General features: G+C 39.7%; 48 protein-coding genes, 1 tRNA gene, 1 pseudogene and 1 riboswitch (1 of these 51 running past the window's edge). Of the genes and pseudogenes, 30 read left to right on the top strand and 20 right to left on the bottom strand.

Annotated elements, in window-relative coordinates; genetic code table 11:
* Positions 1–613 carry the start of a zinc dependent phospholipase C family protein gene (locus Q0779_RS11430; RefSeq protein ID WP_298772685.1) on the bottom strand. 2,195 nt of this gene lie to the left of the window's left edge, so 613 of the gene's 2,808 nt are visible here — the first part of the coding sequence; its start codon is at positions 611–613; its stop codon lies off the left edge, out of view.
* A gap of 182 nt (positions 614–795) precedes the next feature.
* Entirely contained in the window at positions 796–1,653 is an 858-nt protein-coding gene (locus tag Q0779_RS11425; RefSeq protein WP_298772684.1) for a PA4780 family RIO1-like protein kinase, read from the bottom strand.
* A gap of 273 nt (positions 1,654–1,926) precedes the next feature.
* Between Q0779_RS11425 and cobA the strand changes: the two genes are divergently transcribed.
* The 7 genes from cobA (at position 1,927) to kwaB (ending at position 7,210) form a co-directional block, all read left to right on the top strand.
* Positions 1,927–2,691 carry a uroporphyrinogen-III C-methyltransferase gene (cobA, locus tag Q0779_RS11420; protein ID WP_298772683.1) on the top strand — a complete coding sequence of 255 codons (765 nt, stop codon included), beginning with the start codon at positions 1,927–1,929 and terminating at the stop codon, positions 2,689–2,691.
* Between the two features lie 244 nt (positions 2,692–2,935).
* Complete coding sequence (locus Q0779_RS11415; RefSeq protein WP_298772682.1) at positions 2,936–3,349, top strand: hypothetical protein; 414 nt, start codon at positions 2,936–2,938, stop codon at positions 3,347–3,349.
* Positions 3,350–3,472: 123 nt separating this feature from the next.
* Entirely contained in the window at positions 3,473–3,634 is a 162-nt protein-coding gene (locus tag Q0779_RS11410; protein WP_298772681.1) for a hypothetical protein, read from the top strand.
* A gap of 206 nt (positions 3,635–3,840) precedes the next feature.
* Positions 3,841–4,401, top strand: a complete 561-nt coding sequence (locus Q0779_RS11405; RefSeq protein ID WP_298772680.1) for a hypothetical protein — start codon at positions 3,841–3,843, stop codon at positions 4,399–4,401.
* Positions 4,402–4,960: 559 nt separating this feature from the next.
* Positions 4,961–5,083: a hypothetical protein gene (locus Q0779_RS11400; RefSeq protein WP_298772679.1), complete on the top strand. Its 123-nt coding sequence runs from the start codon at positions 4,961–4,963 to the stop codon at positions 5,081–5,083.
* A gap of 520 nt (positions 5,084–5,603) precedes the next feature.
* Positions 5,604–6,197 carry an anti-phage protein KwaA gene (kwaA, locus tag Q0779_RS11395; protein ID WP_298772678.1) on the top strand — a complete coding sequence of 198 codons (594 nt, stop codon included), beginning with the start codon at positions 5,604–5,606 and terminating at the stop codon, positions 6,195–6,197.
* The gene (kwaB, locus tag Q0779_RS11390; RefSeq protein WP_298772677.1) at positions 6,194–7,210 is read left to right on the top strand and encodes an anti-phage protein KwaB; all 1,017 of its coding nucleotides are present in this window, start codon (positions 6,194–6,196) and stop codon (positions 7,208–7,210) included. Before kwaA ends, kwaB begins: the two co-directional genes overlap by 4 nt.
* Before the next feature lie 193 nt (positions 7,211–7,403).
* On the opposite strand, the gene Q0779_RS11385 is transcribed toward kwaB, so the two are convergent.
* Together Q0779_RS11385 and Q0779_RS11380 are read right to left on the bottom strand one after the other, a co-directional pair.
* Positions 7,404–8,147 (bottom strand): 5'-nucleotidase, lipoprotein e(P4) family, encoded by a 744-nt coding sequence (locus Q0779_RS11385; RefSeq protein ID WP_298772675.1) that lies wholly within the window; start codon positions 8,145–8,147, stop codon positions 7,404–7,406.
* A gap of 491 nt (positions 8,148–8,638) precedes the next feature.
* Positions 8,639–8,821, bottom strand: coding sequence for a hypothetical protein (locus tag Q0779_RS11380; protein ID WP_298772674.1), 183 nt, complete (start codon positions 8,819–8,821; stop codon positions 8,639–8,641).
* 361 nt (positions 8,822–9,182) lie between these two features.
* Here Q0779_RS11380 and Q0779_RS11375 point away from each other — a divergent pair, with 361 nt between their 5' ends.
* The 4 genes from Q0779_RS11375 (at position 9,183) to Q0779_RS11360 (ending at position 13,952) form a co-directional block, all read left to right on the top strand.
* Entirely contained in the window at positions 9,183–10,400 is a 1,218-nt protein-coding gene (locus tag Q0779_RS11375; RefSeq protein ID WP_298772673.1) for an aspartate aminotransferase family protein, read from the top strand.
* Positions 10,401–10,544: 144 nt separating this feature from the next.
* Entirely contained in the window at positions 10,545–11,567 is a 1,023-nt protein-coding gene (gene astA / locus Q0779_RS11370; RefSeq protein WP_298772672.1) for an arginine N-succinyltransferase, read from the top strand.
* A 9-nt stretch (positions 11,568–11,576) separates the two neighbouring features.
* Positions 11,577–13,037, top strand: coding sequence for a succinylglutamate-semialdehyde dehydrogenase (gene astD, locus Q0779_RS11365; protein ID WP_298772670.1), 1,461 nt, complete (start codon positions 11,577–11,579; stop codon positions 13,035–13,037).
* 117 nt (positions 13,038–13,154) lie between these two features.
* On the top strand, positions 13,155–13,952 hold the full coding sequence (locus tag Q0779_RS11360; protein WP_298772669.1) for a DUF1338 domain-containing protein: 798 nt from the start codon (positions 13,155–13,157) through the stop codon (positions 13,950–13,952).
* 88 nt (positions 13,953–14,040) lie between these two features.
* On the opposite strand, the gene Q0779_RS11355 is transcribed toward Q0779_RS11360, so the two are convergent.
* A complete protein-coding gene (locus Q0779_RS11355; protein WP_298772668.1) occupies positions 14,041–14,856 on the bottom strand; it encodes a delta-class carbonic anhydrase in 816 nt (271 codons plus the stop codon).
* 241 nt (positions 14,857–15,097) lie between these two features.
* Here Q0779_RS11355 and ahpC point away from each other — a divergent pair, with 241 nt between their 5' ends.
* The 5 genes from ahpC (at position 15,098) to Q0779_RS11330 (ending at position 19,412) form a co-directional block, all read left to right on the top strand.
* The gene (ahpC, locus tag Q0779_RS11350; protein ID WP_298772667.1) at positions 15,098–15,667 is read left to right on the top strand and encodes an alkyl hydroperoxide reductase subunit C; all 570 of its coding nucleotides are present in this window, start codon (positions 15,098–15,100) and stop codon (positions 15,665–15,667) included.
* Positions 15,668–15,924: 257 nt separating this feature from the next.
* Complete coding sequence (ahpF, locus tag Q0779_RS11345; protein WP_298772666.1) at positions 15,925–17,532, top strand: alkyl hydroperoxide reductase subunit F; 1,608 nt, start codon at positions 15,925–15,927, stop codon at positions 17,530–17,532.
* 336 nt (positions 17,533–17,868) lie between these two features.
* Positions 17,869–18,297 carry a hypothetical protein gene (locus Q0779_RS11340; protein ID WP_298772665.1) on the top strand — a complete coding sequence of 143 codons (429 nt, stop codon included), beginning with the start codon at positions 17,869–17,871 and terminating at the stop codon, positions 18,295–18,297.
* 9 nt (positions 18,298–18,306) lie between these two features.
* On the top strand, positions 18,307–18,990 hold the full coding sequence (locus Q0779_RS11335) for a hypothetical protein (RefSeq protein WP_298772664.1): 684 nt from the start codon (positions 18,307–18,309) through the stop codon (positions 18,988–18,990).
* The gene (locus tag Q0779_RS11330) at positions 18,987–19,412 is read left to right on the top strand and encodes a helix-turn-helix transcriptional regulator (RefSeq protein WP_298772662.1); all 426 of its coding nucleotides are present in this window, start codon (positions 18,987–18,989) and stop codon (positions 19,410–19,412) included. The genes Q0779_RS11335 and Q0779_RS11330 overlap by 4 nt, the downstream gene beginning before the upstream one ends.
* A gap of 90 nt (positions 19,413–19,502) precedes the next feature.
* Here the strand turns inward: Q0779_RS11330 and Q0779_RS11325 are convergent, their stop codons facing one another.
* Positions 19,503–21,233, bottom strand: a complete 1,731-nt coding sequence (locus Q0779_RS11325; protein ID WP_298772661.1) for a transporter — start codon at positions 21,231–21,233, stop codon at positions 19,503–19,505.
* Between the two features lie 234 nt (positions 21,234–21,467).
* On the bottom strand, positions 21,468–22,382 hold the full coding sequence (gene rbsK, locus Q0779_RS11320) for a ribokinase (RefSeq protein WP_298772660.1): 915 nt from the start codon (positions 22,380–22,382) through the stop codon (positions 21,468–21,470).
* A 270-nt stretch (positions 22,383–22,652) separates the two neighbouring features.
* Positions 22,653–22,831, top strand: a riboswitch (cobalamin riboswitch).
* Between the two features lie 268 nt (positions 22,832–23,099).
* On the opposite strand from rbsK, the gene Q0779_RS11315 reads away from it, so the two are divergent.
* The gene (locus Q0779_RS11315; RefSeq protein ID WP_298772751.1) at positions 23,100–25,022 is read left to right on the top strand and encodes a TonB-dependent receptor; all 1,923 of its coding nucleotides are present in this window, start codon (positions 23,100–23,102) and stop codon (positions 25,020–25,022) included.
* A gap of 67 nt (positions 25,023–25,089) precedes the next feature.
* On the opposite strand, the gene Q0779_RS11310 is transcribed toward Q0779_RS11315, so the two are convergent.
* Together Q0779_RS11310 and Q0779_RS11305 are read right to left on the bottom strand one after the other, a co-directional pair.
* A complete protein-coding gene (locus Q0779_RS11310; RefSeq protein ID WP_298772659.1) occupies positions 25,090–25,308 on the bottom strand; it encodes a hypothetical protein in 219 nt (72 codons plus the stop codon).
* Positions 25,309–25,492: 184 nt separating this feature from the next.
* Positions 25,493–25,993 (bottom strand): porin family protein, encoded by a 501-nt coding sequence (locus Q0779_RS11305; protein ID WP_298772658.1) that lies wholly within the window; start codon positions 25,991–25,993, stop codon positions 25,493–25,495.
* Between the two features lie 477 nt (positions 25,994–26,470).
* Between Q0779_RS11305 and Q0779_RS11300 the strand changes: the two genes are divergently transcribed.
* Positions 26,471–27,202, top strand: coding sequence for an HDOD domain-containing protein (locus Q0779_RS11300; RefSeq protein ID WP_298772657.1), 732 nt, complete (start codon positions 26,471–26,473; stop codon positions 27,200–27,202).
* Positions 27,203–27,267: 65 nt separating this feature from the next.
* Here Q0779_RS11300 and Q0779_RS11295 read toward each other — a convergent pair whose 3' ends face one another.
* The gene (locus Q0779_RS11295; RefSeq protein WP_298772656.1) at positions 27,268–28,170 is read right to left on the bottom strand and encodes a LysR substrate-binding domain-containing protein; all 903 of its coding nucleotides are present in this window, start codon (positions 28,168–28,170) and stop codon (positions 27,268–27,270) included.
* 475 nt (positions 28,171–28,645) lie between these two features.
* On the opposite strand from Q0779_RS11295, the gene Q0779_RS11290 reads away from it, so the two are divergent.
* Together Q0779_RS11290 and Q0779_RS11285 are read left to right on the top strand one after the other, a co-directional pair.
* Entirely contained in the window at positions 28,646–29,551 is a 906-nt protein-coding gene (locus tag Q0779_RS11290) for a bile acid:sodium symporter family protein (protein ID WP_298772655.1), read from the top strand.
* 179 nt (positions 29,552–29,730) lie between these two features.
* Positions 29,731–31,125 (top strand): hypothetical protein, encoded by a 1,395-nt coding sequence (locus Q0779_RS11285; protein ID WP_298772654.1) that lies wholly within the window; start codon positions 29,731–29,733, stop codon positions 31,123–31,125.
* Here the strand turns inward: Q0779_RS11285 and Q0779_RS11280 are convergent.
* The 5 genes from Q0779_RS11280 to Q0779_RS11260 all read right to left on the bottom strand — a co-directional run bounded on the left by Q0779_RS11280 (position 31,109) and on the right by Q0779_RS11260 (position 40,362).
* Positions 31,109–33,358 carry a PAS domain-containing protein gene (locus tag Q0779_RS11280; RefSeq protein ID WP_298772652.1) on the bottom strand — a complete coding sequence of 750 codons (2,250 nt, stop codon included), beginning with the start codon at positions 33,356–33,358 and terminating at the stop codon, positions 31,109–31,111. The two genes, Q0779_RS11285 and Q0779_RS11280, sit on opposite strands and share 17 nt — an antisense overlap.
* A 280-nt stretch (positions 33,359–33,638) precedes the next feature.
* A complete protein-coding gene (locus tag Q0779_RS11275; protein WP_298772650.1) occupies positions 33,639–36,767 on the bottom strand; it encodes an efflux RND transporter permease subunit in 3,129 nt (1,042 codons plus the stop codon).
* Entirely contained in the window at positions 36,764–37,978 is a 1,215-nt protein-coding gene (locus Q0779_RS11270; protein ID WP_298772649.1) for an efflux RND transporter periplasmic adaptor subunit, read from the bottom strand. The genes Q0779_RS11275 and Q0779_RS11270 overlap by 4 nt, the downstream gene beginning before the upstream one ends.
* Before the next feature lie 340 nt (positions 37,979–38,318).
* A complete protein-coding gene (srmB, locus tag Q0779_RS11265) occupies positions 38,319–39,545 on the bottom strand; it encodes an ATP-dependent RNA helicase SrmB (RefSeq protein ID WP_298772749.1) in 1,227 nt (408 codons plus the stop codon).
* A gap of 103 nt (positions 39,546–39,648) precedes the next feature.
* Positions 39,649–40,362, bottom strand: coding sequence for a methyltransferase (locus Q0779_RS11260; RefSeq protein WP_298772647.1), 714 nt, complete (start codon positions 40,360–40,362; stop codon positions 39,649–39,651).
* Between the two features lie 327 nt (positions 40,363–40,689).
* Here Q0779_RS11260 and Q0779_RS11255 point away from each other — a divergent pair, with 327 nt between their 5' ends.
* The 5 genes from Q0779_RS11255 to lysS all read left to right on the top strand — a co-directional run bounded on the left by Q0779_RS11255 (position 40,690) and on the right by lysS (position 47,634).
* Positions 40,690–43,050: a winged helix-turn-helix domain-containing protein gene (locus Q0779_RS11255; RefSeq protein ID WP_298772646.1), complete on the top strand. Its 2,361-nt coding sequence runs from the start codon at positions 40,690–40,692 to the stop codon at positions 43,048–43,050.
* Positions 43,051–43,786: 736 nt separating this feature from the next.
* Positions 43,787–43,948 carry a hypothetical protein gene (locus Q0779_RS11250; protein ID WP_298772645.1) on the top strand — a complete coding sequence of 54 codons (162 nt, stop codon included), beginning with the start codon at positions 43,787–43,789 and terminating at the stop codon, positions 43,946–43,948.
* Between the two features lie 334 nt (positions 43,949–44,282).
* Positions 44,283–44,732, top strand: coding sequence for a MarR family winged helix-turn-helix transcriptional regulator (locus tag Q0779_RS11245; RefSeq protein WP_298772644.1), 450 nt, complete (start codon positions 44,283–44,285; stop codon positions 44,730–44,732).
* A 180-nt stretch (positions 44,733–44,912) separates the two neighbouring features.
* Positions 44,913–46,011, top strand: a protein-coding gene (prfB, locus tag Q0779_RS11240) for a peptide chain release factor 2 (RefSeq protein WP_298772643.1) whose coding sequence is annotated in 2 segments (ribosomal slippage) — positions 44,913–44,987 and positions 44,989–46,011 — 1,098 coding nt in all. Because the reading frame shifts where the segments join, the coding sequence is not laid out codon by codon here.
* 120 nt (positions 46,012–46,131) lie between these two features.
* Entirely contained in the window at positions 46,132–47,634 is a 1,503-nt protein-coding gene (gene lysS / locus Q0779_RS11235) for a lysine--tRNA ligase (RefSeq protein ID WP_298772641.1), read from the top strand.
* A 119-nt stretch (positions 47,635–47,753) separates the two neighbouring features.
* Here lysS and Q0779_RS11230 read toward each other — a convergent pair whose 3' ends face one another.
* Together Q0779_RS11230 and Q0779_RS11225 are read right to left on the bottom strand one after the other, a co-directional pair.
* Positions 47,754–48,794, bottom strand: a complete 1,041-nt coding sequence (locus tag Q0779_RS11230) for a hypothetical protein (protein ID WP_298772639.1) — start codon at positions 48,792–48,794, stop codon at positions 47,754–47,756.
* Between the two features lie 428 nt (positions 48,795–49,222).
* Positions 49,223–50,272, bottom strand: a complete 1,050-nt coding sequence (locus Q0779_RS11225; RefSeq protein ID WP_298772637.1) for a hypothetical protein — start codon at positions 50,270–50,272, stop codon at positions 49,223–49,225.
* A gap of 184 nt (positions 50,273–50,456) precedes the next feature.
* On the opposite strand from Q0779_RS11225, the gene Q0779_RS11220 reads away from it, so the two are divergent.
* Positions 50,457–50,897 (top strand): GNAT family N-acetyltransferase, encoded by a 441-nt coding sequence (locus Q0779_RS11220; RefSeq protein ID WP_298772635.1) that lies wholly within the window; start codon positions 50,457–50,459, stop codon positions 50,895–50,897.
* A 130-nt stretch (positions 50,898–51,027) separates the two neighbouring features.
* On the opposite strand, the gene Q0779_RS11215 is transcribed toward Q0779_RS11220, so the two are convergent.
* A tRNA-Phe gene (locus Q0779_RS11215) sits at positions 51,028–51,103 on the bottom strand.
* Positions 51,104–51,274: 171 nt separating this feature from the next.
* Positions 51,275–52,036 (bottom strand): outer membrane protein assembly factor BamD, encoded by a 762-nt coding sequence (locus Q0779_RS11210; protein ID WP_298772633.1) that lies wholly within the window; start codon positions 52,034–52,036, stop codon positions 51,275–51,277.
* A 122-nt stretch (positions 52,037–52,158) separates the two neighbouring features.
* Here Q0779_RS11210 and rluD point away from each other — a divergent pair, with 122 nt between their 5' ends.
* Entirely contained in the window at positions 52,159–53,130 is a 972-nt protein-coding gene (gene rluD / locus Q0779_RS11205; RefSeq protein ID WP_298772631.1) for a 23S rRNA pseudouridine(1911/1915/1917) synthase RluD, read from the top strand.
* Between the two features lie 12 nt (positions 53,131–53,142).
* The gene (gene pgeF / locus Q0779_RS11200) at positions 53,143–53,859 is read left to right on the top strand and encodes a peptidoglycan editing factor PgeF (protein ID WP_298772629.1); all 717 of its coding nucleotides are present in this window, start codon (positions 53,143–53,145) and stop codon (positions 53,857–53,859) included.
* A gap of 37 nt (positions 53,860–53,896) precedes the next feature.
* On the opposite strand, the pseudogene Q0779_RS11195 reads toward pgeF, so the two are convergent.
* A pseudogene (locus Q0779_RS11195) lies at positions 53,897–53,974 on the bottom strand (glyoxalase); the annotation flags it as partial.
* 358 nt (positions 53,975–54,332) lie between these two features.
* Here Q0779_RS11195 and clpB point away from each other — a divergent pair.
* Positions 54,333–56,906, top strand: a complete 2,574-nt coding sequence (gene clpB, locus Q0779_RS11190) for an ATP-dependent chaperone ClpB (RefSeq protein WP_298772627.1) — start codon at positions 54,333–54,335, stop codon at positions 56,904–56,906.
* A gap of 156 nt (positions 56,907–57,062) precedes the next feature.
* On the top strand, positions 57,063–57,389 hold the full coding sequence (locus Q0779_RS11185) for a hypothetical protein (RefSeq protein ID WP_298772626.1): 327 nt from the start codon (positions 57,063–57,065) through the stop codon (positions 57,387–57,389).
* Positions 57,390–57,671 lie beyond the last annotated feature (282 nt).

The raw sequence follows: 57,671 nt of genomic DNA, 5'->3' as shown, positions 1-57,671 counted from the left end.
GCACGTTATTGGCATAATCATTTTCGATATTGACTCTGTGGTAAGCCGATGGCCAAGTTTGGCCAGCGTTGTTACGAATCGCTGGTGTTTTATCGGCAATATAGCCTTCGAGTGCAATGTGTCTGGTTTCGACTAATGTCTCGTCAGTGAGTGAAAAAATATCACCAGCGTATTTATTAACGTATGTGTGAGCGAATACATCTGATGAAGCGTGACCTAAAAATCCATAACTATAGGCGGTCATTAAGGTTTTATTATTAGTGTTGGGACTGTTAACTTCATTGAGTAAGTAATTTAACCATTCTGCTGTATTCCAACCATTTTCTCCTGGATGGATCAGGGATTGACCGACTAAAATATCCGGCGCTGCATCGGGGCCAATATGACCCATTAAAAAGGCATCTTGATAACTTAATATTGCTTGTTTTACATCTGAAGGAACGGATAATTGGATAATTTTGCCATCAAGTTCGATAGAAAGCTTACCATCACTTTCAAGATCATTAATGATTTGTTGTCCTATCCATACATGAGATTGAATTTTATAAGCTTGAGCTGAAAGAGAGAGGCTAAGCAAGAGAAGACCTAATACTACTTTTACACGATATAACACTGCATATTCCTTTATTAACACTTTGAATTTACTTTGAGTCTTTCGTGTATGTTAATGTAAAGTATATTGTGTGTATATCTAATAATATATATGAGTTAATTGATTTTTTTGGGGGAATAAAAAACCCGATAATTAGAGATTATCGGGTAAGTTAAGTCACTTAATTTAAAATAAATGAACCACTAATCACTCATATTCGCTTGTAAAATACGATCTTTTCTATCTTGTTCTTCATCGAAAGCGGCTTGGATCTCAGCGAGTACAGAATCGACATTCGCCACTTTGTTGCTTTCTTTGAAATGACCCGTTAATTCGGTATCGGGCGACAATTTACCAGACTCAAATAAGGCCCACATTTCTTTTCCGTAGCGAGTGGATAAGATGTCAGGGTCGTATTGGCCATAATATTGAGTCATGTTATTCACATCACGTTCCAGCATACGCTTGGCATTGTTATTGGCAGCAGCATCAACGGCTTGAGGAAGATCAATAATGACGGGACCAGTATGGTCGAGTAAGACATTAAACTCGGATAAATCACCATGAATAAGGCCTGCACAGAGCATAAGTTGAACATCTTTCATGAGTTTCTTATGGTGCGCTTTAGCTTGCTCTGGGGTTAATGATACGTCATTGAGTCTGGGGGCGACAAAGCCTTGCTCATCGGTAATAAGCTCCATTAACAGTACGCCATCAAAGCAGCCATATGGCTGGGGGACTCTTACGCCAGCATAAGAAAGTCGATACAGGGCATCCACTTCAGCATTTTGCCAAGCTTGCTCTTGTTCTTGCTTACCAAATTTGGAGCCTTTTTCCATTGCGCGGGCGCGTCGACTATTACGTCCCTTACGCCCTTCACGGTACTCAACGGCTTTTTTAAAACTACGTTTATCCGCTTCTTTGTAAATTTTGGCGCAACGAACATCATGGCCGCAGCGAACCACATAGACATCAGCTTCTTTGCCGCTCATTAGGGGTCTTAGTACTTCATCCACTAGGCCTTCGTCGACGAGTGGTTGTATTCTTTTTGGAATTTTCATTGGGGTCTTATACCCTACTTAGGCAAGAGATGGAACATATAACGGGATTTTATTTTTTATGTATTAATAATATCGTCAGGTTAGCATAAAAAATGAGGTGATTAGCGTAAAATCATGCAAAATCTGTTTTTACTAATTTAAAGGCAAACACGTATCTTTGTGGGATGCTTATACCATAAAGGTATAAATTTTAATTTTTATATATTTATTAAGTTATAAGAGACAAGGTATATTGGGTGTCTATATGTCATCTTAATAAAGTGAGTGGTAGCAGTGACGAAAACAAGGGACAACAACCTTAAAGGCAAAATATGGTTAGTGGGTGCAGGTCCTGGCGATGTCGAACTGCTCACACTGAAAGCGTACCGCATTTTACAATCCGCTGAAGTGGTTTTATATGATGCACTAATAAGTGATGACATTATGTCTGTGTTACCTGAAACAGCTGAAAAAATTCCTGTGGGTAAACGGGCGGGTAAGCACAGTGTGCCGCAAGATGAAATTAATCACATTTTGATAGAAAAAGGACAAACGGGCAAAAATGTTGTGCGGTTAAAGGGAGGCGATCCATTCATTTTTGGTCGAGGTGGCGAAGAGTTACAAGCTATTGTTAAGGCTAGATTAGATTTTGAAGTGATCCCCGGTATTACTGCGGCCAGTGGTACAGCCGCTTATGCCGGGATCCCACTCACCCATAGGGATCATGCGCAAGGCGTCACGTTTATGACAGGTCACTGCCAATTAAAAAGTCAGCCTATTGATTGGAATACCTATGCCAATCCCAATAATACATTAGTGATCTATATGGGGATTTTAAACGCTAACTTGATCAAACAAGGGTTAATGCAGGCGGGCAGGAATGCACAGACGCCTGTGGCGATAGTGTCAAAAGCGACCACACCAGGGCAACGTACATTTATCGGTACGTTAAATGAACTAGACCGCTTAGCCACCCATCCAGAGCTAGTTATGCCAGCATTAATGATTATCGGTGAAGTGGTCCAGCTTTGTGAAACGCTCAATTGGTACCAAACATAGAACTTACTTTTTCAGGTTGTATTTTAACCATAAAAGAACAACTCGCTCTAAGGTATATCAGGGACGGTATACTATAAAGTATTGTAATTAATATTTTTACTTTGGCGTTAGGCTTTAGTGTTGCCAAGTTAAATTTTGTGTAAATTGATTTCTAGCGAAGTACTAAAATCAGTTAATATAAATAAGATTTATTTCGTTTTGTGATTTTATCGCTGGGTAGTTTGTGCTTTTAAAGGGAATTTTTATGTACTTAAGTTGTATTATAGTGTCGATGTTATTGACCTATTTTTATGCTCAATATCAATGTAAACAACAGGACAGACATCTTGCTGTTCATCATGGTTTAGCCCAAAAGCAACCCATACGCTGTCAAATTCCTAATGTTCATGTTGGATGCTATTGGTTCATTTATGCATTACGTGCACAATCATTGATCATACTCACATTTAGTTTTATTGAGATTAAATTGGCGCAACAAGCAGTATGGATGATTACGCTTCAAACAATAATAGGTTGTTTATTATTTGGTTTATCTTTCATGATACTCCGTGGAAATATACTGGTTTGGTTTTTAGCGACCTTTTTAACTTGTAACCCTTTTTATTGGTGGAGTAATACTCGTTACTACTTTAAAAATAAAAATTTTTTTCATAATTAATCATAGGGTTATAATTTTATCCTTTGAAAGGATATTTTTACCTCCTTTTAAAAGTGAGTCTTGCTATATTAACTCTAGTAACGTATTATTTTTAAACATGTCTGTAAAGGATTGACGAGCATTATGACGTTAGAAGCCATTAAGCGTGCGGCAACCGCTTTAAAAAATAAGAAAAGTACTGATTCCTATGCGCTTTCGCATCAAATTAAAGCACAAATATTAGCCCGTAAAATGTCTTGTGATGAAATCAACCACGTCTATGCAAAAACCAAAATTCAACTCTAACGACTGTATCTCTTTTTGACTCTGTTCTTTTGCGTTAAATGAAAGTTTCATAGAAAGTTAAATGCGCAATCCCACATCATTATTCTTGCCTTTATCCTGTCTAAAAATGACTTTGTCTGTGAAGTGGTAATGGACATGACCCTTTATATTACAGATTAAGCAATAAGAATAATTAATCATAATCAACACATAAGGAGTTGTGTGCTGTGTGGTATCATCGAATTTTTGACGAAATTATTGAAGGTGATGACGACTTTGTCGGCATGATTGCCTATGCCATTTACAAGCAAGAGAAAATTAAATGGATTAACGTTCAATATGAGAAAACGGGAAGTTACCCTGTTAAAGACGAAATCGATCGTTACTTTCATGATGTGGCTTCAACCCCAGACTCCCTTGCTCGATATCGCCAGCAGGCTGAGGATATTGTTAATAAGTTCACTCAGTTGTCGTTATTTGAAGAGTTGGATGAATATAAAAAGCAGCTACGTGACGATCACATCATTAAATCTATCGAAGAGAAGCTCTATAAAGGCAAAGCAAAAACAATTTTTGAAAATGTGATTTCAGGTCTCGTGGCCTCGGGGATTATTGTGATCTTGAGTGTATTTTTATTTTTGTATGACAAAATGCAAGATGAGAAGTTTAATCAAGCATCCGGTATTCCAGAGATTGTAGAAAGGTATTTACCTAAAAATTTGAATGAGAACTCCGAAAATCATTTGAATGGTAATAAGTTAGAGAAGTTAAACGAGCGGAGTTATTGAACAGCCTTGAGCCGATAAACAGCCGTGAGCCGATAAATATCCGTGAATGATAAGCGTCTAAAATCATTGATTGAACGAATTGTGCTGAGTCGCATTAAAGCTAAAGTCTCTAAAGCCTTAGTTTATACGTATTGATATGAGTGATTTAGCAATAGCAGGTAACCTATTTTTGATATGAACCTCCACTTGGACACTGACAACATTCAACAGAATTTAAAAAATGGAGAGTCTGAATTAGGGGGAAAACTTGAACGCTTGAAGCTTTTAAAGACTTTGACTTAGGGGGATCAACCCGATCTTAAAATTAGAATGAAGACAGTATGGTGGCCACACATAAACTGCCTCCCAATCAATTCTTGTCATTAGCATGAGAATAACAATTGTTTTTCTAGTGAGACTTCTTTCTTCTCGCTCAGATAGACTACTTTTGTGGTCTTGACTCTAATGACCTCCATGACCTCTATCACGCCCAGACGAAATTATTTTATGTTTATCACCTGCGGCGAGGCTAACGTCGTGAGTTCCCACTCACACAGGGAGGAGTATTAAGCTTTGTTTGATGGAAGATCGTGAGATTCCACTCACACTGGACCAAGAGGGGATCCACAGCAATCCCCTCTTGGATCACCTTGCCGCCCCTGACGAAGTTAATATCCTCACACTCCAATTAAAAATACGCTAACGTTTCCGATGGGGCATCCTGCCCCGCGAAAACTAGTTGAACATATATGGACATCTCACCTAATTCAAGTGATATTTTTAAATACGTGTTTCGGTAACTTCGATGGGGATCTTAAAGAAAAAGCAGTGAGCTGCTTCGATTTAGGCTTGGTTGAAATTAAAGGTTAATAAGATTTGTGAGTTAGATCTTTGTTTTTCTGTGTTTTAGTTCAAATGGGTTATTTTGGAATAAGAGCTAGGTTGGTAGTCTAGCTGAATAGAATTAATTGTTTATTGTGTTTAGTTAATCGGTGTCAGCAGAGGTTTGTTTTATTAATCGTTTTTAGTAGTTCATATCAGTAAGCGTATAGCTATTTCTAATACAGCTCTTGACTGAATAGCTTAATTTTACAGCTGATACAAGGCAAGGAAAAACACAATGTAACATGTTAAGTGGTTGCCCTTTACTTATTTAATGAGATGAATGCTTAGTGAAGTGACATAGTTAATTTGACGGTCTAGATTTGATGTAGTAAATAAAGATGATTGAAACAATGACACATAAAAAAATAGGTCTATATATAATATCCATAGCTCTACTTTTTGTTTTTATATTTGTTTTGAAGGTAGATGTACCAATCTGTTATGTGGATGGTTGTAAATTTATAGGTGTAAGTGAATTATTTAAAAAAAACATTATACCGATAATTTGCTTGATATGTTTGTTTTGGGCATTGATCGAGTACAAAAAGTTTAGGTTTGATTTGCAGGGATCTACTAATATTCCTTTTAAAATAAAAAGGATAGAATGTGTTAATTATGAGCATTTAACATTTTTAGCGACTTATGTAATTCCCTTGGTAAGTTTTAACTTTGATAGTGAAAGATATTTGATTGTTCTAGGTGTTTTGCTTGTAGTCATGGGAGTTATATATGTAAAAACGGATTTGTTTTATGCAAATCCATCACTTGCCCTTTTTGGATTTCATATCTACAAAGTTGATGGAAGCTTTAAAAACAATGAAATGCGGGGAGATATTATACTTATTTCCCTTAGTAAGCTTTCAAATAACGATAATGTGTCTTATATAAAAATTGATGATCGTATTTATTATGGAGAAAAGGTAAGAGAATGAATAAGGAAGAACTAAATATAAGCTTAAACTACTTTACTAAAAATATTTGTGATATTGGAATTACCGTATATGTTGTGATTAAAGGCGAAGAAAAGCCAAAGAAACTTGATATTGAAGCAACTGCGTTACCGGACTTAAAAAAGTTGTTTTTGGAAGCCATAGATAAAGATATTGTTAGGAACGATGAATTAGAAGTTGTTATGCTTTCATCGTCAGATGATCGCATAAATGTACTATACGAATATGATATTGATATTCCGAGTGAACTTTCTTCAATAAGTGATGTAAATCAGAGTGATGGCCATAAAAAATTCAATATTGCTGATGATATTGAAAAAGTAACTGCATTGTTAGTTGAGATTGGAAACAGTGAAAAACAAATTATTCTTTATAAAACCATGGCTAGAGTAAATATTTATGGAAGAAAAAGTTTTTTCCTTAAGAAGTCAGATGTTCGTTTTCAACAAATTGATGATGAGTTTTTTAGGATAACTCCTAATTTTCAATTAATACAAGTTGATAAAAATTTAGTTGTTATTGACTTGAAAACAATTGAGAAATTTTTTGGTTTTCAAGATGCAATAAAGAGAGAGGCAAAAGTTGGTATAGAAGCTATTGAGAATATAGCATTACTAGAAAATCCAGAAACTCTTCATGAGCTTGTTGAAGATATGGCTTTCGCTCGAAAACTCACTAGAGTTGCGAACGCTTCTCCAGTGCTAAAAGCTGGCATACCTAACAGAAAAATTATCGAATTCTGCAAAGCATACCCGAATTTAAAAGGAAAATTGCGTTTTAATAGTGATGAAAGTAAAATTCAGTTAGATACTAGAAAATCTAAAAATTTATTTATTCAGATATTGATGGATGACTTCTTAACTTCGGAGCTGACTAACTTTCATTATACTAGTTTTACAAAGGACGAAGCAGCAGAAGTAGAAACTCAAGCAGAGGAACTATCTGAAGAAAGTACTCCTGAAAATACAGAAAGTAATATGCTTCAAGTCGCGTAATTTATACACTATTAATAATACACTTTTAGTTTAGCTGTTAGGTATGGCTTAGCGATTATAGCTAATTATTGTTTTTAGCTTGTTTAGTAAGGTGTGGGAAAGCAAACGGCAGTGCCGATTTAAAATAAAGCCCGACGATTTTTATCGTTGGGCTTTGTTGGGTGAATGATGCTAGCTCACTTTGAAAGTAGGCTTACTTTTCATCCCAAGCGGTAAGAGGAGCCTTCATCCAAGAGCCGTAAGAGGCGTTCGGTAGTACAAACCAATCTTTCCCTAGATGCTCAGCTTGTTGCTGCACTAAATGACGTTGATACTCTGTTGATTTTTTGTTTTTAAAGACAGCATCAAAATCGGCTAAAGTATCACCAAATAACATAATGATGTCATAGTGCTCACGAATAGAAGCGCGGCGCTGTTCCTTTGAGTCAGTATCAAGCAAGACATTGCCATTGCTGACTTGAGGTAAGTCGAGTGCTTTTAGGCTGCTAAGGGTTGCTGCTTTATTTTTTTGCAGGCGATCGGATACATAGAAAATCTTCACATTTTGTGTATCGACATAATCTAAAAAGTCTTTCGCGCCAGGAATAAGAGTGGGTTGGCCTTTTTGCTCCCAATCGCTCCAAGTATCCCAGGTAGTAAAATCGTGACAATTATTCATGTCACGCACTAGAAGTGGGCTATTGTCTATTACTGTTTCATCAAGATCGAGCACGATGGCCATTTTTTGAGTTGATGGCTGCGCTTGTATGATCTGCTTAAAACGCGCAGTTGCAAAAGCATAAGTTTGTAGTTGTAGCGCGGTTATCTCACCCGATTGTTGCTGGTAACTTAATCCCATGGCATTTTCTTTGGCCTTGCAGACATCATTTGCGGTGGCTAGCGCTGTCGTGCTAATAAAAGGAAGACTAAGTAATAATGCTGCGATTGTTTTTTTCATGGATAAAAAACCTTAATATGTTACTTATGGTATTAATATTTAATAATATTAATTTCTTATGTGGTAATTGAATGTAAGCTAAAACATCCAGACGAGTTGTTCAGAGTAGAGTTTTTGGGTTGTCGGACTCTTAACTGACTTCTGATTGTTGAATTGGTTATAACATTAGATGTTTATGATGACGTTAGAGAGTCCAATGATCGGTTGTGAACTCTTGTGTAAATGGATGCTGTTTTGATCACTATATGTCTCTGTGTGAAGAATTTAGATTCTTAGTATTCATATTATTACATGATATTTTACATCCTTACCCTCTTTGACAAAATAAGCATGTATATTCACATAATTTGAGTGATTTACGTTGCGTGAGTTACTGATTAGTTTGGTAAGTGGTTTTTTGTATAAATGTTTAAGTTAATTCTTTGTTTGTTCGGTTGTGTCTCACTTTGTTATGAATATGCCTTAAGTACCTCATATGCTTTAGGCAATGGTTAGTTGAGTTGTTTTGCTTCTTTTTCGAGCTGAATGATTGCTTTAGTATGGGCTTTGGCGTAGTTCATACTTTGTCCTGTTTGCGCCATTTGTAAACGCTCTACGCCAAAACCACCTGTTTCTGATTGTGGCTCTTTATGTAGTAGAGAAATATGGAGTGTCAATGACTCTATCGGATCCAATATGCCTTCATCAATATATGATATATGGACTGCAGAATGACAATTTAAGGTAGACTTGGTTTGTTTATTTATGCGTTTATGGTGAATATTTAGAGTAAACGAGGTGTAAATAACTTTTTTATGACTATTTATGCGCTAAACGCCCATAGAATACGCTTGTCTAATTCCATTTTTCTAATCTTTATGCATTAAAAGCCAATCATGGGTGAATAGAGTTTGTGAAAAACTGGCATTTTGATCACATTTTAGCTAATAATGTCCTTATCGTAATACAAGTCGCCGTGTAAGCCCCAAGTTTTGTGGGGGATATTAGGTGACTACGGACGGTTTTTACCGTTATAACTAGAAAGGATCAGAAGCAATGAGCATTGACATTAATTTAACAAGAGCCCAATTTGATGAAGTCATGGTGCCTAATTATGCGCCTTCGGCTGTTATTCCTGTGCGCGGTGAGGGTAGCCGAGTATGGGATCAGACGGGTAAAGAATTTATCGATTTTGCTGGTGGTATTGCGGTGAACTGTCTAGGGCATTGTCACCCTGCATTGGTGGGCGCATTAAAAGATCAGGGTGAGAAGTTATGGCATTTATCCAATGTGATGACCAATGAGCCAGCATTAGCCTTGGCGACTAAATTGGTGAATGCGACCTTTGCTGATCGCGTTTATTTTGCCAACTCTGGTGCAGAAGCGAATGAAGCGGCCTTAAAACTTGCTCGTCGTTTTGCGTTAGATAAGTTTGGTCCTGAGAAAGATCAAATCATTGCGTTTGACAAAGCCTTCCATGGTCGTACGTTTTTCACTGTGAGTGTGGGTGGTCAAGCCGCTTATTCTGATGGTTTTGGCCCTAAACCTGAGAGTATTTCTCATGTGCCTTTTAATGATATTGCGGCACTTGAAGCACTGATTTCAGATAAAACCTGTGCTGTGATGATGGAGCCACTTCAAGGTGAAGGAGGTATTATTGATGCTGATCCTGAATTTTTAGCGGCTGTTCGCGCCCTATGTGACAAGCACAATGCATTGCTCATTTTTGATGAAGTGCAAACAGGTGTGGGTCGTACCGGTGAGCTTTATGCGTATATGTCATCGAATGTGGTTCCAGATATTTTAACCACAGCAAAAGCCTTAGGTGGTGGATTCCCAATTGCCGCAATGCTCACCAAAGCGGATATTGCCACTCACTTGAAGATTGGTACTCATGGTTCAACCTATGGTGGTAACCCATTGGCGTGTGCTGTGGGTAATGCTGTGCTTGATGTGGTTAATACTCCAGAGGTCTTAGCGGGCGTGAAAGAGCGTGAGCAATTGTTCCGAGATGGATTGAATAAGATTAATGAAAAATATGACGTTTTTTCCGAAGTACGTGGTAAAGGATTATTAATTGGCGGTGTAATGAATGAGACGTTTGCAGGCCGAGCAAAAGACTTCCTTGTTGCCTCTGCCGAAGAAGGGCTAATGTGTCTCATTGCGGGCGCTAACGTTGTGCGTTTCACGCCTTCTTTAGTGATTTCACATGCAGATATCGAAGAAGGTTTAGCACGTTTTGAACGTGCTGTCGCTAAAATATTTACGGCATAAAACGGGTAAAAAGAGCCTTATAAATTAAGGCTCTTTTGTGTTGGCTGAAGGAATGCTGAGACATGAATGCTATCAGCAGTTTGTCGTGCTTTTGTCAGGCATGGAAGGAGTTGACAGCCAAGTTACAATGAGGAGACATCATAGATGTTAATTATACGTCCTATTCGATCGAGTGATTATGAAGCACTCCATCGCATTGCAGAAGAGTCCGGTCATGGATTTACCTCTTTACCCGTCAATGAAAAACTACTGAAAAGTAAAATTGCCCGAGTAGAAGCTTCTTTTCAAAAAGACATCATAGAGAGCCCTTTTGATGAAGGCTATTTGATGGTGCTTGAAGATACCGACACGCAAGAAGTCGTCGGTACTTGTGGGCTCGAAGCCGCTGTAGGAATGGAAGATGCCTTCTATCATTACCGTTTAGGCACAGAAGTGTATCACTCTAAACAGATTGATGTACGTAATGAGGCTGAAACGTTAACCCTGTGTCATGATTATACGGGGGCGGCAGAGCTGTGTACTTTGTTTTTACGTGATACTTATCGGAAAAATAATAATGGACGCATGCTGTCTCGTAGCCGTTTTTTATTTTTAGCCCAGCATGCCCATCGTTTTGGTGATACTGTGATAGCTGAAATGCGCGGCGATTGTGATGCACAAGGCAATTCCCCTTTTTATGGTTGGTTGCAAAAAAACTTTATTGGCATCGACTTTGTCGAAGCCGATTATCTTTCTGGTTTAGGTAAAAAAGCTTTTATGGCTGAAATGATGCCAAAACATGCCGTGTACGTTTGCCTGTTACCAGAAGAAGCCCAAAAAGTGATTGGTGAAGTTCATACCAATACCCGTCCAGCATTAAACCTGCTTGAAGCGGAAGGCTTTAGGTGGCGCGGTTATGTGGATATTTTTGATGGCGGCCCAACGGTTGAATGTAACTTAAATGACATTCGTTCTGTCAGAGAAAGTCGCTTATTGAACGTGACGATTGGCGAGATGCCAGAGGCAACATCAAAATTTATACTCTCAAATACACTTTTAAAAGATTACCGAGCCACTTCGGCGCTGTTAAAGATAAGCGACGATAGCGATGAGGTTATCTTGTCACCGGAATTAGCCGCTGCGTTACTTGTTGAACAAGATCAGCAAGTGCGTATTTTGGCATTGTAGGAAATTAATATGACACAATTTATTCAAGGTCAGTGGATTGCTGGTCTCGGTCACGAAGTGACTTCAAAAAATCCAGCCAATCAAGACACTATTTGGCGTGGACAAACTGCGACACCTGAGCAAGTAGACGCGGCTGTGATGGCTGCGCGTGAAGCACAATTTGATTGGTTTATGCTGGGTTTTGACGCGCGTTTAGCGATTATTGAAGCATACCGTGAGCAGCTAGAAGCGAATAAAGCGGAACTGGCAGAAGTGATTGCTCAAGAAACCGGTAAACCGCAATGGGAAACGGCAACGGAAGCCGGTGCCATGATAGGTAAAATTGGTTTATCCGTTGCCGCTTACCATAAACGTACGGGATCGTCAGAAAATGATACGCCGGCAGGACGTGCGGTATTGCGTCATAAACCTCACGGTGTGGTAGCCGTTTTTGGTCCATACAATTTCCCAGGACATTTGCCGAACGGTCATATTGTACCGGCATTACTTGCAGGCAATACTGTGGTCTTTAAGCCATCTGAGCTGACGCCAAAAGTGGCTGAGTTCATGTTACAACTTTGGCAACAAGCTGGGTTACCTCAAGGGGTGATTAACTTAGTACAAGGTGAAGTTGAGACGGGTAAAGCGCTCGCGTCACATACTCAAATCGATGGGCTTTTCTTTACGGGAAGCTCGCGTACAGGTCATATATTGCATCAGCAAAATGCAGGGGATCCGGGGAAAATCTTGGCGCTTGAAATGGGGGGGAATAACCCGCTCATTATTAAAGATGTCAATGACACGAAAGCGGCCGTTCACGATATCATTCAGTCGGCTTATATTTCATCAGGTCAACGTTGTACTTGTGCTCGCCGTTTGTATGTACAAAAAGGTGAGCAAGGTGACCGTTTATTAGCGCAGCTTGCCAGTGCGGTAAAAAACATACAAGTGGGCCCTTGGAATGCTCAGCCGCAGCCATTTATGGGCAGTATGATCTCTGAGGCCGCCGCAAAAGGCATGGTGACAGCTCAACAATCTTTGATTGACTTAGGTGCGACTAGTTTAGTGGAGCTGACTCACATTGAAGCGGGAACGGGTCTCGTTTCTCCAGGCTTGATTGATGTCTCTAATGTGTCAGAATTACCGGATGAGGAGTATTTCGGTCCACTATTACAAGTGGTACGTTACAGTGATTTTGATGAAGCCATTCAACTTGCCAATAATACCCGTTATGGTTTATCGGCTGGATTGTTAAGCGACAGCCGTGACGATTATGATTACTTCCTTGCTCGCATTCGTGCAGGAATAGTCAATTGGAATAAACAAATTACAGGCGCTTCAGGATCGGCACCTTTTGGTGGCGTGGGCGCGTCAGGTAATCACAGGGCCAGCGCGTTTTATGCGGCAGATTATTGTGCTTACCCTGTGGCGTCAGTTGAAGCAGATGCGGTGAGTTTACCCGCAAGCTTAAGTCCAGGTTTACACCTATAATATGAGGGGGCGTTTTACTGATATTTGTTTCAGTCAGCGTCCTTTTTTCCTGTTGTTTAGTGTATGTTCATTGGGGTTGCTTTTATCTGCTGCTTCAATGTTCTAAAGGAGTGATAAATGCATACCCATGTCGACACACTGTTTGATGCATTGTGGCAAGATTATATTCAAATGACCCCATCGGCGGCAAAAGTGCATCAGCTACTGGCCAATGGCGAGACGATTATTAATGATCATATTGCGCTGCGGACGTTCAACATCGCCAAAGTGAATATTGATGTGTTAGCTAAGCATTTTGAGTCAATCGGTTATGTGGCTTGCGGTGATTATAATTTTGAGGCCAAAAAACTGGTCGCGAAACATTTTGAGCACCCAGATAGCACTCAACCTAAAGTCTTTATCTCAGAACTTCTGGTTGAAGAGTTTAGTCCTGAATTACAAAAGATAGTGACGGGCTTCATTGATGAAATGGATGCCAGTGTTGTCACTGCGGATAATTTTTTATATTCAGGTCGTCATTGGGATTTGAATGCTAATACTTATGAAACATTATTAGCCGAAAGCGAGTACGCTGCTTGGGTGGCGGCTTTTGGTTATCGAGCTAATCACTTTACTGTTTCGATTAATCATTTGCCGAATTTCGAGAATATTATTGATGTAAACCAAGCATTGAAAGAGGCGGGTTTTGTGCTGAATGCGGTGGGTGGTGAAGTGAAAGGCTCGCCTGAGGTATTACTTGAGCAGTCATCGACGATGGCCGATAAAATCAACATGGCATTTAGCGATAAAAACGTTGAAATTCCAAGTTGTTTCTATGAATTTGCTCTACGTTATACTATGCCAAATGGTGAGCTTTATACGGGATTTGTTGCCGCCTCTGCCGATAAAATCTTTGAAAGCACTAACGTAAATTAATATTTTCAATCGGTATTTTAGTTAATATTGGTAATTGAAGAAGCCACTCAAATGAGTGGCTTCTTTTTGGTAATGGGGGAATTGAAATCTAATCAATACTCGATAATTGTGCAGGGTTAATGACTAAGCTTCTAACACCATGAGCTTTCACTTCTTCAAATACATTACTCTCGCACCATTTTCCTAAACTAGTGATGTCCAGTTTTTCACATAGGGGACGTACACTCCAAGTCACGCTTTTATTTGAGCAGTGAAGCTGACTGTATTGGGGGCCAGTGGTAGAACCTAGAAACTCAATGGGTTGTCCTGTATCTAAAGGCAGCGCTTTGGTTTGATAAAAATTGCTATGCTTTTCGACATCATAAGTAAAGTCATTAAAGTTAGTGGCGCTGTCATCATTGACCAGAGTGAACACTTGCGCTTCAACGCGTAAACTTGGATTCACACATTGAGCCGTAGAGCAAGCGGCGAGCCCCACACCGGGCTGGACATCACAGGATGAATAGACCCAATGGACTTCGACAGTATTGCCTGGTATGAGTCCATCACACATATTACCAGGAACAGGCATGACTTCTGCATAATTTAAATTTTGGCTGATTTTACATTGATATCCGCCTCCGAGCCCCTTTGCATCACCTTTTCCGGCATAAATATTAAAGGCTTTCGCTTTGTGCTCGGCATTATAGTGAAAGTGGATATTACATAAATTCATTTGAGTATAAGGTGGTGCAATACCAAATCGTTGACTATTTGCTCCTTCACCTTGTTTGATATTTCTGGGCGCTTGTGGGCCAAACCCTTCACAGGCAAGCTCATCTTCCATTGCAAGCGTGGTTTGAGTGATAAGTATGAGGCTAAAAAGTAAGGCTGAGAGAGACACTTTTTGAATGATTAAGTGCATGGTCAAATCCTTTTGTTCAATAGGGTGTTAGTACTAAGTATAGTGAATAATTAACTCGAATATATTTTTTTAACTTATTGTTTTTAATGTTTAAAATGAAATTGTTATGCTTCTTGACTCTTTGTTCTAAAAAACCGATTAAACCAATAGGTTTTATCCGTTATATTTAATTTAACGCTTGTTCTATTATTCTTGCATCGAAACAAAACACAGACTTTATTTTCGCATTTTGGAGCAAGATATGTATCAATCAATTATCAATACTCAAGTTCAACCTTTCTCAGCAACGGCTTTTCATAAAGGTGATTTTCACCCTGTAACAGAGCAAGATTTACTCGGTAAGTGGTCAGTGGTTTTCTTCTACCCAGCTGATTTTACTTTTGTTTGTCCAACTGAATTAGGCGACTTAGCGGATCACTATCAAAAACTGCAAGACATGGGTGTTGAAGTTTACTCAGTGTCTACCGATACACATTTTACTCATAAAGCGTGGCATGACAGTTCAGATACCATTAATAAAATTCAATACCCAATGATTGGCGATCCAACAGGAAAAATCAGCCGAAACTTCGGTGTGATGATTGAAGAAGATGGTTTAGCACTGCGTGGTACTTTTGTGATTAATCCTGAAGGTCAAATTAAAGTGGCTGAAATTCATGATTTAGGTATCGGCCGAAGTGCATCTGAACTGATTCGTAAAATTCAAGCAGCTCAGTATGTTGCAACGCATGATGGGGAAGTTTGCCCAGCAGCATGGCAGCCAGGTGAAGAGACGCTTGCGCCTTCATTAGATTTAGTCGGTAAAATCTAATCCTTTGTGGTGGCCTACCATTTGAGTGAGAAGGTGAAGTGATGAGTATTCTTTCACCTTCATTAGATTTGGTCGGTAAAATCTAACGTTCGATTGTGAGAAATATTGAGTGACTCTTTGCGAGTTTGAGTCATTCAATTGACCAGGTTGAGCCTGTCCCCCCTGACCGACGGGCTCAATCTTTTTTGTTTTTTGTTCTTTCTTTTATTTTTTCTGTTTAGAGCCCGTGAGCCATTATTGTTATCTTAGGAGTCGTTATGTTAGATGCGAATGTGAAAACTCAACTGAAAACCTATTTACAGAACCTTAAGCGTCCAGTTGAACTTGTCGTATCGGCAGATGATACGGCTAAAGCAAAAGAGTTAGCCAGTTTAGCTCAGGATATTACTCAGCTGTCTGACTTAGTGACATTAACCTCACAAGTGGGAGATCGGACGCCTTCAATGAAGGTGACAGCTCCTTTTCAATCCGCTCAAGCGCAAACCAGTATGACTTTTGCAGGTGTGCCCATGGGGCATGAGTTTACTTCTTTAGTATTGGCCTTACTGCATACAGGTGGGCATCCCATTAAATTAGCGCCTGAATTGATTGAGCAAATCAGTGCGCTAACGGGTGAATATCGTTTCGAAACCTATGTCTCCTTAAGCTGCCAAACTTGCCCTGAAGTGGTACAAGCCTTAAATATGATGGCGGCAATTAATCCCAATATTCAGCATGTGATGATCGATGGTGCTTTGTTCCAAGAAGAGGTTGATGAGCGAAATGTTATGGCGGTGCCATCCGTCTTTTTAAATGGTGAGCCTTTCTCCGTTGGCCGTATCACTGTCGTGGATATTTTAAATAAAATTGATGTGAATGCCCAAAGCAGGCAAGCAGAAAAATTAAATGAAAAAGAGCCCTTTGAAGTCTTAGTGGTTGGAGGTGGCCCTGCTGGCGCATCGGCAGCCATTTATGCAGCACGTAAAGGACTCAGAACGGGGATTGTTGCGGATAAATTTGGTGGTCAAGTGGCCGAAACTGTTGGCATTGAAAACTTTATTTCTGTTAAGGCCACCGAAGGCCCAAAACTGGTGGCGAACCTTGAAGCCCATGTGAATGATTATGATGTTGATATTATGGATAATCAGCGAGCATTATCACTTCAGTCTGACAAAAAATTGGGGCCGTTATTTGAACTTGCGTTAGAAAGCGGTGCTGTGATCAAGAGTCGTACTGTATTGTTGGCAACAGGGGCACGTTGGCGTGAAATGAATGTACCTGGTGAGCAAGAATATCGCGGTAAAGGCGTGGCATATTGCCCTCACTGTGATGGTCCATTGTTTAAAGGTAAGCGTGTAGCAGTCATAGGTGGCGGTAATTCAGGCATAGAAGCGGCAATTGATTTGGCCAATATAGTGGAGCATGTGACAGTATTAGAGTTTGATTTAAGTTTAAGAGCCGATGAGGTGTTACAAAGAAAAGCCCGCTCTATGGGGAATATTGACATTATTACTCAAGCCATGACGACGGAAGTGACAGGGGATGGCAAGCGAGTTAACGGGCTTAACTATACCGACAGAGTCACTGGGGAGTCTCATCACATTACACTTGAAGGTATTTTTGTACAAATTGGTTTAGTGCCAAACAGTGAATGGTTAAAAGAGACGATTGATTTAACCTCAAGAGGCGAGATCATTGTCGATGGAAAAGGACAAACATCCATACCGGGGGTGTTTGCAGCAGGCGATGTGACTAACTCGGCTTACAAACAAATTATCATCGCCATGGGCAGCGGCGCCACCGCATCACTTGGAGCATTTGATCACCTCATTCGCAGCCAAGATGAGATGGATGATACCGCAAGGATAGACGAGCAAGCCGCTTAGCGGACATCTTTTATAACGGTTATAACGGACATAACAGTGAATAGTGTTAGAAGGAAAAAGTCGCTATTTGCTCTAAAACGATAATCCATAAAAGAACGATAAATCACAAAAGAGCCGACTCGATAGTCGGCTCTTTTGTGATTTATAGGGATTAATTTTTTGGAAAAAACGATTTTAGTTAAATATTTGATGGTTTTGTGATAAAAATGAGGTAACTTTGAGCTTTTAGAGACAATCTAAAAGTGTCTCAATCATTTCTTAATGCCATGCATGGAACTATTGGTTCAATGCGATGTTGGCAAAGATCTTACAAGGACAATAATAATGATAATGGATATGCCGCAAAACATTGACAGTTTAGATAATGCTGATGTGTATCAAGCCTTACAACAACAGACTGAAATAGTATCCGTCATTCCTGTGACCCAAGCATTAACGCCCACCGGTTTACTCATGAAAGTGCAGACGTTCGTGAAGAAGAGAATGGAACAACCTGATAGTCAAAATACGGCGTTGCTGACTGACAGTGAAACTTGGGTGCCGCCAATGCCGATGAGTGGGGGGGGGCAACCTGACCTCAAAAACACAGCCTTGTTGAGTGATTTTGGAGGCTGGGTACTGCCAGCGCCGAGTAGCGGTGGTGGTCAGCCTGATCTAAAAAATGTGGCTTTATTGAGTGATTTTGGAGGCTGGGTACCGTCGGTGCCGATGAGCGGTGGCGGTCAGCCTGTTCTTAAGTTCAGTACTTTTCTGGTGGCAAGTTAAGGACTGAAAATGGATGTGTGGTTAGTTGCGTTATTAGGGTTAGGTTGTATTGGCTCAAGCGCGATCTATTTTGCCAAACATAAATCGCTGTTATGGTTAGGCGCTTTTGTTGTTGGTGGTGTGTTGGCCCTCACGATATTGATTTCAGTCTTATTTAGAGAGTTGTATTGGTTAGAGAGTACCAGTTTGGGGCTAGCTTTAGTTGTTAGTGTAGTGATGTGTCGACGCTTTCCTAACTGGGCCTATTTATTAGCCATCCCAGCATCGATAAAATTAATCGATCTGTTGTGGCTAAATACGTATCTATTAACCCAAGTGCCCAGCTGGGTGTTTTACTTTACTTATATTGGCTATGACGTGCTGGTAATGGCACTGATTTGGTATCGTGGTCCCATAGCCAATGCTCTCAAGCTCAATGTGCATTATAAACGCTTCGCACAGGAATATTTATTGCTGATTGTATCCAGTTTATTTGTCCTCACAAATCTATTAACGGGTACAGAAGATTTGCTGCGTAATGATGTGTTAGGGCATTATTTTATAGGGTTTGAACCAAGGTTTTTTTATGACATTTATCGCTATGTGCGTTTTCCTTTGAGCATTGCTGAGATGTCAATACTGGTGATGATCAGCTATTTCGCTGTTAAGGCGGGGATCAATCAAAAACAAAGAATGAAGGGAGTAAGACTGTGAAGGAACTGGAAAGTATTGCCAAGCGTTTTGATTTGAGTATCTCTGAGTTGGCGAGAATAATGGGCGTAAAAGAATCTGAGATTGGTCAGTGGCAAGCGGGTGAAGCTGAGCCCAGTAAGGGTAAGTTGTGTAAGTTGTTTGGTTTTATCAGTCGACATCATTTAATGCAAGATTCATCGAGTGAAGAGTTTATGCTGGGTCGTGATGATGTGCAGCCTCAGTGGGAAGAAAGCCAAGTGTTAAATGCCCTTAAACTGGAACTTAGTCAAGCAGATAATGAAAAAGTGCTATCTAAGCTTAATCAAGCCACCTCAACAGCCAATTTATTGTTACTTGCCACCGATGAAAATGAACTACATCACGGCGCGGTGAGCTTGTTATCTGATATTTTGTTTGATATGAAACAGCTTTTAAAAACCTGATGGGCTAATACTCTATTAACTTAGGACCACATCATTTTCGATATAAAAAAGGTGAGCAGAGAGCTCACCTTTTTTATATCGTTTACTTATTCAATACATCACCATGCTTAAATACCCCAAAATAAGCACTAGCATTGAGGTGAGGGCATAAGGTACGGGGTAGCCGATAGCGGGAATGTCACTTTGGCAAATCTCTTGTGCGCCCTTCATTGCCGGCGTGCTATTACGGGCCCCCGCGCAAGCACCCGCTAAAATAGCGGGGTTCATCTTACGAATATAAAAACCGTATAGCCAAGCGAGAAGGGGTGGTATAAGTGCGCCAATTAAGCCTAAAATGGCGATTTTAATGACGACAATGCCTTGGAACGAGTCTAAAATTTTAGGCCCGACGCTGGTGGCCAAAACGGCGACAAACAGGCTTAAACCTATATCTTGTAAGAAGCTGCGAGCGCCTTCACTCATGGGACCGCCAAAAGCGGGATTACGAGTGCGCAGAAAAGAAAAAATAATCCCTGTTAACATGCAACCTGCAGATGTGCCTAGTGCGAAGGGGATCCCTGAAATATTGACGCTTAAATGGCCACAGATGTAACCGATTAATAATGATAGCGCCAAATAAAAGGTCTCGGTGAGTGTACTTTCAACGATGGGCGTGCAGTTGAGTTTGCTTGCGGCTTGCTGAACGCACCAATCCGATCCGGCGACGCGAATAACATCACCCATTTCTATTTGGGTTTGAGGCAGAATAGGCAGTTGATGGCCTTGCCTGAAGAGGGCTTTAAGATACAAACCAAAGCCAATATCTTGGCTCAATTGTGCGATGGGGCGACCAATGTAAGGTGAGTGACCTAAGTGCAAATCGGCGACTTCAATATCGATGTTTCGCGCTCTAGGCTCGTCGACTTCGGTGCCTATGTGGCTCTCACTTTCTGCAATGAGTTGATGGTATTGACCGCGAACGCCGATAATATCGCCAAGTTGGAGTTTGGGATTGTCTACGGCTTTTAATACCTTATTTTGTCGAACAACCCGTAATACTGTGGCCTGAGGATAGAGTTGATACAGGCTTTCAGGTGTTTGATTGACTAATTCTTCATGTTCCACGCGATAGGCACGCACATCGAGCGGTAACACGCCCAGATTGGAAAAACCGGCAGTACTGGGCAGTGCTTCATTGTCTTGTCCTGAGCCAAAATCTTTTTCGGCTTGAGCACCGGCTTGTATTGGATCTTTACCAAAGAGTGTCGGCAGATATTTGATTAAAAGGATGATAAAAATACTCGATAGGATATAACTAATGGCGTAACCTGCGGCAATATTGGCACTGACTTGATCTAAAGTGATGCCATTGGGGGCCTTAAATGCGCCTGAGGTGATGGCTGACTGCGCGACGCCCATTACCGCCGTCACCGTATAGCTGCCAGAGATAATACCTGCGGCATAACCAGGGGCTAGGTTGAATAGCTTGGCGCCCCAAAACACAATGATAAAGTTACTGAAAACAACGATGAGGCCAATTACGACAAAATCCATACCGCCGCGGGCGAGCCCTGAAAAAAACTGCGGCCCGACTTTCATGCCGATGGCATACATAAACATCATTAGAAAAATATCAGAGACGAGCCCTGGCGCATCGATAGTGAGTCCATAAAATGAAAAGGCACTTAGGGCAATGAGTACGCTGACCAGAAGCGTGCCTGCAGTGGCGCCTAAATTAATCCCTTTAATGCTTATTTTGCCTAAAGGGTAACCTAAGCTGATGGCAAGAAATAAAAATACAAACGGATTATTGGCAATATAGTGAAAGATAAAAGCAATCATAGGATTAATTGATACCTTTTTGTGTGACAGAGTATCCGTTTAGGACGCTATTCATTACTCGTTCGAGACTGTGTTAGTTTAATATGACTTAGTTTTCATTTAGTACTGTATGATTTCATTTTTCGTTTAAAGGGGCATGAATTGTTAGTTCCAAACTGTGTGGCTAACATAGTCGCTAATGCACAGTATGGTCAATGGAGCATTTTTTGTGAAATTTTGCGATTAATGACTTGTTTATTCCATTGTCAGTTCATTTCTATTGGGAATAGCGGCTTGCGCACCGTGGCGAGTGACCGTAATTCCTGCGGCTCGATTGGCAAAATGAACCGCATCATATAACGGCAGGCCTTCAGCTAGCATGACCATGAGGGCACCATTAAAAGTATCACCTGCGGCAACAGTATCAATGGCTTTAGTGGGAGAGGTTGATATTAATTGACCTATGCCTTTTTCACTGACATACGCCCCCTGACTGCCAAGTGTAATGATGACGCACTTGACGCCGATATGGTGTAATGCATTCGCGGCTTGCTGCGCACTGGGATCATCGGTGACTTTGATGCCTGTGAGTTCATACGCTTCCGTTTCGTTGGGCGTAATGATGTCGACAAGAGCGAGTAAGCTTGCATCAAGTTGCTTTGCAGGAGCTGGATTGAGTATGGTTTGGCATTGCTTTTGTTTAGCGAGTAATAACGCTTGCCTAACCGTGTCGATAGGGGTTTCTAATTGTAATAGTAAGAAATCGGCTTGCGTGAATAAACCTTCCTGTTTAACTAACATTTCGGGCAATAACTTATCATTGGCTCCCGCATTGACTGCAATGCAGTTTTCACCGTCATCATCGATAAAGATCATGGCACTGCCGGTATTTTCATTATCGATGAATGTCAGTGCCTCAAGGTTGAGGCCATCTTTCTTCCATTGCGTGCACATGTTTTTGGCAATGGGATCGCTTCCTAATGCGCTAATAAAGTGTACTTTAGTGGATGGTGCAGATAAGCGAGCACTGGCGACGGCTTGATTGGCCCCTTTTCCTCCAAATTGTACTTGATAGTTTTGTGTCATACAGGTTTGCCCCGCAGTCGGGAATTGCTTGACGCGCATCACATGGTCGATGTTACTGCTGCCTATAATTAAAAGTGTTGTCATAGTGAAATATTCTGTTTGGCTCTGGTAAATAGTTAGCCTATATATACCCAAGTGGTTTGAATATGCAAGGCAGAGGGCTGGATGGCCTTTTGTTATTCAAGTGTAAAGATGAAATGCAAAGGATGGATTGTTAGGCTTTTGTCTATGCACTATAATGCCGTCAAATCATGACTTTTAAACATGATTTTATTTGGGGAATACGCCCCTTTTTTGTTTTACGTTAATACTGAATGTTGATCTTACATAATAATAATAGGTCGATGTGCAGTGCTAATGGTCAGTTTTTAAGGTGCCGAATACCACTTTTTTATTAGGTGCATTGGGATAATCGGGAAGTTTGTGAAAGTCAAGCACTGCCCCCGCAACGGTAAAGGTGCATTAGATAATATACTCAATATATTATTTAATGCACTCAAGTCCGGAGACCGGCCTTAAAGATGATCTTGATGATTTCGGTGGGCAGATCTCAAGATGCGATGAATAAAGTAAAGTGACTAACCATGAGTATGCTTTAATTTATTTAACGTGACAATTTGCTCCGTTTATCCTTTGGGAGAATAAAGGTAAATGGGTATACAAGTCATAAAAAAAACGCCACTACTAAGCGTTATCAAAAATAGTCCAAAAACGTTTCAATTAACATTATTGTCTTCACTACTGTCTTCAACTTTGTTTTCGACAGCCGCTGTTTCGGCTCCAAATGTCGAAGAAGATAAGATGCAAGATAAGGCAGGCAAACAAAGCGTGTCTTATCCAACGGATCCTAATATCGACGATGTGATCACTGTGATTGGCCGAAATATCAATACGCCATTGAATATTGCTGCCAATGTGAATGTTATTGACAGTACAGACATTGCGCTCAGTGGTGCGACGACATTAACGGATGTATTGCGAGGACAAAGCGGGATTCAAATCACCGATAGCAATAGTGGCCCAGTCTTTTCAATGCGAGGCTTTAGTGGCAGTCAAGCCAGCAATAACACGCTTATTTTGATGGACGGTCGCCGCTTAAATAACATCGATATTGCCGCGCCTAGTGTGGATGCGATTCCACTTAATTTAGTGGAAAGAGTCGAGATATTATCGGGGAGTGCGGGCGTCCTGTATGGCGATCAAGCTGTGGGTGGGGTGATTAACATCATTACCCGTTCACCCGAGGATACTGGTGGTCAGGTGCAATTGCTAGGCGGGACACATGATACGGTTGAAGGCCGAGCGAATGTGTCGGTGAATATTAATGATGACTGGAGTGTTTATCTAGCTGGTAGTCAAAACAACAGTGATAATTACCGAAAACATAACAGCAATAACACAGGCTCAATATTAGGTCGCCTGCAATACCAAACGGCAGTGGATGATTTTTTTGTTGAAACTAGCTATTACGATAACGAGCAAGACTTACCAGGATCCTTAAGCGCTGAACAATATCAAACCGATCCTCGTCAAGCGGGAAGCGTAATAGGCTGGCAACATGAAATGACCAATGCCAGTCGCAGCGGTTATCGCCACCAGCTTAATGATATTTGGGCATTGTCAGCGGATGCGACATATACCGATTCATTAATTAATTCCAGTTATACTTTTTCTACTGGCCCGAGTGTGTTGCAAACTGAGCGAAGTTTGTTAGAACTACAGCCCAAAGTAACGGCGAGTTTTCCGACCGATGCGGGGGTTATTAATCTGATTTCAGGTGTTGATTATCACTTAGGCGATGCAAAGTATACCGCTTCTTATATGAATCGTACCGATGACCAAAACATGATCAGCGCCTATAGCCAAGTGACGGTGCCATTAACTTCATCCCTAAGCTTAGTGACGGGAGGGCGTTATGCTTATGTCGAAGATGAATTAACCGATATGACAGCGTTTCCAGAGGGCGCTGATTTAGACAATGATGCGACGGCATTTGAATTGGGCCTGAATTATAGACCGACAAATGCGCATCGTTTATATGTGCGGGTTGAGACAAATTATCGCTTCGCAAAAGTCGATGAGCAAGCATACACTTCACCCGGCGTGTATGGCCTAAAGCCACAAACGGGTGAGTCTTATGAAGCTGGGTGGGATTGGGTTGGCGTCAAGCAAACTCTTAGGGTGAATGTATATCGTCTCGATTTAGAAAATGAAATTTTATACGATTCATCGGCTGAATCACCTAGTGGTGGGTATTATGGCGCGAATATTAATGCTGATCCCAATCGGCGTTATGGTGCGAGTCTCGATTGGGACTGGCAAGTGTTAAGTGCTTGGCAAGTTGGTCTAGATTATAATTATATTGATGCCGAATTTACCCATGGAGAGAATAAAGGCAAAGCCTTGCCTTGGGTCGCCAAGCATACGGCGAGAGCCTTTACCAGTGTCGATGTGACTGATGATTTACAAGCCTTTGTTGAGGCTGTTTATCATGGCCGCCAATATTTGCAAGGGGATTTTGCTAATGCAGGCCCAAAACTCGATGGGTATACGCTGACGAATATCGCGCTTAATTACACGCTTAATGATTGGCTTGGCAGTATTCGGGTGGATAATGTGTTTAATCAAAAATATGCCAGTTCTGGTATCTACCAATATGGCGCTGATACTTATTACACCGGTAGCGAAAGACAATTAACCATGTCTATTGGTTACAGCTTTTAGTTATCGTTATTGATGCTAACACCGCTTTCATGTTGAATGAAAGTGGTGCTAGCGTCTAGTTCACCACTTAAAAGGTGTAGTTTAACCCTAGGCTGAATTGGGACATTTTTGTTTTTAGTTTTGAACCATAACCACTTTTTATATCTGCTTCGGCATATTCGTAACCAAAGCGTAATGCTAAGTGATGATTGAGTGAAGTATTAAGTCCAGCTGCTAAGGTATATACCCAAACCACTTGAAAGTGCATGTTTTCAGAGCCCGTAAAAAGGCTTAATTCAAGGCGCATTATTGAAAGAATGCTTATTGCCTTTTGAGGTGATGCAACGTAGAAGTTAGTCTTTTTACAGGCTCCCAACGGGCTGGTTTAAAACACTTTTATTCTGCGTTATTGAATATCAACTTAGAATAACTAAGCCCTCAACTCAATGCCTTGCCTAAACGCGTTTTAATTCCAGCTGAATCCTGCATCTTCAAGTGGTTTGGGTATAACCCCAACCTTCGGTTTTATCACTGGGGTGAGACATAAAGTAGGTTTCATCGAATAGGCTGACAGTTCCGTCCATTGATAATTTTGTATAATTAACGCCTAATTTACTATAAAGAGACAAGACGTCATTGAGCTGTAAAGTTAATTTTGGAGTCAAACTATAAGTGGTCGTGGATATGTCCCATTGAGAATAAACCGTTGCGATCCTTTGATTGCCACTATTATCACTGTACTCGAGGAGAAGTTCCTCGTTTAGGTGGTAATTTCCCGTTTTTGACATTTTACCTTCTAATGCGAACCAGTCATTAAATTGATAACCAGTGTATAAACCGTAGCTTGTAGCGCGATCATCAATTGTTAAACGAGCAATTTCTAGGTTAGTATTGCCAAATTCCCCTCCAAGATAGAACCCTTCGGTGTTTGCGATGGCTGAAGTGCTACATGTTGTGGAAAAGATTAATGCGGGAATGATAGTTTTTTTCATGTTTTTTAAATGATTATATAAGTCTTGCTGAATATTAGGTGGCGGAGGTTAGCATTGGTTTTTAACAATTGAAACACTGTATAAACTAAAGTATGAATACGTAATATTGAAGGTTTAGTGAGTGTTCAGTGGTTTGATTGACATTTTTAATGATGACATTTTTCATCAAAATGAAAAAAGGGTCGCTTTAGGCTGTTATCGATTACTTTGCAGTCAATTCTGATACTTATGTTAAATTATGAGTAATGTGCTTAAAAATTGATGACACAAAGTGGTAGATTAGAAGTGAGTGCGAATAATTGAATTTTATAAGTAAAAATAATGAGTTTTGATTGTAAATTTTGATTTAAATCCTATTTTTACCCCCTAAAATAGCAGAAACTTGTTAAGCTAGATAAGATTAGGCGTTGTTTCATTTAAAGAACAAATGACGTTGTTGTTAAATAATATTAAAAATAAGAAGGTTTAAAACTTCAGATGACAGATCTTGAGCAGCAGGTATTTACTCAAGTACATGCGATTATTGGCAATGAAGAGCAAGTAATTGGGCGAAGAGGGATCCTTATTCCTTTAAAGAAAGCGATTATAGCCCAGAGCGATGTGCGCAATGTGATTGATATTGTCTCATCGGATCCCGCTTTATCGGCTCACTTATTATGGCGGAGTCACTGTGCAGATTGTGTGGGGATGGGGACGCATAGGAATCGATCATTAAAAGACGCTTTGGTTCGTTTAGGTCAGATTAATATTTATCGTTATGCGTTTAGTTTTTATTTAAAAGAGCGTTTGGATGAATTAGCCGAACCTTATAAAAAGTTGGTTCAGGGTTATTGGACCTTGACTGAGGAGATTGCTAGTGAGGCTTTGGAAAGTTTACAAGGGATAAAAAGCAAAGGGATTAATCCTGATGAGGTACAAACGTTAGCATTATTCAGTGTATTCGGTGAAATTATTGTATTGAGCGCATTTGCCTACTTAAATGACACCGCACTAAAACCTTATCCTTTAGGTGTGCTGAAGTCGTTAATCGATAACCATCAACAAACATTGACTCTGCAAGCCTTTGCACAATTAGGGCTCGACGATGATTTACGTGATGAATTTATGATTGCTCATAACTTACAAAAAACCACTGAAATGTCTTCGTCAGGAATGATATTGCAGGCTATTTTAGAAAAAAGAAACTTATTACTTAATCCTAAAGTTTAATGATATTTTTCTGACTGACCTCAAGGGTGAATTTGAGGTCGGCTTTCCCTTTTTTATTGCGCAATTTATGCTGTTGTATTTCTTTTCAATCCTTCTTTACTGACGAGGTTAAGCCAATCTTGAGCTAACTTTCCTGTCGAGTTATTAGGACGATATGCACCGAATAAGGGCCTGATTAACCCTTCTTTACCAAGTGATATACTGGTTAAACTTAGTCCGTGTGCTTCTTTTATTGACCAAGAAGGGAGCGCAGCGATACCATCTTTACAGGCTATTCTTTGTAATAGCATCATGGTGAGATCACAATGGATCTGCGGGCCTAGTTTAATGCCAGCAGGCTCTAAAAAATGGCGATAAATATCCATTCTTTCAATAGGGACGGGATAGCTAAGAATAGGATGTTCGGCCAATTGTTCTGGCGTCACATAAACTTCATTCGCTAACGGATGATCGCTTGCAACTACCAGTTTAACTTCAAAATCGAATAGGTGCTGGTATGCTACAGATTGATTGGGCACAGGATCAGAGGTCAGTACCACATCAAGAGATCCTGCTTCTAATGCATCAAGAGAGTCAAAGAGATATCGGCTGGATAAATCTAAATTGGCGTGTGAATGCTGCTCTCTGAAGGTGGTCATGACAGGCATTAACCAGCGAAAGCAACTGTGACATTCAATGCCGACACGTAGTAAGTGATTTTCCTCATTTAAACCTTGTTTTAATTCATTTTCTGTTTCCATGACCTTAGGCAGAATATCCTCTGCAAGTTGCAGCAGTTTTACTCCTTCGGCTGTAAAGGCTAATGGTTTGCTTTTTCTAACAAAAATCGCTGAGCTTATTCGAGTTTCGAGCTCTTTTATTTGATGAGACAAAGCCGATTGAGTCACGAAACGTTTTGCTGCTGCCCCTGCCAAACTACCCGTTTCTTTTAGGGCGATTAGAGTACGTAGGTGTCTAAGCTCTATCATTTTATCTCCACATGAATATTGCTCGTGTTGCTCTTTAAATCAATTCGATGGCAAAGAATGAGACTATCACAACACACGTCTAGACGTCCAGACGCCTGAGCGAACTATTTGTAGCGAAATACAACTAGGGTGTGTTATCCCATATTTAGATTATTAATAAAGGGAGTTGATGTGAAATTGTTAGCTTAGGTTTTCCTCGCATGGGCCGTTAATACGAACTGAAATGGGTCCTAAAAATATTGCAGACATGTCTCTTTCAAGCTGAGTAGCTGAGTGAAGCCAAAAGATGAATTGAAACGTGTGTGAAACAATACAGATGCGCCAACTGTGTAAAACTTTAATGTTACCAAATGTTGTTTAAATGTATTTGAATCGGTACTTATTGACTGATTTTTTTGTATTTTAAGTATATTGATGCTGAACTGATTTGTGTGTGATATTTTTAGCGTTTGTTTTGGCTTTATGAGGAAGGTGCATGTTATCTCTTGTCACTCGGGCTTTTCCTTTTTTGATATTGTTAGTGGTAGGAGCCGCTTTTGTGCAACCTGCATTTTTTATCGACTTCAAAGGAAGCATTTCCCCATTACTTGCAGTGATCATGCTCTGTATGGGATTAACCTTAACACCTTATGATTTTTCTTTAGTTTTGAAAAAAAAGCGAGTGATAGGATTAGGGGTATTATTACAATTTATCTTAATGCCGTTATTCGCTTTTTTTATTGCTAAAGCTTTACAGTTAAATGCTGATTTATTCGTTGGTATGGTATTGCTGGGAAGCGTAGCAGGGGGAACGGCTTCTAATGTTATTTGTTTTTTAGCAAAAGGTAATGTGGCATTATCGATTACGATGACTGCAATATCTACCTTATTAAGTGTTGTTTTCACGCCACTTCTCGTCCAACTGCTCGTTGGTAAAGTGGTCGATGTGCCTTTATTAAGCATGCTGTTGAGCATGATGAAAATTGTGCTGCTTCCTGTCTTTATTGGTTTATTGATTAATACCTTTTTATCTAATGTGATGAATCGTGTGGCTCAATGGTTGCCTTTACTGTCTATGCTATCTATTGCCTTTATTATTGGGATTGTTGTGGCGCTTAATAGCAATAATATCGCATCAATGGGAGTTATGGTGATGTTAGCGGTGGTATTACATAATGGACTGGGATTATTGAGTGGCTATTGGGGAGCGAGATTGCTTGGCTATGAAGAAGCAATTTGTCGTACTATTGCCATTGAAGTGGGAATGCAGAATTCAGGGCTTGCTGTTGCATTATCAATGAAATTTTTTAATCCGATTACAGCGCTGCCTGGGGCCATTTTTAGTGTTTGGCATGTATTGTCTGGAAGTCTATTAGCAAGTATATGGTCGAATAAGACATAAGTTAATAAAAATGTGTTTTTTGATTTTTTGTATTTGTTATTTTTTGTTTAAGGTTATTGATTTAAATGGCCATGTACAAGTTTTAAGTACCTTCTATAAGGTGAATTAGACTATACTGGTATTATAGTTTAAAAGTCAGTGTGTTAAGTATGTTATGTTTAGTCAAATAAAAGGTGCTTGTGTCTAAAATTAGTGTAAAGCAAGAAGATTCATTATCCATTAAGTTTATTCATCAATTAGAAGTTGGTGAGAATCGTCATCTTGGGCTGTATTTCTTCTTTCCAAAAGAGATGGGGATCAGTACTAAGAGCTTAGATGAAGAAGAATATTATCACTCAGGGATCACGGGAAGGCGTTCATATCATTCTCCAGGGATCCACCTTCCCTTAGTTCAAAGCCGCTTTATCAGCCAGAAAAAACGAACCATTGAAGAGTTTCGTTTGTACTTGAATTTATTTGCTTATCAATTTGCTGTAGCGACGGAAACTGATTGCAAAGAGCTCAGGCAAATAGAAGTGGCCAGTGAATTTTATCCTGCATTTAATGAACTATCGAATCAAATTTTTCAGCTGTTAAAGCGTTTTAGGCGTAATGAGCCTAGCGATCCTAAATGGAAGTCATATTTTGAAAATGCAGATAACTACCTTTCTTGGCTTTGTGAGCAAGAGTTATTGAAATTGTTAGCACATTCTCCAAGAGATAGTGCGTATAGTGAAAGTTATGATGATATTGTTCAATTTTGTCGTAAGGAAAATGAATACCGCAAACAGCGCCAATATAATTCAGTTCAAACGATTAAAGATCCTAATCGTATCGCGAATAAAATGCTATTGCTGAGACGATTGATCCAGCAAGGTGTAGTATTGAAAGAAGAAAAAAAATTGTTAGGTGTTGGCCTTAAAAAAATGACGACAGGTGTTGCAACGGCATTAGTGATGATTGTTGTTTCCAGTTTAATTATTAAAGCCCAAGGTGTGTTTAGCGGACTCACCACCAGCTTAGTGCTTTCTCTTGCCGTTATTTATGGATTTCGTGAAATTTTTAAAGAAGATATACGCAATGTGTTATGGAAGTTCATTCGTAAAGGTCGACCTAGGTGGAGTCGAACATTATTGGATACGACGAGTAAATCACTTATTGCTAAGCAACTTGTTTGGTTAGATTTTATCCGTAAAAGTGATTTGCCTGTGGCTGTTGCCGATATATTAAAGCAACGAAATAAACAAAATAAGGTTGACTCAGAAATTCTGCATTATGGCGTTTACACTAAAGTCACCAATAAAGATTTTCTTGCGGGCTATTCAACGATTCAAGAACAAATCAATTTTAGTTTATCGCCTTTTGCTCGCTATTTAGAGAGAGGAAAAGCGAAGATTTATACTGAAAGCGATGGAAAGGTCAGCCATGCATCCGTTGAAAGGCGTTATCAAATTAACGTGATCGTAGTGTCAAGAATGAATAAACAAGACATGCGATATGCACGATATAAAATTACCATGAATCGCTCCAGTATCGTTGAAATAAGTGAGAGTGAACTACCCAGTCAATTCACCCATCTTAATGACCTTTCTTAGGAGGAGAAATACTTAAGGGATCATGCCGTGTAAAAGCTTGGCAAATGTTATGTTCGCCCGTTTGTTTAGCTCGCTTTAGTGCAACTTCGGCATTGCTTAAAAATTGCTCTAAGGTTTGGTTTTCTTGGTATGAAGCGATACCAATACAGATCCCGTCTCCTAATCCATTGGCTTGCAGTTTATTCAGCGATTCAAGAGCAAAATAATGGGCTTGATCGGCATCAGTATTAGGTAAAATAATAATGAGTTTACCTAATTGCCATTTGGCTATCTGATATCGATGAGGTAAGTCCCTAAAGAGTTGAGACTCGACCTCTCTTTGTCTATTTTCTATTTGGGCAATATCACTGATATGGCTTAACATGCTTTCGGCAGTAATATCCAATAACAGTAAACTTGAAAACTTTTTGTTAAGCGGGCTCATATTATGAAAATAATCATCAAGATCCCTAAGGCTAACTAGAATAGTACTGCGATGGGGAATGAGTTCGCCTTCTTGCAAGTAGTTATTTTGTGATAAAGTTCGCTCAAAGGTACTGACAATGTATTCAATTTCCCCTGACTCATCTAAATAGCCTTTTAAGGTTGCTTGAGTCGTGGTTTCTAACTGTTCATTTCCTTTGCTATCTATGGTACCTGTCCAGCTACCTTGGGAAAAAATCTGCTGAGTGATTTGAGCCCAGTTTTTACCTAAATCTTTATCTAACAATTGGGTTAAATTTTGATCTTGATGATCAGCGATGTTAACCATATTATCAAAAGCGTGATTAGCTCTAATAATGAGGCCATTAGCATTGGATAATACTGTTGGCACTGAATTTTCGGTGATCAGTTGATTAAGGTAAACTTCTTTTTGGTATTGTTTTAATTCACTGATATCCTCAAAAGTCACAATCATGTAGCGATATAGTTTATCGGCATTAGGTTTGAGGTGAATTTTAACGATTAAGATTTGCTTGCCCTCAGGATCGATCTTTATTTCGCCTTCCCAAGATTCATTTTGCGTAAGTAATTCAAGCACTTGTGCATAAAATTCATCTTCTAATTGTAAAATGCGCTGTAAGCTTCTGTCTGTTAACTCATCTGTTGCTTGTTGTAATAGCTTTCCAGCGAGTTCATTTGCGGTGATCACTCGGCCATGATCATTGACTATCATGCAACCGATATCAGCGTGAAATAATTGATTCGACAGCTCTAGGCTAAACTGCCTTGATCGCAGAACTAAATGATATAGATGGGTTAAAATGATTGCTAATGCCCCTAATAAGGTCAGCAAGACAGCGGCAATAATTAATATATTGCGCCATTGATGAAACTTGGCTGCGATATCACTATTGCGCACATAGGAGATTAGAAAGTATTCTCTGCGGGTTTCATACTGTGTTACTAGTTCAATTTTTAAGTAGACAAATGTTGCGTCTTCACCATGAAATTGGCCAAAGTTACTCATGGCCATCTTTCGCCATAAAGCTGGGTAACTTTGTTTTAAACTATCGCCTAAAGCACGAGGAAAACGGTTAATTTCAGGTTGAGTGTTGGCACCAGAATAAAGTAAACCTTGGGTATCAATCATCATTAATGGCGCTTTTTGGCTAGAAAAAGCGGGCTTAATACTATTAACCATTTTTGAAACGGAGTGATAAGTGACTAAATAACCCTGTATTTGATGTCCATCTTTTTCTAACCAGGCTAATTGGTATAAATAGGGCTCTAAAACACCATCAATTGGGGTGAATTCAAGAGGGGAGGTGTAAATTTCATTTTCTCCCATATTTCTTGAATTACTTAATAAGGAAGGCGGTAACGACTCTTTACCAAATTCATCCGTTGTTGCAAAAACAAAGCGGCCTTTAGTATCATATAAAGCGACACCGAGTAATGTCGGGACATTGTTGACCATGACCTGCCATTTCTGTTTTAAATAGGCTTGCTTATTTGTTGAAGGGGCGTCTAAATATTCTTCTAATGACTCAGATTGTGCCAACATTTGAGTTCTAAACTGTTGAAAAGAAATTCGATCTGCCATTAACCCACCAACGGCTTGTAATTCAGCGTAACGTTGTGTTGCCCAGTCTTCCTGTAAGCGTCGTTCACCCAATGTAATGATAATGCTGGTAACAATAATCACAGCCACAGCTAACATACACAGCTGACTAGCGAGTCCGAGTAAACGTTGGTGAGTCCAATGTAGGCCTTGAGCGTGGATAAGGACGGGTAAATTTCGCTTTAGCATTAACCTAATTTAAATGATGATTATTTTACAAGCCATGTTAGCACGAAACCATCTGATATACCCAGTAAGCAGTTTTCTATTCAGTAAAAATTAAAACAGTTCGGCAGGTTTCATGGTGAGTTTTTTAATTTAGGTTGCTATTGAAATGTTAACATTTCAATTTCTGGCATATCGTTAACGATTATGTTAACAAAAGTAAATAAAGGTCATTAAAAAGACACAAAATAAACGCTATGGAGCGTTTATTTTGTGGGAAAGGGAACTTTTTAACGAAGGTGACTTATTGATCCTTGTGTTGAGGTTGCCACCACCAAGTGAATATTGTCTTTGAAGTGACTTTGATGTCATTGAGCACTATATACAGTATAGGCACTAAGATTAAGGTAACAAAAGTGGCAAATAATATGCCAAAAGCAAGAGAGGTTGCCATTGGGATCACAATCTTGGCCTGTAAACTTTTCTCCGCTAAAATGGGCACTAAACCTACAAATGTCGTAAGTGATGTTAATAAAATAGCGCGAAAACGATGACAGCTAGCATCAATTGCCGCTTTTAAAATAGGATAGCCTTCAGCGCGTGCACGGTTCACAAAATCCACTAAAATAAGTGAATCATTCACAACGACTCCCGTTAATGCAACGATACCGCACAAACTTAATACACTTAGATTGATACCCATAATGAAATGACCAAATATGGCCCCGATAAAACCAAAAGGGATCACTGACATGACAATTAATGGGTGGCTATAAGATTTAAGCGGAATAGCCATGAGTGCATAAATTGTAAAAAGCGCAAAAAAGAAGCCTTGTATGAGCCCGATTAGTGCATCTTCTTCCTCGGCACTGCCGCCATCAAGTGCCGTTGAAATATGAGGATATTGACGGATTAACTCTGGGAAGAAATCTTTTTGAATTTGTGCGACAACTTTAGAAGGCTCTACTTTGCTTTTGTCTGCACTAGCGGTAATCGTGATAGCGCGTCGACCATCGACTCGAGTAATGGAAGAGAAAGAATCACCCAGCTCAATATTGGCAGCTGCAGAGAAAGGAATGGCATCACCATTAGCTGTACGAATAAGCATATTTTCTAAATGGCCTATGGTACGTCTTTGTTCCAATGGATACCGTACCATGACTTTGACTTCTTCTTTATTCCGTAAAATGCGCTGTGCTTCATAGCCGTAAAATCCATAGCGTACTTGGCGAGCAAGATCGGCTAATGTTAACCCTAGGGCTTCAGCTTCTGGGCGGATCTGCAAACGGATTTCTTGACTGCCTGATGAGAAGTTATCAGTAATATCATATACGCCTTGAAAAGTGTTGAGTTTCGCTTTGAGGGCGTCGGCAGCTTGTGAAAGTTCAGTGAGATCATTAGACGTTAGGCGAAAAGAAATATCACCGCCACCATTATTAGTTGTGGCGTTGATGGTTAATTTTTTGACTCCAACCAATTCAGGTAAAGCTTTGCGCCATTTCGCTGCAATATCATTTCCAGTAAGCGTGCGATCTTCTGCCTTAGTGAGCTCAGCAAAAATAAAGGCGGATGTTCTAGAGTTTAGGCTAATAAAAGAGTGCTTAACCACTTGCGCGCCTGTTTCTTTTTCAAATTCAGCGTTAATGGCATATAAGCTATTTTCCAGTGCTTGCACTGCATTTAGGGTGTTTTCTTCCGAACTGCCTGTATCCATGTCTAGATTGACTTGAATAAAATCGGAAGGAATATCAGGGAAAAAGACCCAGCGGACTTTGCCACTAGTGACCAGTGTAATAGAAAGGATAAGTACGCCGATAAAAATGGCGATAGTATTGTATCGATTCTTAATACAGCGGGTTAAAAAATCACGGTATTGATGATGAATAAAATAATGTAATTTTTCATTGAGCTTTATTTTTAACTGTTTAAGTTTATTTGGATTAGCGTTGGGCTTTTTCGCCTTCATATGGGCGAGGTGAGCGGGTAAAATCAGTTTTGATTCAATGAGAGAAAAGATCAAGCATAAAATGACCACCATACCAATAGATTGCCAGATAATGGCTTGGGGGCCTGACACTAGCAGCATAGGAATAAACGCCGCTATAGTGGTTAACACTCCAAAAGTAGCGGGCATGGCGACTTTTTTTGCGCCTCTAATGACATTATCGAGGGAGTGCCCTTTTTCTTCAATTTCACTGTATGCGCTTTCACCTATGACAATGGCATCGTCGACGACAATACCTAGCACTAAAATAAAAGCAAATAATGTCAGCATATTAATAGATAAAGAAAAAGGGTCTAATGGCATGATGAACAGTGCACCAAGAAAGCTAATAGGCAATCCCATCATGACCCAAAATGCGAGCCTTAAATCTAAAAAGAGGGCTAAGATGATAAATACTAATAAGGCACCATAAAAAATATTAGAGTACATCATGTTTAGACGGCCTTGAAGATAATGGGTTAAATCCCCCCAAGTATCGAGTTTGGCGCCAGTGGGCAATTGCAGTCTTTTTTCTTCGACATAGGCTTTAACTTGCTTCGAAATTTCCAGAGCATTTTGATCATCAACGCTTAAAATTTCGATAATGGCAGCTGGGTGTCCATTAAAGCGAGTGTACCCTATACGCTCTTCGAATCCATCTTTAATCGTGGCCACTTGGGGCAACATAATTCGGCTACCATCAGGGAGCGTGCTCACGACTATTTGAGAAAATTCTTCGCCAGTATAGGCCTGACCTTTTGTTCTCAACAAAATATCACCATCAGTGGCACGAATAGCACCACCGGGTAAATCAATTGAAGAATTTTGTACTGCTTGTGCTACCTGTTCAAATGTGAGGCCGTATTCTCGCAATTTATCTTCTGATAACTCTATACTGATTTCATAATCCCTTACTCCACCAATTTGTGCGCGAGTAATAGCGGGAAGTGCAGCTAATTCATCTCTAATAGATTTGGCCATCTCTTTCATTTGTTGCTGGCTTAAATCACCATATACCGAGAGCCAAATAACGTTATTTTCAGGTTTAATTCTATAAATTTGGGGCTTTTCAGTATTCGCGGGAAAAGTGGATATGGCATCGATGCGTAATTTTGCTTCATCGAGCACATCTTGTGGATTATAGTTATCTTCCACCTCAATCGTGACGGTACCTTCACCCTCACTGGCTATGGAGGTGACTTTTTTAATGCCATTAAGATCTTGAATAGACTCTTCAATTTTAATATTGATGCCTTCTTCAATTTCTTGAGGTGCAGCGCCAGGATAGGCAACAGAAACCCTAATGGTATTGAGTTCTGAGGTGGGGAAAACTTCTTTATTAATCAGTAATGCACTAAATAAGCCACCGATGATAAGCGCTAGCATAAGTAGGTTTGCAGCGACATGATTACGTGCAAACCAAGCCATAATTCCTTTTTCAGTATTCATGACTTAACGACCTTAGCTAACTCTTTTGACGGAGCTCCTTGAGTGGGATTATCTTGTTGTGACTGGTTTTTATTGCTGATAACTTTAACTGTTTGACCATTTTTTACATTAAATAATCGTGTCGTAGAGACTTTATCTCCGAGCCGTAAACTGTCTTTTATATACACGTAATTAAGATCAGTACGCACAATATTTACCGTACGTATTTCAACTTTGTTATCGTTATCTATGAGGGTAACTTGATTATTATGGACAAGATTTCGTGGTAATTTAACGAGGTTTTCTACGGTACGGCCGGTGATTTTAGCGGTGACAAAACTGCCGTATTTTAGTTTAGTGGTATGGGTATTTGAATCACGTCTCAAATAAGGATCCTTGACTTCAGCGACCAAGTAAATCATTCTATTATCGGTATTAATAACTCCTTCACTTCGAATGATTTGCCCTAACCAAGTGTGTGTTTGGCCGGCGAGTTGTGTGCTGAGCTCCACTTGAGTGTTGGGGCGATCCACTGACGTAAGGTAAACTAATTCACTGTCAGTAATCGGTAACCTAATTTCTGCTATGTCAGTATCAAACAGTTCTCCCATATTGGTGCCTAGAGAGACATACTGACCTAAATCGATATTTCTGTTTTTGATAATGCCATCAAAAGGGGCACGAATAATAGTGCGTTCTAGATTACGCTCAGCTCTTGCCAATGAAGCTTTGGCATATTTAACATTGGCTTGTTCTTTTTTAAGGTGGGGGATCCTCAAACCGAGTTCGGGAGCCACTTTACTGTCGTAGCCTTTCCAATCATTTTTAGCGACTTCACCCCTGGCTTTTTCTTCGTCTAATGCCGCTAAAGCTTGAGCTAGGGAGGCTTGTGCCTGCATCAGATCGGCTTCATAATCTGAGGGCTCAATACGGGCTAACTTTTCCCCTTTTTTGACGATACCACCTGAAACAAAGTTGTCGGAGACATCAATAATACGTCCAGCAACTTCAGTGACTAATTGGGTTTTATATTTAGGGTTAACGGTGCCATAAGAAGATAAATTGAATGGCATGGTTTCAGGCTGAATGTGGATCACATTGACTATGGGAACGTGATCTGTAGTAGGCTTTTCTTCAGGAGGTGTTTTGGTGCTATTTAATAAGAAAGCAGTCAAAATAAAAACAATGAGAATGAAAAGAGGAAAAAGCCTCCTAAATAGAATTTTTAACATTAATGTCGCCTTTGTGAATGAAAGTTTCTTATTATTACTCTATAAATTAACAGACTCTGGTGATGGGATAAAATGATTTTTGAATTTTAAATGTATCAAAATCCTACAGAGGGGAAAGACATTCAATAAAAGGGCGGTTAGCTGTGTAATTAAAGTTAACCTTATCATTCATAGTGGTTATGCTACTTAATTCTTGGTGGTTATTTTTTATACTTTATGAGAGTCGGTCAACTTATTGGTATGATCTTTTTAAGCCTAAGATACATTTGTAACAAAGAGTGCTTAAAGGGAATAGTGCCTTTTTATTTTCACTCTTTGTTACCAATTGAAGAAGCAAAAATTACTTCTTTTTCTTCTTTTTATTTTTCTTGCTGAAACTTTTATCTGTGACTTTCACTTTTTTCTTTCCGGGTGGCTTAGCTTCTTTATTTTTGGGTCTGAGTTCTTTGATATAACGGCGCTTTAATGGCTGTTCAATATAGCGTTCAATTTTGCCGACGACACGAATATCATGAGCTTCAACGAGTGAAATAGCCGTACCTTTCGCCCCTGCACGTCCCGTGCGACCGATCCTGTGTACATAAGTGTCTGCTGAGCGAGGCATATCAAAATTAATGACATGGGATATGTCATCCACATCGATACCGCGGGCGGCGACATCGGTTGCAAGCAAGACGTTCACTTCCCCTTTGGTGAAGCGACCTAAAGCTTGAAAACGTTGTTTTTGTTCCATATCACCGCGCATGAAACTGCAGCTAATACCTTCACGTTGCAATTGGCCTTCTAGGCTGGCAACCGCTTCTCTGGTTTTGACAAAGACAATGGCGCGCGTGACATCTTCTTGACGTAATAAGTGGCATAACATAGCAAACTTATGGTGTTTGTCATCGGCAATATGGATCCACTGATGGATTTTTGCTTTTTCACTGCGCGGGGATTGGGCTTCAATTTTTATGGGGTCGGTTAGAAGCTGCATGGAAAAGCGGTTGACATCACTGCCTTCTAATGTGGCAGAAAAAAGCATGGTTTGTTTACGACCAACTGATTCAATCGCTAAGGTTTCGACTACGGCTGAAAAGCCCATATCCAGCATTCTGTCAGCTTCATCTATCACGAATACTTCGACTTCTTCGGCATTAAAATGCCCTTTATCTAAATATTCCATTAAGCGGCCGGGGGTTGCCACAAGAATATCAATATTATTTTTTAAAGCTTCTTCTTGAGGCCCATATGGTACGCCACCTGTAATAATGCCAATATCAAGATCGAGATCCGTTGATAAATGCGATGCATAGCGATGAATTTGGCTCGCAAGTTCACGGGTAGGGGTGAGGATTAACACTCTTGCTTGACCACTAAAGCGTCTTGGAAAGTCGATTAAATGTTGTATTGCGGGTAACAAAAAGCTGGCTGTTTTGCCTGTACCTGTCGGAGCTCGAGCTAAAATATCGCGTTGCTCTAAACCCATAGGGATAGTTTTTTGTTGAATGGTTGTGGGTTTATCGTGACCCATAGCTTTAAGTGAGTTTAATAAACGAGTGTCAAGATCAAGATCTTCAAATAGCATGTGCGGCGCCCCAATATATTTCAGCGACACATTATATAGACTAACGCTCACAACTTAAATCCTCTTATGAAAATACTTATTGATAAAAAAAGCCATTTCACTATTACAATTTTAAGTAGAAATTCTGCGTGAGTGCTTGCATTTCATTTGAGTATTGACCTGTTGGCATACGAATATTGAGGTGCGTGTTAACAGGAGAAAAATATTGAGTTTGTAAATCCCCATGTTGTAGGTTTATGAGATGTCGGTTAGGTGCTTTGCCTTCGATGCTGGCGACATTAACAAGTTGGATGGTTTTGAGCTTAAAAAAGCTGAGCCGTACAAGAAAGTCTTTTAGGCTCGCAGAAGGCAAAATAAGGCTAGCGATTCCATCTGGGCCTAAGAGTTGCTTTATTGCGTTGAGTAACTCATCAAAGTTAAGGTTGTCTGTGTGCCTTGCTCTGCTCCGCGCTTTGAGTTGTGATTGAGGCCCATTCGTAAAATAAGGCGGATTGCAAATAATGTGATCAAATACCCTATGGCTAGTAATAAAATGCTGAATTGCACAGTGATGAACCTTTAATCTATCGCTCCATGGCGATGCATTAAAATTATGCTCGCAATCATTCACGGCTTTTTCATCCAGTTCTACAGCAGTGATCTGAGCTTGACTGCGCTGAGCGGCCATTAAACTAAGTAGACCACTGCCTGCGCCGATATCCAAAATAGTATCAGCTTGTGTGAGTGGAGCCCATGCACCTAATAATACGCCGTCTGTACTGACTCGCATGCCACAAAGAGAATCATTAATATGAAATTGTTTAAAGGTAAAAGGCATAATGAGTCGATTGCTGACTTAATCAATTTAGCGCTTAAGAATATAGGAAATGAAGTCTAATAGGTAATGATATATTAATCGATGAATCGAAGATAAATAAAAATTCTTCTCTTATTTACTTACTTTTATTATATTTTTAACTTGCATTCGTTTATTAAACGAATTACTTATTCTTTTTAGCTATATAAAAGTGTATAATTTTGATGCGTATCATTATAACGATAAGTTTTAATTTTAGATAATTGAAAAAAATAGCATTTTGTGCTTTGATATGCGACTAAACCATAGAGGCACTGCTTATTTTGGGTATAATTTTGAGGTACAGGGATGCAATTAGGCGATTATTTTTTAGATCGAGAAACCATGCTGCTTCATTGTGGTGATGAAGAAAAAGCGATAGAACCTAAAGTTTATGATGTACTCATGTATCTGGTTGAAAATAGGCAAAGACATATATCCATTACTGAGCTTCATGAAAATGTTTGGAAAGGGCGTTTTGTCTCAGACGCAGCTGTTCGAAAAATAATCAGTAAATTGCGATTGTTATTTGATGATAATCATAATGAGCCTAAATATATAAAATCACTTTCTAAACGGGGTTACCGTTTAATTTGCCATGTGGATTTAAATAAGAAAGCCATTAAAAGTATTCCTCCTATTCCTGATCTGCTTGTTTCGGATTATTTAGACGCCAATAGAGATGAGATAAATTCAGCTAACAATGTTTTAGTACAACCTTCTTTAGAACCGATCTCAAATAGTGCTTCTTTAAGTCAGCATTCTCAGAGTACTGACATTACAAGTAGTGTGAATAACCCCCAATCGAGTCAGGCTAATAGCCATGATGATCAATTAAAGGGCGACAAGGCTCAAATAAACAACCAGACTCATCATTTGCCTTTTTGGCACAGGTTAACATCATTTCAATTGACTGCATTAGTATCGAGCTTGGTTGTGTTTATTCTGGGGCTCAGTTACCTGGTTTATTTTTATGACATTAATATTACTCCCGATAGCCAATTAAGTTCAGAAGTCAATGCATTAGAGTCAAGTATCACAAGTGGTGAGAACCACAAAAAAAGCACTGATGAGCAAGCACCTCTGGTGATGAATGAGAGTAATCTTTTAAAAACACTCACTGGGGACAAAATTGGCATTGCCGTCCATGATGATAAGCAGTTAACCGCTTTTGCCATGAAATTGGATGAAGGTGTGGGCTATCAAATATTTTTGAAAGACATGGCCAATAATAAAGTCACGCAACTGGTGCAAAATGTCACTTTTCCTTTATCTTTAACCTTTAATAAAGTCGGTGATAAGTTTTATTATATTGATCATGTTGAAGGCAGTTCATCCTTAATTGAATTTGATTTAGCATCTAACGAGCATGCCCGTCGTACATTAATTGAAGGTTATTCTGGCTTATATGATTTAAGCTTTTCGCCTATCATTGAGGATAAAATATACTTTACTGGAGAGCCTAATAAAGGTGATGGTGTATCGGGTTACAGCTATGATTTAACTTCCAAAGAAATAGTATCGGTAACAGAGAAAGTGTCTGACAACTTCAAGGATTTTAGAATGCAATTTTCTAATGATGGTCAGCAATTAGCCGTGCTAAGACTGGATCTAGGAAATAATCAATATGAAATACGCATTATTGACTTACCGCTAAATAAGGTGATTTATCGGCGCTGGTTTAAAAATAAAATCTACTATATTGAATGGCTCAATGAGCGTATGTTAGCCGTATTAGCGATTAAAGGGATCTTTAGTCTCGATATTACGACAGATACAGTAAAAGTGTTTAATGATGATTTTGACTTTCGTGCTCTAGAACTGGCTAAGAGTAATGAACATTTATATTTATTGCGTCGACAGAGCAGTGATAATCGCTTTGTGTCTAAAACCTTGCCCTTTAGCGAGTTTGTGACAGATAATATTATTGAAGATGATCTGGATTTAACCTTGATGGGTGGACAAAACAATAAGGATAAGGCTTTTTTTACTGGTATAACAGCAACCCATTATGTGCTCAGTCAATTCGATTATAAGACCAATAAGCATACAGAGTTAGTAAAAGTTAAAGATAAGCTTAGGTTTTTATATTCCAGTCGTGATGGGGATAAAATTCTCTACAAAGAAGATAAACGTTTAGTCTTTTTAACTTTGAGTTCAGGAGATAAACAATTTTTATCAACTAAACAGAGTGTTATCAGTTATGCGCGTTTTTCTAAAGATGAAACGGCAATTATTTACGGCGTTAAACAATATGATACTTGGGTGGTGAACCGCTTTGATATTGCTACAGGTGACATAACAGAGCTGTTTAATGGTTACCAAGATGCCATCGAATATCGAGAGGGTTATGTATTGGTGAATGATGATTTTGAACTTATTTTAGCGCAAAACGGCCAACAACAAGCATTAGGTTACAAGTTAAACAAAGAGTTATATAATTTAGTCTTTATCATGGATGATTATTTGTATTGGCAGGATACTGATTATACTAAAGTCACTTTTAATGAGCTGAATCTAGCGACCTTTAAACATGAGCAAAAAGAGTTTGATTTTTTACCGATAACGTTCAATATGGCTATTAATCAAGAAGCGGGGCGGCTTTGGTATAACTCAAGAAAGAGAAATTCTGAACTTTATCAATTTGATGTAAAACGATTTATTTTTTAAATTGATATCGTTAGAATGTAAGAATATATTAGTTAAAGCATTAATCACTCATGGCTGTTTTTCTAGAGTAGTAAGAGATGCAGCCTAGTGTTAGATTGAAGTAACGTTAGGCTGCACTTGCGAGTTGAATTAGCCAAGGGCATTCATAATATTCTTTATTGATGCGAGTTGAAATATTCGTTTATAACCAGATACTACTTGGCAATGACTTGCCATTTTCCTGTCATTCGTTTACTTCCTATTTGGTCATTTTTAATAAACGTCCTAATTTATACTGACAATATTTGTCATTTTTTATTATGGCAGTAGACAATGCTAATCTTGTATATTTCCACGACTAACTCATACATTTAGTAAGTTGAGTCTTATTTACCTTTGCTATATGACATCCATCGAGTATTTCACTCATGCTGACTAAATTGCTTGTGTCAGTATCGCTATGCACTCAATTTTTAATTGAGGTGTTATAGGTGGCCTGTTATTTTTTGTGTTTTTATCGTGTTAGTTCTGTGATTTTAGCTTGCAGGCGAATAATACATGAAATAGCACGCTAAAAGTTATTGTCTTGTTAACTGATTGGCCGGATAGTAATGCCATTGAATGAGCACTTATCTTCTAGAGACTTTTTCTTTTAGAGTGAGTTATTCGAGTCCATGAGTTGAGACATTTTTATTGAAATTCTGACTCGTTTTTAATTAAAGACAGAAAAAGTAATAACAAAAAAAGGATATTCGATATGAGAATGACATTTTTATTATTAATAAAAAAGATGACAGTATTGATGGCTGCTGGCTTATTTTGCTCTACTACTGTAGCGATCCCTATGGCGAAAAAAACATCTATTGATGACATGCCTGATTATTGTCCGGGAACACCTCTTTGCCAAGTAGAAGAGTAGATGATTAAATAGTCAATGTCTATTTTTAGTAGATTAAATGATATAGTTTTTTTGTAAGTTGATATGTTGTGCTAGCGTTGTTTTTAGCTGCCCGTTTTGGGCAGCGCCCTCTCTTGTTGTTTCTATTTTCTCTTTTTTACTTCATTGATGTGCCATTTCCATAGGCTGTGAACACTGATTCGATCAGGCTTTTCCATGCTGCTGTTTGTTCGGTTTAACGTGGTTCTTGAATGAAAACGGTTGTTTCTGTGCTTAAGTCAACATGCTTTTTATCTTGAAGTGAACTAGATTGTGCGCAATCATATTAGGAATGTTTATGATTAAAGGAGGGCGCATGTCTCAAATAACAAATAATGAGCAGCTTAGTTTGAATAACCAAATTTGTTTTTCTCTCTACAGTGCCTCAAATGCAATGATAAGGGCATATCGACCTTTATTGGACAAACTGGATCTGACTTATTCTCAATATCTCGTCATGTTAGTACTTTGGGAGCATGATGGGATCAGCGTCAAAACCTTAGGTGAGAAATTGCACTTAGACTCGGGGACCTTAACGCCCCTGCTTAAACGACTAGAAGGTAAGGGATTAGTGAGCCGTGGGCGTAGCATTGAAGACGAACGTATGCGAGTGCTTAATTTGACCGAACAAGGCTGTTTGTTAAAAGTTCAAGCTCAGTCTGTGCCAGAGATGATGAAATGTAAAGTTCAAGGTTTGGAGATGGATTTAGCCGCTTTTAAGCAAGCATGCGATAAGCTTCACCAAGTGTTAGCGGATAACCCGTAACTAATCGTTAATAAAGTCAGTTTGAATCCTGTATCTTCAAGTATCACGGGTAAGAGATGTCAGCTTTTTCCTTAAAACTATTCTTTATTTCTTTCCTTCCCCGCTAGGTTTAATGATCCGCTTAGGTTAAAATAGGCGGTTTTCTATCCGTGTAACCTAACAATTAAAGTAGACTAATCCATGTTTGAAGTGAACCCGATAAAATTTAAAGTCAAAGAACTCGCGGATCGAACCATATTGCTTCGGGGGTATCTTTGACTACGATGCAAAAAAAGAGCGTCTAGAAGAAGTCAGTCGTGAGCTTGAAAGCGCTGAAGTGTGGAACGATCCGAATAATGCGCAAGCGTTAGGAAAAGAGCGTTCGGCATTAGAGGCGGTAGTGAAAACCATCGATGATATGGACTCGGGTCTTGTCGATGTTGAAGATTTAGTTGAGCTGGCGGTTGAAGAAGAAGATGAAGAAACCTTCAATGATGCAAGCTTGGAACTTGACGAGCTTGAAAAACGTCTCGAAGAGCTTGAATTTCGCCGTATGTTTTCAGGTCCCCATGATTTAGCCGATTGCTATTTAGATATTCAATCGGGATCTGGTGGAACAGAAGCGCAAGATTGGGCTAATATGGTGCTGCGCATGTTCCTACGGTGGGGAGAAGCGCACGGCTTTAAACCTGAATTAATTGAAGTGACTGATGGTGATGTGGCAGGCATTAAAGGTGCCACCATTAAGTTTACGGGGGAATATGCCTTTGGTTGGCTCAGAACAGAAACTGGGGTGCATCGTTTAGTCCGTAAATCACCATTTGATTCAACGGGTAGGCGCCATACTTCTTTTTGTTCTGTTTTTGTGTACCCAGAAATTGATGATTCCATTGAAATTGATATCAATCCAGCCGATTTAAGAATTGATACCTATCGCGCATCAGGCGCCGGTGGTCAGCACGTAAACAAAACAGAATCGGCCATTCGTATTACCCATGTACCCACCAATACTGTGGTGCAATGCCAAAATGATCGCTCACAACATAAAAATCGTGATTCGGCCATGAAGCAATTGAAAGCCAAGCTGTTTGAATTAGAAATGCTGAAACAAAATGCCGATAAACAAGCGGCAGAAGATGCAAAATCCGATATCGGCTGGGGCAGTCAAATTCGTTCATACGTGTTAGATGATGCGCGTATTAAAGATTTAAGAACCGGTGTCGAGAACCGTAACACCCAAAGTGTACTCGATGGTGATTTAGATAAGTTTATTGAAGCAAGTCTAAAATCAGGCCTTTAAGCGTTAACCATAGGTGTTAATTATAGAGGTCTTATCGCTGCACTTCCTTGAGTTGTAGTAAAAAAAGTAAATCCTGATCCATTGATATGGTGTGATCTGTAACATTGACGAGATAAGAAGATGACTGAACAAGTACAAGATGAGAATAAGTTAATTGCTGAGCGTCGTGCCAAACTTGAGCACATTCGCACTCAATGTCCTGCCAATGGTCACCCAAATAATTTTGAGCGAAAACACAAAGCCGCGGATTTACAGGCTGAGTTTGGAAGCAACACCAAGGAAGAGCTAGAAGCATTAGGTCATCAAGTCAGCATCGCAGGCCGTGTGATGGCTAAACGTGGACCATTTCTTGTTTTGCAAGATGTGAGTGGCCGCATTCAAGCTTATGCAGCTAAAGACGTGCAAAAAGCGTTAAAAGCCAAATTTCAAGGGCTAGATATTGGTGATATTATTGGTGTCACAGGTCAGCTGCATTTATCGGGTAAAGGCGATCTTTATGTCAATATGGAAGCGTACCAATTATTGACTAAAGCATTACGTCCATTACCTGAAAAATTCCATGGATTAACGGATCAAGAAACCCGTTACCGCCAGCGTTATGTTGATTTGATCGTCAATGAAGAGTCCCGTGAGGCGTTTATCATGCGCTCGAAAGTCGTATCGGCGATTCGCAACTTCATGGTGAAGAAAGAGTTCATGGAAGTGGAAACACCGATGATGCACACCATTCCTGGTGGCGCATCGGCTCGTCCATTTGAAACGCATCATAATGCTCTTGATATTCAAATGTACCTGCGGATCGCCCCTGAGCTTTACTTAAAGCGTTTGGTGGTGGGTGGTTTTGAGCGCGTGTTTGAAATCAACCGTAACTTCCGTAATGAAGGTTTATCGCCACGCCATAATCCAGAATTCACTATGATGGAATTCTATATGGCCTATGCCGACTACAAAGACTTAATGGATTTAACCGAAGAAATGTTAAGTTCTATTGCAACGGATCTTTGTGGTTCATCTAAATTGCCTTATGGCGAACATACGATTGACTTTGGCGGCCCCTATGCACGTCTTAGTATGTTAGATGCGGTTAAGCTGTATAATCCTGACAATGCCACTATTCAGTCTATGACCTATGAAGAAGTGAAAGATGTTGAGTTTATGCGTAATTTAGCGAAAGATTTGGGCATGACCATAGAGAAGTTCTGGACTTGTGGTCAGCTATTGGAAGAAATCTTTGGTGAAACTGCTGAGCCGCAATTGATGCAGCCTACCTTCATTACCGGTTATCCTGCTGATATTTCACCACTAGCGCGTCGTAATGATGATAATCACTTTATTACAGACAGATTTGAATTCTTTATTGGTGGCCGTGAAGTGGCAAATGGCTTCTCTGAGCTTAACGATGCAGAAGATCAAGATAATCGCTTTAAAGCACAAGTGGATGCCAAAGATGCTGGTGATGATGAAGCCATGTTTTATGATGCCGATTACATTACGGCCCTTGAGCATGGTTTGCCGCCCACAGCAGGTCAAGGGATTGGTATTGACCGTTTGGTGATGTTATTTACTAATACGCATACTATTCGTGATGTGATTTTATTCCCTGCGATGCGCCCACAAGGCTAATGCTGAGGGTAAGATTATTGGATGATATAAATTCGCTTTTAATCGTCAAGTAATCATCACTGAGACAATAAAAAACCAGCTTAATTGCTGGTTTTTTATTGTCAATTTTAAAGGGTGGATTAACTGGGGGTAAATTTATTATCCACTAAAGGCAAGTTCTTAGCTGGTCCTCTAGCATATTTAATGATTTTCTTATGGGCATCACTGTTTGCTAAGGTTTCCATAAACACTTTATATCTACCGTTTTGACTTCGGCCGAGCACTTTACATAGCCAAGCCAGTGAGTCTGCTAAGTAACGATCATCAGTATTCTTATTATCCCATATATATTGAGCCACATGATCGAGAACATGAGATTGAGTTAAAGGGAGTTGAATGGCTTCTCTTGCGGCAGCTTTTATTTGAGGTGCATCATTGCTGATTAAACGCGAGAGTAGATCTTGAAACTGAGGATCAACATTGGCTATATTTTGTGTAGATTGAAATGACTTTTTGTCTAAGACCCACTTGTTTTCATCATATCTGAGTTCCATTGAACCCAAATCTGTATACATAATACGCAAGTTTTGAAATGTTTGAGTGCCGATAAATATACGGCGTTTGTAATGTAAGTATTGACCAACGCCATCGGGTTGACCCAGTATATCAACAACGTGTTCTAATGTGCTGCCAAGATTTATTTGTTCAAACTTTTCCAAATTGGCTAACTTATTTGGAACAAATGTCAGAGTTTGTACTTTGTACTCATCAGCTTTAAAAGATGATCCCGTATTTTTGTCAATATTTCTGAGTGCTTTTTTCAAATACCGTTTAATTTTTTTTGGCTGTTTTTGATTGAGTAACTGTACGAGAAAATGTCTGTATTCAGAATGATTGTATTCAGTGAATGCTTTGATGAGCCAAGCATTGGTATCATCAAATTCATCATGTTTACGATCTGCATTGGCATTTATTGTCCATAAAGTGTATGCCATGAAGTCCCAAAGTTCGGGGTTATCAGGCAGCTCATGGTGCATGGCTTTTGCACCCAGTTTAACTTCTGCGAGGTTTGGACTTTGTAGTAGTCTTGCATAAATGAGCTGTTCATTTTTAAAGGTGGCGTAGCTATTAAAAGAAAGCAAAGTGAGTAAAGCAGATAAGAAAATAGTCCCTATTTTCATGAATGAATCTCCGTATACACAAAATTCCCATTTGTGTATTTTTTTATTATTGTTTATCTTACATTTAGAAAGGGGCTATAATGTCTTAATTCTATTTAATAATCAACTTAATCAGAGTCTTATTAATAATAGGGTCGCTGTTTATACCCGTGATACCTGAAGATGCAGGATTCAGCTGGAATTAAAAGCCTTTTAGGCAAGGCATTGAACAGCGTGCCTAGTCATTCTAAGCTGATGTTCAATAACGCAGTATAAAAGGCTTTTAAACCAGCCCTTTGGGAGTCTGTAAAATCACCTACTTCTGCGTTGTATCACCTTAAAAGGCAATAAGCATTCTTGCAATAATACGCCTTGAATTAGGCACTTTTACAGGCTCTGAAAACATGCATCTTCAGGTATCACGGGTATAGGGTGTCATCGTTTTATTGCTAAGAGCGGGTCTTCAACTCAGGGGTAAAGCCATTGACTTGAGATAATAGGTTTTCTGCTGAACCTTCTGCGTAGTGGGCAATTTTCTCATGGGCATCACTGGTGGCTAACATTTCCAAGAAGGCTTTATAGCGGCCATTATTGCTGTGTCCTAATACTTTGCATAACCAAGCCATCGAGTCTGCCATATATTTATCTTGGGTTGTTCTATTGTTCCACAGGTATTGAGCAAGTACATCGAGTGACTGTTCATCAGACAAGGGAAGTTGCATGGCTTCTCTGGCCGCTGCTTTAATTTGTGGTGCATCGTTACTGATCAGCCTTGAAACGAGATCTTGGTATTGAGGAGGAATATCCATCAGGCTATGGTTAGCTTGTAAAGATTTTTTATCGACAACCCATTTATTTGCATCATACCTGAGTTCCATGGATCCAATATTACTATAGGTTAAACGAAGGTTTTGAAATGTTTGACCGCCAATGAAAAAACGAAATTTATGGTTGAGATATTGACCGACATCATTGGGATCTCCAAGTGTTTTTAAGACAATATCAAGTGTGCTTCCCAATTGTAATTGTTGAAAAAGCGCTTTTGTCGCATGTTGTTGAGGTTGAATCGCGCTGATATCGATAGCTTCGTAAGTTTGAATATCAAAAGAGTGTTGAGAGTTTTTAGGAAGTGACTTGAGTGCCTTTTTTAAGTAACGCTTTATTTTACTCGATTGTTTTTGGGTATTAAGTTCGACTAATAATACGCGATATCTGGGGCTCTTGTATTCAGTGAGGGCTTTAATGAGCCAAGCGTTGGTATCATCAAATTCATCATGTTCTGAGTCGGCATTATTGATTGTTTTCCATAATGTATAAGCCGTAAAATCCCAGAGCACTTGATTATTAGGTAATTCATGGTGCATGGCCTTCGCACCCAGTTTGATATTAGATAAGTGTGGATCAGAGAGTAATTGTGCGTAGATTAAGTCTTCGCCTTTAACGTTGGCATAGCTATTTAGTGAGATAAAGAGGAGTACTACAAAAGTTAATAATTTCATTGTGCCATGTCCTTATGGTGCCGAGTTAAATAGTTACTCTCATTGTGTAAAAATGCGTTATCTTATTTTTTATTTTAACTTTTTATTTTAACTTTTTATTTTTACTGGGAGAGATGTAAAATTATAGCCCATTAAAACAAAAGTGTTAGCGTTAAGGTGTTAGTACAAAAGTGAGGAGGGCTAGGTGAAAGCAGGCTTGTGTCGTTATCAAGCACAATGGTTAACAGATCTTGAAATCCCCTTAGCGAATAAGTTTTATCGCACTCATGGTTTTCGAGGGAAAGCAAAACGATTTGAGCACTGTGCTGTTGTGCGCTTTGAACAAAGTGAGCTGGTTGCTTGTGGGTATATCAGAGGCTGTGGCAATTATAGATTGCTCTCGGGTGTGGCCGTTGCGCCAGCACATCAGAATATGGGAGTGGCACGTCGTTTATTGAAATTACTCTCTCAAAAGTTTGATGAGAAGACGTATGTATTTCCTTATGCCTATTTACATGCTTTCTATGAGTCTTTGGGCTTTTATATTGTAAATAGCAATGATGTTACCTGTGAGGTTCAGCAGCGTTATTTACGTTTTCGTGATCAGGGACGTAATATCATTATAATGGCTTATCGCAGTGAATAGGGGGTTATCTATCGGCGGTAGCTCATGGCATTAGCATAGCGTTAGACAATAATGGCCGAATGACAGGCATAAAAAAACCTCAATAAAGAGGTTTGTTTTTTAACTCATGACATCATCATTGAATTAAAAGTGGTGCCCGAACCCGGAATCGAACCAGGGACACGAGGATTTTCAATCCTCTGCTCTACCGACTGAGCTATTCGGGCAACGGGCGCAATTTAAAAGCTTTTTAGCCTGAGAGTCAACCATTATTTTAAAAAAAGGCCAAAATACGTGTTGAGTGGTTGGGTTTTGTTCGATTTGGCAGTTTTTTGAAGAAGTAAAAGGTTAAGCCCATCTTGAGATGGACTTAATGGTAATTTGAAGTCAACACCCTGTTATTGGGCAACTAGCTCGTTATGAGGAAAGTTTTTTTCTAGCACTAATAGTGCATTACCTTTTAATGTACTTTGCCCTAACTCTCCATAGGCTTGTGCCATAATTTCCAATGCGCGCTCTGTTGAAGGGGTATCCGGATACGTTTCCAGTACCAGTTGAGCACGATTGGCTGCCGCACTCCATGCATTCATTTTTAAATAATATTGAGCCACATGGATAGAATAGCGCGCTAAACGATTTTTTATTGCGATCATTCGTTGCTGAGCATCGGCTGCATACTTGCTATTCGGGTATAACTTAAGTAGTCTGCCGAAATCTTTGAATGCATCTTGCGCAGGTTTTGGATCGCGATCGCTTCTATCGATGTTAAGCATGTCATGAAATAGATAGTCATCAATTTGCATATTGACTAATCCACGCATGTAATAAACATAATCGATATCTTTGTGAGTCGGGTTTAAACGAATAAAGCGATCAATATTCGCTAGGCCTGAAGCAGGGTCATTTAGCTTATAATAAGCATAGATAAGATCCAGTTGAACCTGAGTTTTATGTGGACCAAAGGGAAAACGTGAATCTAAGGCTTCTAATGAACGTACGGCTTTGCTGAAATTACCCAGCTCCATAGAGGTTCTTGCTTGAGAATAGAGCTCTTCAGGAGAGGTTTTATTCAGCGTAAGATCTTCCTTAGGGCTACTGCTACAAGCCACAATGGCCAGTGACATTAGGACTATGGCAGTACTTTTGGCAAATTTATACATACTTGAATTCGATTCTTTTAAAGTTATTGTTAAGAATTTTTCTATTTCACGATAAAATAGAAACGACTTGATTGTAACAGATAGTAAACAATTTTGGACCCCAAAAAGTGGGTACGGTTCCTATGACACAAGAGATTAATCTAAAAAGCGAGATAACATCAACACAAACCGGACAAAGACTAGACCAGACTTTGGCCAGTTTGTTCCCCGATTACTCGCGTACGCGCATCAAAGAATGGATACTATCGGGTGCTGTTTTTGTGGATGGAGTGGTAACAGACAAGCCTAGAATCAAGGTGTTAGAAGGGCAAGAGATTGTTATTCAAGCCACATTAGAAGAAGAAACTAAAGCCGAAGCTCAAGCCATTGAGCTTGATATTGTTTATGAAGATGATCATATTTTAGTGATTAATAAACAGGCTGGTTTAGTGGTGCACCCTGGCGCGGGTAATAGCGATGGCACTTTATTGAATGCGTTATTGCACCATTGCCCTAATATTGAGTTAGTCCCAAGAGCGGGAATTGTGCATCGTTTGGACAAAGATACCACGGGTTTAATGGTGGTCGCAAAAACAGTGGAAGCACAAACACATTTAGTGGCGGCTTTGCAAGCCAGAGATATTACTCGTGAATATGAGGCTATAGTACAAGGTACCATTATTTCGGGTGGTACAGTGGATGAGCCGATTGACAGGCATCCGACTAAGCGAACACATATGGCTGTGGTGTATGATGGCAAACCTGCGATGACCCATTATCGAGTCGCAGAGAAATTTCGCGCGCATACCCGCCTAAGATTAAGGCTTGAGTCGGGTCGTACTCACCAAATTCGTGTGCACATGGCTCATATTGGACATGTGTTAGTTGGCGATCCTGTTTATGGTGGCCGACCTCGTCCGCCAAAGGGCGTGACTCCTGAGTTTTTTGAGACCTACATGGGCTTTAAACGTCAAGCTTTGCATGCGGTTCGGTTAGAACTGGCACACCCTTTCACTTGTGAAATCATGAGCTGGCAAGCCCCTATCCCTGAAGATATGAAAATATTGACTCAGGCGCTGCGTCTCGATACGCAAGAAAACCCATCAGTGATTTAAATTGAGAGGATAATGGCAATGAATTCGACTTGGTTTATTCCTCCAAGTGTCAACATTGCATTTTCAACGCGCTTAGGCGGCGTTAGCTTGCCGCCTTATGACAGCTTGAATCTAGGTGCCCATGTGGGTGATGACCCTAAGTCTGTGGTCACTAATCGACGGTTAATGCAGTCTCAATTAGCATTAACCTCAACACCAGCCTGGCTTGAACAAGTGCATGGTACTGATGTCATTGAAGCGGATAATACTCAAGTTCATAAAGCTGATGGCTCAGTGACTCAAGACATGAAGCAAGTATGTGTGGTAATGACAGCCGATTGTTTACCCGTATTATTGTGTAATAAACAAGGTACTCAGGTGGCTGCGGTCCATGCGGGGTGGCGAGGTTTATGCGATGGGATCATTGAATCGGCTTTAGTACATTTTAAACAAGCAGAGATGATTGCTTATTTAGGACCTTGTATTGGGCCAAAGGTGTTTGAGGTGGGCTCAGAAGTGAGGCAGCAGTTTATTGAAAAAGATGCGGCTTGTACCATTTTTTTCAAACCAGTGAATGACAAATACTTAGCCGATCTGCAAGGTTTAGCCTGTTATCGACTTCAACAAGCGGGCGTGACTGAAGTTTATCAAGATAAGCGGTGTACCTACTTAAATACTGAGACGTTTTTTTCGTATCGCCGTGAGGGGATAACGGGCCGTATGGCTTCATTTATTTGGTTAAGTGAGTAAACCAGCCGAAAATCAGCTGGTGTTTCTTTACGCTACCTTATTTATAAGCACCAGCAGAGTAGTGAAGCTCATAGCTGTGACTATAAATTTCAAGAATATTACCAAAGGGATCTTCTTGAGTTTTATTGAGCATCATATCAATCAACTTTTAGGGGGGGAACTTTTCGGGTTTTCAGGGTTATGACAGTCTAATAAAGAATGGTTTCTCTAACCAAATTCATTTAATTTTAAACCAGCTCTTCGGGAGTGTGCAAAAGCACCGACTTCTACGTTGTATCATCTTAATTAAGGCAATAAGTATTTCGGCCCCTTTGTCTTTTAAAAAGAATACGCCTTGAATTAGGCACTTTTTACGCGCTCTGAAAACAGGCATCTTGAAGTTTCACGGGTTTAGGACTCCACCCCTTGAAATTGACTAATTCTCCCCCATATTTTAATTAACGATTATTTATCTATTTATGCTTGGAGGGGATATGCGACCTGAACGTATGACAAACAAATTTCAAGCGGCCATTTCCGATGCCCAGTCATTGGCTTTAGGCCGAGATCATCAATTTATTGAACCAGTGCATTTAATGATGTCATTGCTGAATCAAGATGGCGGCTCTATCAGTGGTTTACTGAATCAAGCGGGAATTCAAGTGAGTAATTTGCGTTCTTTATTAGAACAAGAGTTAGAAAGTTTACCGCAAGTCTCTGGTGCCAATGCTGATGTTCAACTCTCCCAAGGATTAATTAGACTGCTTAATAATTGCGATAAATTAGCGCAAAAACGTAAAGACAAATATATTTCCAGCGAGTTGTTTGTGTTAGCGGCACTCGATGCAAGCGATCCATTATCAAAAGCCTTGCAAAAGTCCGGTGGTGTTTTTGAAATACTCAATAGCACGATAGATCAAATGCGTGGTGGACAGAATATTGATGATCCTAATGCAGAGGATCAACGTCAAGCCTTGAATAAATTTACTGTTGATTTAACGGAACGCGCCGAGCAAGGAAAACTTGACCCCGTTATTGGTCGTGATGAAGAAATTCGTCGAACCATTCAAGTCTTACAACGTCGGACCAAAAATAATCCCGTATTAATTGGTGAGCCGGGTGTGGGAAAAACTGCGATTGTTGAAGGGCTGGCACAACGCATTATTAATAATGAGGTACCAGAAGGCATCAAAAATAAACGTGTGCTTTCATTAGATATGGGCGCGTTAGTGGCAGGGGCTAAATATAGAGGTGAATTTGAAGAACGCTTAAAAGCCGTGTTACATGAATTATCTCAAGAAGAAGGCCAGGTTATTCTCTTCATCGATGAGCTTCATACTATGGTCGGTGCCGGTAAAAGTGATGGAGCAATGGATGCAGGCAATATGCTCAAACCTGCCTTAGCAAGAGGGGATTTACATTGTGTCGGCGCCACAACATTAGATGAATATCGTCAATACATTGAAAAAGATCCTGCTTTAGAGCGCCGCTTTCAAAAAGTGCTAGTCGATGAGCCGAGTGTAGAAGACACCATAGCTATTTTACGAGGACTCAAAGAGCGCTACGAATTGCATCATCATGTTGAAATCACCGATCCAGCGATTGTTGCTGCGGCAAGCATGTCTCATCGATATATATCAGACCGTAAGTTGCCGGATAAAGCTATCGATTTAATTGATGAAGCGGCCTCAAGTATTCGTATGCAAATCGATTCAAAGCCAGAACCATTAGATCGATTAGAACGCCGAGCAATACAATTAAAGTTAGAAGAACAGGCGTTAAGTAAAGAAGAAGACGAAGCGAGTGTGAAGCGTTTGGACAATTTACGGCAAGAGCTTGTGGAAGTGGAGAGTCGAGCGGCTGAATTAAATGAAGTTTGGCATACCGAAAAAGCGGCTTTGGCGGGCACTCAACACATTAAGTCAGATTTAGAGCAAGCTCGACTTAATTTAGAAGTGGCTCAGCGCGCTGGTGATTTAGCACGTATGTCAGAATTGCAATATGGCCGTATTCCTGAATTAGAAAAGCAATTAGATTTAGCCTCACAGGCTGAAATGCAAGAAATGACGTTGCTGCGTAATCGTGTCACTGAGGTTGAAATTGCTGATGTGCTTTCAAAGGCGACGGGGATCCCTGTTGCGAAAATGCTTGAAGGTGAAAAAGAAAAGTTATTGCAAATGGAGTCTGCTTTACATGATCAGGTCATTGGGCAAGATGAAGCCGTCGATGCGGTCTCTAATGCCATTAGGCGAAGTCGGGCAGGGCTGTCAGATCCGAACAGACCCATTGGTTCCTTTCTATTTCTTGGGCCAACTGGGGTGGGAAAAACGGAATTATCTAAAGCGTTAGCGCAGTATTTGTTTGATACAGAATCGGCATTAGTGCGAATTGATATGTCAGAGTTTATGGAAAAACACTCAGTGTCACGTTTAGTGGGTGCGCCTCCTGGTTATATCGGTTATGAAGAAGGCGGTTATTTAACAGAGGCTGTTAGGCGTAAACCTTATTCTGTTATTTTGCTTGATGAAGTCGAAAAGGCACATCCTGATGTCTTTAATATTTTATTACAGGTATTAGATGATGGGCGTTTAACGGATGGGCAAGGACGCACGGTTGATTTCAGAAATACCGTTGTGATAATGACATCTAATTTAGGCTCTGATGTGATCCAAGAAGGTTTCCATCAACTTAAATATGATGAGATGAAGGAAAAGGTCATGGAGGTTGTGGTACAAAACTTTCGTCCTGAGTTCTTAAATCGGGTCGATGAGTCAGTGGTATTCCATCCTTTAGGGACTGAGCATATATTACATATTGCACGTTTACAGGTTCAAGCTTTAGAACAGCGTTTGGCTGAAAAAGAGTATCAGCTAACTATTACTGATGAAGCGTTACTCTTTATTGCAAAAGCGGGTTATGATCCCATATATGGTGCAAGGCCATTAAAAAGAGCGTTGCAACAGGAAGTTGAAAACCCATTGGCACAAAAACTGTTGAGTGGTGAATTGATGCCATCGAATCCAATTCGCATCGATACTGATGAAAATGGTTTGACGTTTACTCAATAGGGAATGCTTGTTCATTCATCAGATATGGTGCAATTGATATCCCGTTGATCATTTCGATCAACGGGATTTTTCTCTTTTAAATTTGTATCTCAGTAGAACTCATGCTTAAGTTGTTTTATTACTTTATGTTTGTCTTAAATTATGGAGAGAATAAAGATGAAAATTAAATGGCTTGGCGTTGCACTACTATCTCTTATTATAATGGGGTGTTCATCAACGCCTGAATATGGCAGCGTTAAGGTTTCTGCACCTTATATTGGTGCGGGTAATGTAGATTATGAGAGCCTTTATCATTATGGATACTATCGAGGATGCCAAAATGCAGTCGCGACAAAGGAAGGCAATGTTGAATTGATGAAGTCATTTTCTAAAGATACTGTACTTGATGGCTTAAGCAAGTTTGATAAGGGGTGGAATGCAGGAAAGAGTATTTGCCAAGATGGTATCTCGCACTCTCTATTTAGTTTAGAACCCGCTAACTAGTTTCTCTTTATGAACGTTAGAATGAAAGCTATTAGAATGAATAGTGTGATCGCTTTATACTCTTTTAGATAACGTCAAAGCACCTATTCGTTCTAATAACCATAAGAATGTGGCTTTAAATCCCTTTTTAAGTGCCTAGTTGATGTAAAAATGCCAATTTTGATTGTTTGTTGTGCACTTAAAGGGGTTCTTTAAATTAAATGTAAAAAAGCCCTTGCGCTCATTTCAAATCTCCCTATAATGCGCATCCACTGACACGGCAAAGCAGCTTCCTAGAGAGAT

It is taken from the genome of uncultured Shewanella sp. (assembly GCF_947491715.1).
Classification (GTDB): domain Bacteria; phylum Pseudomonadota; class Gammaproteobacteria; order Enterobacterales; family Shewanellaceae; genus Shewanella.
Note: the sequence above shows the minus strand (reverse complement) of the source record. Positions and strands in the feature narration are given on the sequence as shown.

Excerpts from the sequence above, each read along its gene's own strand:
- Q0779_RS11245 (WP_298772644.1), top strand. The coding sequence starts at position 44,283 with ATGTCTCAAATAACAAATAATGAGCAGCTTAGTTTGAATAACCAAATT.
- clpB (WP_298772627.1), top strand. The coding sequence starts at position 54,333 with ATGCGACCTGAACGTATGACAAACAAATTTCAAGCGGCCATTTCCGAT.
- Q0779_RS11400 (WP_298772679.1), top strand. The coding sequence starts at position 4,961 with ATGGAAGATCGTGAGATTCCACTCACACTGGACCAAGAGGGGATCCAC.
- Q0779_RS11280 (WP_298772652.1), bottom strand. The coding sequence starts at position 33,358 with ATGCTAAAGCGAAATTTACCCGTCCTTATCCACGCTCAAGGCCTACAT.
- Q0779_RS11355 (WP_298772668.1), bottom strand. The coding sequence starts at position 14,856 with ATGCACTTAATCATTCAAAAAGTGTCTCTCTCAGCCTTACTTTTTAGC.
- Q0779_RS11385 (WP_298772675.1), bottom strand. The coding sequence starts at position 8,147 with ATGAAAAAAACAATCGCAGCATTATTACTTAGTCTTCCTTTTATTAGC.
- Q0779_RS11325 (WP_298772661.1), bottom strand. The coding sequence starts at position 21,233 with ATGATTGCTTTTATCTTTCACTATATTGCCAATAATCCGTTTGTATTT.
- srmB (WP_298772749.1), bottom strand. The coding sequence starts at position 39,545 with ATGCTATTTGAAGATCTTGATCTTGACACTCGTTTATTAAACTCACTT.
- Q0779_RS11290 (WP_298772655.1), top strand. The coding sequence starts at position 28,646 with ATGTTATCTCTTGTCACTCGGGCTTTTCCTTTTTTGATATTGTTAGTG.
- Q0779_RS11315 (WP_298772751.1), top strand. The coding sequence starts at position 23,100 with ATGCAAGATAAGGCAGGCAAACAAAGCGTGTCTTATCCAACGGATCCT.
- Q0779_RS11260 (WP_298772647.1), bottom strand. The coding sequence starts at position 40,362 with ATGCCTTTTACCTTTAAACAATTTCATATTAATGATTCTCTTTGTGGC.
- Q0779_RS11335 (WP_298772664.1), top strand. The coding sequence starts at position 18,307 with ATGGATGTGTGGTTAGTTGCGTTATTAGGGTTAGGTTGTATTGGCTCA.
- Q0779_RS11270 (WP_298772649.1), bottom strand. The coding sequence starts at position 37,978 with ATGTTAAAAATTCTATTTAGGAGGCTTTTTCCTCTTTTCATTCTCATT.
- Q0779_RS11415 (WP_298772682.1), top strand. The coding sequence starts at position 2,936 with ATGTACTTAAGTTGTATTATAGTGTCGATGTTATTGACCTATTTTTAT.
- pgeF (WP_298772629.1), top strand. The coding sequence starts at position 53,143 with ATGGCAATGAATTCGACTTGGTTTATTCCTCCAAGTGTCAACATTGCA.
- ahpC (WP_298772667.1), top strand. The coding sequence starts at position 15,098 with ATGTATCAATCAATTATCAATACTCAAGTTCAACCTTTCTCAGCAACG.
- astD (WP_298772670.1), top strand. The coding sequence starts at position 11,577 with ATGACACAATTTATTCAAGGTCAGTGGATTGCTGGTCTCGGTCACGAA.
- Q0779_RS11210 (WP_298772633.1), bottom strand. The coding sequence starts at position 52,036 with ATGTATAAATTTGCCAAAAGTACTGCCATAGTCCTAATGTCACTGGCC.
- astA (WP_298772672.1), top strand. The coding sequence starts at position 10,545 with ATGTTAATTATACGTCCTATTCGATCGAGTGATTATGAAGCACTCCAT.
- kwaB (WP_298772677.1), top strand. The coding sequence starts at position 6,194 with ATGAATAAGGAAGAACTAAATATAAGCTTAAACTACTTTACTAAAAAT.
- Q0779_RS11295 (WP_298772656.1), bottom strand. The coding sequence starts at position 28,170 with ATGATAGAGCTTAGACACCTACGTACTCTAATCGCCCTAAAAGAAACG.
- Q0779_RS11305 (WP_298772658.1), bottom strand. The coding sequence starts at position 25,993 with ATGAAAAAAACTATCATTCCCGCATTAATCTTTTCCACAACATGTAGC.
- Q0779_RS11185 (WP_298772626.1), top strand. The coding sequence starts at position 57,063 with ATGAAAATTAAATGGCTTGGCGTTGCACTACTATCTCTTATTATAATG.
- kwaA (WP_298772678.1), top strand. The coding sequence starts at position 5,604 with ATGATTGAAACAATGACACATAAAAAAATAGGTCTATATATAATATCC.
- rluD (WP_298772631.1), top strand. The coding sequence starts at position 52,159 with ATGACACAAGAGATTAATCTAAAAAGCGAGATAACATCAACACAAACC.
- rbsK (WP_298772660.1), bottom strand. The coding sequence starts at position 22,382 with ATGACAACACTTTTAATTATAGGCAGCAGTAACATCGACCATGTGATG.
- Q0779_RS11225 (WP_298772637.1), bottom strand. The coding sequence starts at position 50,272 with ATGAAATTATTAACTTTTGTAGTACTCCTCTTTATCTCACTAAATAGC.
- Q0779_RS11410 (WP_298772681.1), top strand. The coding sequence starts at position 3,473 with ATGACGTTAGAAGCCATTAAGCGTGCGGCAACCGCTTTAAAAAATAAG.
- Q0779_RS11310 (WP_298772659.1), bottom strand. The coding sequence starts at position 25,308 with ATGCGCCTTGAATTAAGCCTTTTTACGGGCTCTGAAAACATGCACTTT.
- Q0779_RS11230 (WP_298772639.1), bottom strand. The coding sequence starts at position 48,794 with ATGAAAATAGGGACTATTTTCTTATCTGCTTTACTCACTTTGCTTTCT.
- Q0779_RS11255 (WP_298772646.1), top strand. The coding sequence starts at position 40,690 with ATGCAATTAGGCGATTATTTTTTAGATCGAGAAACCATGCTGCTTCAT.
- lysS (WP_298772641.1), top strand. The coding sequence starts at position 46,132 with ATGACTGAACAAGTACAAGATGAGAATAAGTTAATTGCTGAGCGTCGT.
- Q0779_RS11250 (WP_298772645.1), top strand. The coding sequence starts at position 43,787 with ATGAGAATGACATTTTTATTATTAATAAAAAAGATGACAGTATTGATG.
- Q0779_RS11360 (WP_298772669.1), top strand. The coding sequence starts at position 13,155 with ATGCATACCCATGTCGACACACTGTTTGATGCATTGTGGCAAGATTAT.
- Q0779_RS11275 (WP_298772650.1), bottom strand. The coding sequence starts at position 36,767 with ATGAATACTGAAAAAGGAATTATGGCTTGGTTTGCACGTAATCATGTC.
- Q0779_RS11375 (WP_298772673.1), top strand. The coding sequence starts at position 9,183 with ATGAGCATTGACATTAATTTAACAAGAGCCCAATTTGATGAAGTCATG.
- Q0779_RS11300 (WP_298772657.1), top strand. The coding sequence starts at position 26,471 with ATGACAGATCTTGAGCAGCAGGTATTTACTCAAGTACATGCGATTATT.
- ahpF (WP_298772666.1), top strand. The coding sequence starts at position 15,925 with ATGTTAGATGCGAATGTGAAAACTCAACTGAAAACCTATTTACAGAAC.
- Q0779_RS11425 (WP_298772684.1), bottom strand. The coding sequence starts at position 1,653 with ATGAAAATTCCAAAAAGAATACAACCACTCGTCGACGAAGGCCTAGTG.
- Q0779_RS11340 (WP_298772665.1), top strand. The coding sequence starts at position 17,869 with ATGCCGCAAAACATTGACAGTTTAGATAATGCTGATGTGTATCAAGCC.